This is a genomic window from Paraburkholderia sp. CHISQ3, assembly GCF_030464945.1.
GTDB classification, from domain to species: Bacteria; Pseudomonadota; Gammaproteobacteria; order Burkholderiales; family Burkholderiaceae; genus Paraburkholderia; species Paraburkholderia megapolitana.
This window is the reverse complement of the sequence record NZ_JALPRG010000005.1, coordinates 115,343-173,013: the sequence shown is the minus strand read 5'-3', so window position 1 is coordinate 173,013 and position 57,671 is coordinate 115,343. Positions and strand designations below refer to the sequence as shown.

Below are 57,671 nucleotides of genomic sequence, written 5' to 3'. Positions count from 1 at the left end.
ATGCAGGGTCGTTTGATCTATGTGATGGGACCTTCGGGTGCGGGCAAGGATGCGCTGCTCGGTTTTGCGCGCAGCCGTCTTGCAGGCGAATCGATATTGTTCGCGCATCGCTACATCACGCGGGCCGCCGGTAGCGGCGAGAATCACATCGCGTTGTCCGCCGACGAATTCGACGTGCGCTCCGCACTAGGCCTCTTCGCACTCGAGTGGTCGAGTCACGCATTGCGCTATGGCATCGGCGTCGAACTCGATGCGTGGCTGGCGCGCGGCTGCACGGTTGTCGTCAACGGATCGCGGCAGCATGTGCCGCATGCGCTGGCGCGTTATCCGCAGACGGAACTGGTTCACGTGATTGCCGAGCCGCATATTCTTGCTGCGCGACTCGGCGCGCGGGCGCGCGAAACGGCGGATGAAGTCGCGGCGCGCCTTGCGCGCCAGGCGCCGTTCGCGGTAGCGGACAACGTACGCGTGACGACCATCGATAACTCCGGCGCGCTCGAAGAAGCGGGCGACGCGTTCGTCGATGTGCTGCGCGGCGCGATGGAAAGCGAGCGCATGCAGCGTACCGGCTGAGCTTCCCGCCTCAGGTCAACTCGCCCGCGCCGCGATACATAAAAGGAAAAAGCGCAAAAAAAAGCGGCCGCTCCGGACCATGAAAACCGGAGCGACCGCGAGAGGGGAAGCTGCTGCGCGTTAGAACTTGTACCTTGCGCCGATTTGCAGGTAACGACCCGTGTACGTGTACAGCGACTGATCGTAACCGGTCAGGTCGGTCTGGTTGAGCCACAGCGGATCGTACGGAGGCGCTTTGTTGAAGATGTTGTTGATGCCGCCGTAGATCGTCCAGTGCTTGAAGCCCGTGTACGTAACGTTCAGGTTGAACTGGCTATACGAAGCAGTGGAGTAGTCGAGACCCAGCGCATCGGAGTACGGACCCGTGTACTGCCATGCCAGATCGGCGGTCCACTTGTGGTACGACCACGACAGGTCCGTGTTGCCCTTCCAGCGCGGGAACGAACCGCCAAACGGCTGTGCGAGCGTCAGATCATTACCCGCGCCGTCGACCGACGTCACGCCGCCGATCCCGTTCATCGTAAAGTGCCACACATAGGCCCAGTCAGCCGAGAACCTGAACGTACCAACCCTGGTCGGTATCGACTGCGAGAACGTCGTTTCGAAGCCATCCGTATCGAACGACCCCAGGTTTTCGTACTGGTTGACCATGTACGCGATGGAACCATCCGGGTTGTAGACCGTGGCCGAAGGATTGATCACAGTACCGATCGCGTTGTCGACGTGAATCTTGTACCAGTCGAAACCCACGTCGGTCGTACGGGTCGGCGACAGTTCGAAGCCGATGTTGTAGTTCTTTGTCCGTTCCGGCTGCAGACTCGGGTTACCTTCGGTGATGACGTTTTCGTCCTGACCATTCGGACCAACCGGCATGATGCCGATGTTGGACGAGTTCGTATTTTCGAGGAACTCCGGTGCGCGGAAACCACGGTTATACGAAGCGTACGTAGTCAACTGCTGGATCGGCTGGAACCGCAACGCGAAACGCGGCGAGAATGCGCCACCGAAGTCGCTGTAGTGATCATAGCGACCCGACTGGCTGAACGTTAGCATCTTGTTGATCAGCGGAATATCGATCTGATAGTACACGGCAGCAACGTTGCGCTCGCCCGAAACCTGCTGCAGGTTGGGGTTCAGCACGTCGCCGCTCATCGTGTTGCCGCCTTCTTCGATCAGTTCGCTTTCATGCAGGAACTGCGTACCCAGACCCAGGCCGACATCACCGGTCGGGATATGGAACAGGTTTGGTGTCGACAGGGTGCCGTCGATAGCATCAAGCTTGGAAATGCCGAGGTTGCTCGCTGTAGTCAACACACCGTTCAGACCGTTCGGTGTCAGCGACGGATTCGCAAAGTCATAGGTACCGTTCTGGAGCGCGCTGGTCAGAGCGGTCGGATTGACCACACCGTTGAGCGTATTGCTTACCGTGCTCTGCGAGTGGGTGTACCCCAAATTCCAGTCCCAGTCTTCCTGTCCCACCGAAAAAGTCCCCTTCACCCCCGTTCCCACACGATAGAAGTTCGAATTGGTCACTGAGTTATACGTCGTCGGCAGGTAGCCAAAAAGCTCTTGCGCGGCGCCAGTCGTGTTGTACGGATTGCTGGCCGGAACGATGGCCGAATACGGGCTGACGGTCTTGGTGACCGGGTTGTACACGAGGCCGTTACCGACGAGTGTGGGCCCATCGTTCGTGGTCGTCGTGTTGTTACTTTCCCATAAGTCGGCATACGCCGTCGTCTGGTCGTTAATCTTGAAGTCCCCGTGAACCTTGACGTTAAAGCGCTCGGTCATCGGCTGAATCGAATAGTCTTGAGCCGTATTCTTCAGGCAAACGTTACCGGAGTTTATCGCTCCGGTTTGCGATGCGATCAGGCTGCTGGACGACGGCACGACTGAGCCGCCGGCGCAATTGCCCGGTACCGATGCGACACCTGTGTTGGGGTTCAGGAGATACGTCGGTGTCTGCACACTGCCGCCGTATGGCGAGTTGCTGAAGTTCTGGTTCGCAGTCGTGTCGCGATCGGCAAGCGTAAAGCCGTTGTCTTTGTAATAACTGGCGGTCGCAGTGATGTTGTAGCGATCGGACGTCAGGTTGCCGAAGCCCCCGAGGACGCTGAACTTGGTGGTGCCGGCGCCGCCCTGGGTGGCGCCGCCATAGCTGCCGTCGACTTCCAGACCCTGATAATCATGCTTCGTGATGATGTTCACGACACCCGCAATCGCGTCCGAGCCGTATTGCGACACCGCCCCCGTTTTGACGACTTCGATGCGATCGATCGAGCTCAGTGGGAGTGTATTCAGGTCGAAGAACTGGTCCGAGCCGTTGACGGCGAATGCAAACGGCGCAACGCGCTGACCGTCGACAAGCACCAGCGTGTACTTTTCGCTCAGACCGCGCAGTGCGATACCGGAACCGCCGGCGGCAAAGCTGTTGGAGGTCGCTTCCCCCCAACTATCAGCGGAGTTAGCCGAGATCGAGCGCATGTAATTGGCCACGCTCTGCTCCCCCGAGTTCTGGATATCCTTGTTCGAAATCACCTGAACCTGGTTGAAGCCGGTCTTGTCCGCCTGACGGATCAGCGAGCCTGTCACTTCGAACGTTTTCATCTGCTGGACGTTCTTGTCGCTGCTCGTGCTTGTCGAAGTTGCCGCCGTACCCGAAGCCGCAGCGACAGGCGCAACAGGTTGACTTTGCGCGAATGCTGGAACAGCGATCACTGTCGATAGTGCCAGTTCGGCCCAGATTGTCTTTCTAATGGCGATTGCCAATGCCCGTTTCTTCATCTCGCTCCTCACACTTGTCAGTAAGGTCATACGTTGTTATGCGGAGAGATATTTTTTGGACCTCTCTCCGCGATTCACGGCGTCGCAACATCGCGACGCCGTGTCCCGGCAAGCGTTGTTCTGGCGAGTGTTCTGGTACAAGCCAGTACACGCTCAAAGAATCGACAGTGCTGTTTAATATTTATTTTTATTACCGACTACTAAGGTTCGTTTCTATCAATTACCAAATAATGTTTTTTGTAATGACTATTTAGCTCAACTACATGTGACGAGGCCGGCGCAAGCGTAGCCGGCACCTTGTGCATCATTCGAGAGAAGTTGGATTGCGCGTCAAGCAACACCAGGCCATGAGTTCCAGCGGGCAACGCCGGTTAGGTCCATGACCAGGATGCTTGCTACAAAGAGTGACTCGTCATCACGCGGCAACAATACATTGATCAAAATTTGTTTGATCAACATCAAAAACTTTTTGCCCGGTAAACCGTCTGCGCTACGCAACAGTGAAAGCGCCTGCCGTTCGACAACACCCAGGCTGCGGGGGGGCATCGCACGAGCGAAAGAGCGATACGGCGTGGTGATTGAAGCGTCGCACGTCGTTTGGCGCTCTATGTGAGGAGATGGAAGGATCGGGATCCTTACCGTGTCTTACCAGCGGTATAGGATCTATCAACTGCTCCTCTCTGAGCACGCATGCGGTTACGGCGTGGATTGACGTGCTGATGCATGAATCACGCGAAGCGGCTCTGGAATCACATCGAGCAGCATCGCGCTTCTAGCGAATCGCCAAACGACTTCGCAAGTCGTTTTTCTCTGTAGCGGTGAATTGATGTTCTTAGCGGGTCAACCCACCGATCCGCTCGCGCGCCGCATCCTGCAGACACGACACGAATTGCAATGCCGCCGGCGTAGGCAGCAGGTCACGGCGTGACAGCACACTGATGTCATAACCCGGCAACGCTTCTTCGATCTCCACAACACGCACGCCGAGCGGCGCGACCGCCGCCGCGAGCGGTCGCGTGAAGCAGGCAATCACGTCGGTCTGCGATATGAGCCCGAGCGTCACGGCAAACGACGACGGCGCACGCAACACACGCTTCGGTACGGGTAACCCGTGCGCATCGAACATCGCATGCACCACGCTATGCGGCACGTCGTCGGTACCGACGGTCACGATCCATTCGCTATCGAGCAGTTCATGTAGCCGCCGCGCGTTAGCAAGCGGATGGCCGGTCCGCATCGCCACGACGAACTGTGTCGAGAACAACGGTGTCTGCACGAGATCCGCGTCGAGTGCCTGCACGTGGTGAGTCGTCGCGATATCGAGTGTGCCGTTGCGCAGTTTCGCCAGCGCCTCGGGCAACGTCACTTCCTCCAGATGCAGACTCACGAGCGGCATCGCGCGACGAAACGTCGATACCGCTTGCGGCAACATCGTCAGCGCGATCGACGGCGTCGTGCCGAGGCTGACCTTTCCGGCCAGTTCGCCCTTCACCTGTTCGACTGCTTCGACGGTGCGCTGCATGTCGCCGAGCAGCTGTTCGGCACGCGGCAGCAGCGCAAGCCCGCATGCTGTCAATTCGATGCCGCGCACGCTGCGGATCATCAGTTCCGCATTCAACGTGGTTTCCAGTTCGCGGATCGTGTGCGTCACGGCCGGTTGCGTGATACCCAGCTCCCGCGCGGCGGCGCGCAGACTGCGATGATGGGCGGCCGCGACGAACGCCTGCAGGTGCTGGAATTTCATAGGGTATTCCCGGAGATAAACACCGTTAATCACGGTAAAAAAAACAGCATCTTATTCGAACAAAACGGCGCCGATATAGTGCTGGCGAGTTTGCCGTGCCTTCCCGCTGGCCGCGGTACGCGAGATATCCGAATCCACCCATGGAGTCCCTGATGAGCGAAGCACCCCACGCCGCCGCCGCCGTTACCGCAGGTTCTGCGGCCGGTTTGACCGAAATCGCCGATCTGGCGCCCGCCGCAGAAGGGCTGCGCGAGATCCGCCATCACATCCACCGTCATCCGGAACTCGCCTATGAGGAAGTGGAGACCGCGAAGTTTGTCGCGGAGAAGCTCGAACACTGGGGCTGGCAGGTCACGCGCGGCGTGGGCCGCACTGGTGTGGTCGGTACGCTGAAGGTGGGCGACGGCACGCGCCGCATCGGCATTCGCGCCGACATGGACGCGCTGCCGATCATCGAGGAAACCGGCCTGCCGTATGCAAGCGAGACGCACGGCAAGATGCACGCATGCGGCCACGACGGCCACACGACGATGCTGCTCGGCGCCGCGCAACGCCTCGCCGCGACGCGCCGTTTCTCAGGCACCGTGCATCTGTACTTCCAGCCGGCCGAAGAAAGCGGCGTGGATAGCGGCGCGAAGAAGATGATCGATGACGGTCTCTTCGAACGCTTTCCGTGCGATGCCGTGTTCGGCCTGCACAACCATCCGGGCGCCGAGCCGGGCATGTTGCTGTTCCGCAAGGGGCCGTTCATGTCCGCGGGCGACAAGGTGTTCATCACGGTGAAGGGCGTGGGCGGTCACGCGGCGCGGCCGCATCTGACGGTGGACCCGGTGGTGATCGCATCGAGCATCGTCATGGCGCTGCAGACCGTCGTGGCACGCAACGTGGACCCGTCGCAACCGTCGGTGGTGACCGTCGGCTCGCTGCATGCGGGCACGGCGAACAACGTGATCGCGAGTACCGCGAAGCTCGAACTGAGCGTGCGCTCGTTCAGCCCGGAAGTGCGCGCACTGCTGAAAAAACGCATCGTCGAGATCGCTCAGAGCCAGGCGCAGAGCTATGGCGGCGAGGCCGTGGTCGATTACATCGAAGGCTATCCTGTTGTCGTCAATTCGGATGAAGAGACGCAGTTTGCGATCGACGTTGCACGCGAACTGGTCGGCGACGACAAGGTCGTCGCGCAGACCGACATCCTGATGGGCAGCGAAGATTTCGCGTTCATGCTGCAGAAGCGCCCGGGCACGTTTCTGCGCATCGGCAACGGTGTAGGCGAAGACGGCTGCATGGTGCACAACCCGCACTACGATTTCAATGATCACAACCTGCCGATCGGCGCGGCATTCTGGACGCGGCTCGTCGAGCGCTATCTGAGCCGTTGAGTCAACCGCTAGGGGAGCGCGTCACCGCCGCTGTCCCGACAAAAACGCAACAACAATCACACGCTATCCAGCGACAAGGACGACCACCGATGAACACGGCCACCCACGCCCTGGACGTATCACGACCCACGAGCCGCAGCGCGATCGCCGCTGCGGTGATCGGCAACTGGCTCGAGTTTTTCGACTTCACTGTCTATGGTTTTTTTGCGGTGATCATCGGCAAGCTGTATTTTCCGTCGTCCAATCCGACGACGTCGTTGCTGTTGTCGGTGGCGACGTTCGCGGCCGGGTTCTTCACAAGGCCGCTTGGTAGTGTGCTGCTTGGCGTCTATGCGGACCGCAAGGGCCGCAAGGCTGCTCTGAACCTCACGATCATGCTGATGGCGTTCGGCACCGGTCTGATCGCGATTACGCCGACGTATGCGCAGATCGGCGCGGCGGCGCCGATATTGATCGTGTTCGCGCGGCTCGTGCAGGGTTTCTCGCAGGGTGGCGAGTTCGGTGCGGCGACTTCGACGCTGCTCGAGCAGGGCAATAGCGCGCGGCGCGGTTTTCGCGCGAGCTGGCAACTCGCGACGCAGGGCGGTGCCGCGCTGATGGGTTCGGGTATTGCGGCGACGCTGTCGGCGGTGTTGTCGAAGGAGTCGCTGGAAAGCTGGGGCTGGCGTGTGCCGTTCGTGATCGGTCTGCTGATCGCGCCGGTCGGTCTCTATCTGCGCCGCCGTCTCGCCGACGATCCCGCAGGAGACGCGCACGGCATCCAGCGCGGCGTGTTGCGCGAACTGTTCTCCGACCATCTGCGCACGCTGATTCTGCTTACGCTAACGGTGATGGGCGGCACGGTCTCGACCTACATCCTCACGTTCTACATGCCGACCTACGCGATCCACACGCTCGGGCTACCGATGTCGCTGTCGATGCTCGTCGGTGTCACGTCGGGTTGCGTCACGTTGATCGCGTGTCCGCTGTTCGGCCTGCTGTCGGATCGTATGGGCAGTCGCAAGCGGCCGATGTTGATCGGTCGCGGCGTGCTGGTGCTGTTGCTGTTTCCGGCGTTCATCCTGATCGATCGTTTTCCATCGCTGGCCACGATCATGCCGCTGACCGGGCTGATGCTGCTGTTCTTCGCGATGGGATCGGCGTCGGAATTCGCGCTGATGTGCGAGTCGTTTCCGCGCCATGTACGCGCGACCGGTATTTCGATTTCGTATGCGTTGAGCGTGTGCGTATTCGGCGGAACGGCGCAACTGGTCGCTACGTGGCTGATTCGCGTGACCGGCAATCCGCTGGCGCCGGCCGGGTATGTCGCGACGTGTGTGCTGATATCGCTGGTTGCCATATCGCTGCTGCGCGAAACTGCGCGGACAACGGCTGCTGCGGATTGACCGCATTCAACTGCGCAGCGCAATCATCTCCGATACGCTCTGCGCCGCCTGTTGCAGCGGTTCGAGAAATGCTTTCACCATCTGCTTGGCCGAATTGCGCTGCGCGTTGCCGCTGATATTCATCGCAGCGATCACACGACCCTGGCGGTTGCGGATCGGCGCGGACAGCGAGATCAGTCCGACTTCGAGTTCCTGATCGACGATGGCCCACCCCTGGCGGCGCACCTGCACGATCGTCTTTTTCAATTCTTCCTTGTCGATGACAGTGCGCGGCGTATGCGCATAGAGCGGCGCGGAACTGAGCGTCGCATCGAGCGTGTCGTCGTCTAGGGCAGCCAGCAGCACACGTCCCATCGACGTGCAGTACGCGGGCAACCGGCTACCGATCGACAGGTTGATCGTCATGATCTTGTGAGTCGGCACGCGCAGCACATAGACGATCTCGGTGCGATCGAGCACGGCCGCCGAACAGCTCTCGTGAACCTGAGCGGAGAGATTCTCCATGACCGGCTCGGCGAGATTCCAGAACGGCATCGAGGTCAGATACGCGAAGCCGAGGTCGAGAATCTTCGGCGTCAGGCGGAACAGCCGGCCTTCGGCTTCGACATAGCCGAGCGTTTGCAGCGTGAGCAGAATCCGGCGTGCACCCGCGCGTGTCAGCCCGGTCGCGGATGCGACGTCGGTGAGTGTCTGCGCGGGATGCTCTGCATTGAACGCACGGATCACGGCAAGGCCGCGAGCGAACGACTGCACGTAGGAGTCGCCCGGTTTCTCGGGGAGCGGTTCGGCGCTGACAGGAACGGCAGAGGACGGCGGCAGGGCTTTGCTCATGGGCCTGTAGGAATCGCGTTCGCGAGAGAGTGAGTGCAGGGCGGCTCGCCTGCATACAAGGCGTAGCCGAAAGCCGTGACGATAGCTTATGAGTGGTCTTTCGCCAACCTTGCCGCGTTTTCCTGCTGGCTTGCCGGCATCGGAAACCCACTTGCGCACAGCGGACAAGCGCTTGATTATAAATAACTTGTTGTCTTGAAGGGCGTTGCCGTCTCGTAGGCGGAGGTGGCCCGAGTGGTCCGCACGTTGCGCTGATTCGACCGCTGACCATGTGCTACGCTTTGCAAAGGCACGCACGAGAACTGAATCATCGGCGGATCGTATACGTGAAGCGGCGAGGATCGATTCAGCAGGAATAATCGAGTTGTTCGACTGACATTCGGGGAGCTGCAATGAAAAGAGGGTACCAGGTGGTGCTGATCGGCGTCACGCTTCTAACGGGGTGTGCAACCGGGACGACCGTGCGATACGACAGCATGGGGCCGGCGATGTCGCTGATGTCGCAGCAGCAGAAATGCTATCTCGTGGCCCAGACCGCGTCGGCCGCGGCGCATTGGCGCGATGACGGGGTTCCCGTCAGCGAAGCGCATGCGCGACTCGACGCCGTCCTCACACCGATGCGCGCACCCGACGACTACAAGGAGCGCGTGCAGGAAGGCATCGATACGACCTATCAAAGCCACATCACGGCGCTGGAGCTCTATGCAAGCATGAAGGGTGCGTGTCGTGCTGAAAGCGCGCGAGTGCCGCCGGCAAACTGAACTGCAACCTCATGGAAGCGCCGCCGGCGCCTGTCGTTGCGACACCGGCACCGGCGCAAACGCGCACGCAATGCCCACTGCAGCAAGCCCAACGATCGACGATCCGATATAGAGCCACGTATAGCGCCCGGACAGATCGAAGATCCATCCACCGATAACCGGCCCTAGCGCCATCCCCAGGCTAGATAGCATCGTCGCGGCACCGAGTACGGTGCCGATGATCCGCGTACCGAAGTACTCGCGTGCGAGCACCACATAGAGCGGCATCACGCCGCCGTAGGCCGCGCCGAAAATCAATGCGAGCGAATAAAACTGCTCGAGACGATGTGCAAACAGATAGCCGCTGATCACCAGCGCCTGTATCAGCAGTCCTGCAACGAGCACGCGTTTCGCGCCGAAGCGGTCCGCGAGCACGCCGAGCAGCAGACGACCACCCAGCCCCGATAGTCCCTCGACGCTGTAGATGCTGACCGCCGCCATCGGCGGAATGCCGCACAGGATCGCGTAGCTCACCATGTGAAAGATCGGCCCCGAGTGGGCGGCGCAGCAGGCGAAGTAGGCGAGTCCGAGCGCAAGAAACTGGCGGCTGCGCAGCGCATCGAAGACGCGCATTCCTGCGGCGTCGGCGTGGCGGTCGGGTACGTTGCTGTCGACTGCAACCGCCGCCTCGGCGGCCGGCGGTCGGCGTACCAGCAGTGCCGCCGGAATCAGGATCGCGCATGCGAGCACGCCGATCGACAGCATCGCGGTCCGCCAGTCGTACGCAGACACCAGCCAGCGCGCAAACGGCGAGACGGTCATCGGTGCGACACCCATGCCCGCCGAGACCAGCGAGACCGCGAGACTGCGCTGACGGTCGAACCACTTCGAGGTGATCGCCATCATCGGTGCGAAGAAAGCGCTGGCCGCGAGCCCGACGAGGATGCCGTACGTGAGCTGAAACTGGAGCAGCGACGTGGCGCGACTCGCGAGCGCAAGTGCGACGCCGAGCAGCACCGCGCCGGTCAGCACGACGGGCCGCGCGCCGATGCGGTCGCTTGCCGCGCCCCAGCCGAATCCGCTCACGCCCATTACGACGAAGTTCAGCGTCATGCCGCTCGAGATGCCTGCGCGGGACCAGCCGGTATCCGCGGAGATCGGTTGCAGGAAGATCGCCAGCGAGAACATCGCGCCGATCGCGATGCACGTCATGACCGCGCCGGCGCCGACGATGGTCCAGCGATACCAGTCGGCTGACGAGCCTGCCGGATCGGTTGAAAGCGTTTTGTCGTGTTGAGGGGGCATGGGTCGCTCCGTTCGTGGGGTTTCGGTGCGGTTTGCTGTGCTCCTGCAGCTACGACGAATGGGAACAGGCTAAATCGACAAGAAGGCGGCGAGCCTGCATTCGACATGGCGTACGCGGACCGCCAGTCAACGAAGCCCCGCCGGCGATCATCCCGGGCGCTTCATCCTGCTTCGAGCAGGATGTTCGCGATTTCTTCGGAGAATTGCGCCTTACGGCCGGCAATCAGCACGAGCTCAGGATTGTCCGGATCGCGCTGCGCTGCCGGCATGCCATGTGCGAGCAGCGCGCGAGTGCAGGCAACCAGATCGCCGTCCGCGACCGGTTCGTTGACGGACGCCCACGACAGCGTGCCGATTACGTCCGAGCCATAGCCGTGTTTTTCCTGCCAGCTTGCGCCGTGGGCTAACAGGAACGCGGCCAGATCGGCGTTACCGTTAAACACGGCCTGGTTCAACGCCGATGCACCCCAGTCGCCGCCGGGCGTGGCAATCGGCCAGCCAAGCTCGACCATCACGCGAACGGCCGCGTCAGACGATCCCCAGGCGATGGTGTCGGGAAGCACGCGCAATTGCGCCTCCTGCAGCGAACCGGGCAGATCGGGACGTAGCGCCTTGATGCGGCGCGCTTCGGCAGCGTCGGCGCGTGCGCAGGCAGCGACGAACTGCTCATCGAGCGAAAGCGGCTCGGCTGCGCCTGCGCGACTCAATACGTCAGCCACGTCCGGCATGCCGACCTGCAGCGCGAGCCGGTATGCGCCGATGCCACCGGGCGTGCGTGCCGATGCGTCGGCGCCGGCGCCCAGCAACGCTTCGATATGACGAGGCGAGCGTCGTAGTGCGATCGCGCGTAGCAAGGGGGCGCCCCAGTCGCTGGTCGGTGGGCCGCTGGCGGGCTCGTTGGCATCGCCGCCGTGGGCGAGCAAGAGTTCGAGTGCTTCGGCCCGCGGCATGTCGAGCGAGCGGCGCAGCGCGTTGGTTCCAGCAATGCGGGCGCCGCGTAGTAACAACAGACGGGTGCACTCCGGGTTCTCCAGCGAGTGATATAGGGACTCGCCGTCGTTGGGATCTGCGCCGGCATCGAGCAGCAGTGTTGTCAACGCGGGATCGCGGTTGACCCCGGCGGCGCCGTACAACGCGGACAGAGGTCCGTTTTCGTCAGGGGTTGCCAGCGACGCCGGCGGATAGCGGTTGCCGATTTTCTGGTTCGGATCTGCGCCGGCCTGCAACAGGTACTGTGCGCTTCGGTACAGCCGGTCGTGGAACTCCGGCAATTCGGCTAGTCGCGAATGCGTGATCGCGACGAGTGGCAGCAGTTTTAACGGGCCACCCGGGCGATCGATCCACGTCGGGTCGGCTGCTGTGGTCTGCCGCAATTGCGCTTCGTCTCCGATCGCGCAGGCGATATAAGGATCGCCGCTTGCGAGATCGGGATTCTCGCGCAGAATGCGGGCGGCCAAAGATGGCCGTGGGAGATTGGTATTGCCCGTTACGTCGCCGCCGTATACGAGTGTCAACCAGCGACTCAAACGGAGCGCAGGCGCGTCCTGCCGCAGTCGTAGCGCCTCGACATGATCCGCAAGATCGGCCCACGAGAGAAAACCATATTCGCGCGCGATGCAGGACTGGGCGTCGTGCAAACGCAGCGGCTGCGCCGAAGTATTTTCAGCGCGCGGGTTTCTGGCAGATGGAAGACTGCGTGTGAACCGCGCGATCGCGTCGCTATCGCCGGCTCTATAGAGACGAAGCAGATCTTTTGCCTGCTTCTTCAGATGCTCGAGATTAGGGTGCTGGGGTAACAGTTGCATGAAAACCTCCGTGCATGAGATCGCCGAAGGCCCGCAATGCCGGCGGCACAAAGGTTCTGGCTGCTGTCCTCGATCAACACAAGTGGGTTCAACCCTTTCCGCGGGCCCGGAAGCGGCTTGCAACGCTGTAAGTGTGGAAGCCTAGCGAGGGGAGTCTCGGGCGTCAAGTCGGGCACGGCTTCGAAGCTGTCAGATAAACAAGCGCAAATCGCATCTGGCACGGGTGATATCAATGCTTGCAGTTCTTCGCGAGTACGTTATCGTTGATAGCACTTGTTGTGGGAGCGTGGAATGGCAAATCTTCTGGTTCGCGGGGTTGATGATGCGTTGGTGCAACGCCTGCGTGAACAGGCCGCTGCACATGGGCGCAGCGTTGAGGCTGAACACCGGGAAATCCTTGCGCGTGCATTACGCCGCCCGAGAAAGCGCAGCCTCGCCAGGGTGTTGATGAGTATGCCGGACGTGGGTGAGGATGCGGACTTTGGGCGCGTGGATGATTCGCGTGAAGCCGCAAAACGGCTCGCCAATCTTGGCGGTAGCCAGAAAGGTATCAAGAGACCACCGCGTCGCCGGCGTGATGTCGAATGATTCTTGTTGAGATGAGGAAAACATGTACCTTTCAAGCGTCTCCACACGGCGCACAGAATCATCGACTAACCAGCGATCGACACGAGCCCGCAAACTGATCGTCGCGCTACTCGCTCCACTTATCTTCACTGCAAGCGCCTGGGCCGGAACGATACCGGTCACCGCACTCTCGCCGATCCAGCCCGCCAGCACCGGCACGGGCATCACATCCGAGTCGAGCAGCGACGCATACGACTACGTGTACGTACCGACGACAGCAAGCCAGCGACAGAATGTGCTCGTCGTATTCCTCGGTGGTTCGACGTCGACGCCGTCCAGCTACACCAGCATTACCGCGGAAGCCGCAAGCGACGGTTACGGCGCGATCGATCTACGTTATCCCGACAGCACGATAATCGGCACGTCCTGCGCGTTATCGCTGACGCCCGCTCTCAAGAACGCCTGCTTTGCGAATGAACGCGGCGCGACGATTTTCGGCAGCGGCGTGGCGTACGCGTCTGGCTCGACAAAATGGAGTTCGCTTGGTGTGTCGGTCACGCTAGCCAACTCCGTCGTTAATCGTCTGGTCGGATTGCTCGACTATCTGGTCCATACGGACACGGCTCGTAGCAGCTACTGGAGCCAGTTCCTGATTTCGGATCGCACTTCACCCTATGTCACTGCCAACGAGGGACCGGTGTATCCCGACTGGTCGAAAATCGTCGTCGCTGGGCACTCGCAGGGCGGTGGACATGCCACGTTCATTGCTTCTCATCTTTCTGTGCTCGGCGCGATCATGTTTTCGTCCGTCAACGATAACGTCGCCGGTGCGAGTGCGAGCTGGATCACCGCGTCCCCGGTGACGCCGCCTGTCCGTTACTGGGGGCTCGTCAACGAGAGCGATCTGGCGTCGAACGGCTACAGCTCCGCGGTGGCCACGAACTGGGCCGGTCTGGGCGGAGTGGGAATCGGTTTCCCCGCCAACACGGCGACAGTTCAAATTGCCGACGGAGCCGGTGCGCCCCTTGGTGCGCATCGCCTCGTCACGACCGGGCCAACCTGCGCCAACAACGCTATCGCCGATCTCGCGTGTCACGACAGTACGGCGGTCAACGGCGCGTATCTCACGGATATCACTGCAGCGTGGGACTACTTGTTCGGGGCTGCAGGTTCACAGTAAGACGCTGTCTTGCGTCGTCACCTCAAGGAGACATCGATGAAGCGGTGGCATCGACTGCTACAAACAGCGGTCTTACTCGTCGGCGCGATCCTGTCGCACGCTTCTGTTGCCGCGCTGTTCGCCGGCGAGCAAATCGAAACAGACGCCGGCTTTCCAACCTTGACGAAATTTATCCCGGGCGACCCAGGCCGGCCGCTCGTGGTCTTCGTTCCGGGCGCGCATCACAATGCGCGGATTGCCTATGGTGGCCACACCGGCAGTCACGACGACGACTTCGTTGCTTATTGGCTGGTGCGCGAAGGCTACAACTTTCTTGGCGTCTCGTATCCGTTGACCACCCGCGACCCGGTGATCACCGACACCTACCCGAACTACGATGCGCGCGACTGGGGAAAGTAGGTGGCAGCCGCCGCACGTCGCGCAATCGATGAGCACCATCTGACACGCAAGATCATCGTGATCGGCTGGAGCATGGGCGGTCGCAGCGCCGAGCCGATCGCAGAGGCGGCGAGAGAACAAGGGCTGGACCTCGCGTTCTTCACCTCGTTTTCGGCGACGCCGGGCATCATGGGGTTGGTCGACATGAATGCGAACTTCCCGATGACGGCGAGCGGATACGCGGACCGCAGCAACATCTACCCGATGTTCATGAAGCAGATCGCACTAGAAAACGCGATGAACGGCCACACGATTATCGACACCACGAGCTATCTGAACGATTACGTGGGTGACATGCCGGTGAATCTCGAAGGCTACGGCTTGCACTATCGCGACGGTCGGTTCGTGCGCGACAACTGGGCCGACGAAGAAGAATTCAGGGTCTACGCATACGACAAACTGCCGTACATCGCAGCGCTCATGCCAAACGAGCCGCTTGACGCAAGACACGCGTTGACGGATCAGGCGAACTGGGGGTTCGTGATGACGAACAAGATTCAGGCCACCATCGATGCCAGCAAAGTCGATCTGAACGCGATGCCGCGTGCCCGCTGGCTCGCATTGATCGACCTGGTCCGCAGCGCGCCGCAGCGTTTGTCCATCGAGATGAACGGCGACCATTTCTTCTTCATCGGTGCTGCTGGAGCGCATGAAACCGCACGGGCAATCCAGACGCTCGACGACCGGGTTGCCGGATTCAAATCGCAGCTACAGGATCTCGTGCCGTTAAAAGCGACGCCGAACTGATCAGCCGCTGAAGCTGTACACGCCGAATGCCATTGCCTCAAAGGAGTTGTCCCCATGCTTCGCTTTGCTGCGAACCTCACCATGATGTACACCGAGCACGCCTTTCTCGACCGCTTCGCCGCTGCGGCTAAAGACGGTTTCAAGGCTGTCGAGTATTTGTTTCCCTACGATTTCCCCGCCACCGAACTGAAGACCCGTCTCGACGAAAACGGTCTCACGCAAGTGCTCTTCAACGCACCGCCCGGCGACTGGGCCGGCGGCGAGCGCGGCATCGCGTCGCTGCCGGGACGCGAAGACGAATTTCGCCGCGGCATCGATACCGCGCTCGGCTATGCGCGTGTGCTTGGCAACCGCAAGCTGCATGTGATGGCCGGCCTGATTGCCGCGGGTGAATCGCGCGAACGTCATCGCGAGGTCTATTTGCAGAATCTCGCGTATGCCGCGAATGTCGCACAGGCCGAAGGCATCACGATTGTCATCGAGCCGATCAATACGCGCGATTTTCCGGGCTTCTTCCTGAACCGCCAGGACGATGCGCAATCGGTGTGCGCGGCGGTCGGCGCGCCGAACCTGAAGGTGCAGTTCGATTGCTATCACTGTCAGATTGTTGAAGGCGATCTCGCGGTGAAGTTGAAACGCGATATGGCCGGCATCGGCCATATTCAGATTGCCGGCGTGCCCGAGCGCCACGAACCGGATACCGGCGAACTGAACTATCCGTACCTGCTCGATCTGATTGATTCGCTCGGCTACGACGGCTACATCGGCTGCGAGTACCGGCCGCGCGCGGGTACTTCGGCGGGACTGGGTTGGCTCAAGCCATATCTGCGGGACGCACTTTGATTGAAGGACGAACTCCGTCATGAAAGTACTGATTACCGGTGGCGCCGGCTTTCTCGGCCAGCGCCTTGCACGCGAACTGCTGGCGCGCGGCACGCTGAAGGACGCGGAGGGCAAGCCGCAATCGATTACCGAACTGGTTCTGCTCGACGTCGTACGTGCCGCGGATGCCGGCGACAGCCGCGTGCGCACGGAAGTCGGCGATATCGCGGATCGCAGCGTGCTGGAGCGCGCAATCGACGGCCGTACTGCAGCGATCTTCCATCTGGCGGCGATCGTCAGTGGTCAGGCGGAAGCGGATCTCGATCTCGGCATGCGGATCAATCTGGATGCGTCACGTCTGCTGCTCGAAACATGCCGGCAACGTGGACATCGACCGCGCGTGGTGTTCACGAGTTCGGTGGCGGTGTATGGCGGTGACATGCCCGAGATCGTGCAGAACGATACTGCGTTGAATCCGCAGTCGTCGTACGGTGCGCAAAAGGCCATCGCGGAGCTGCTGCTGAACGATTACACACGACGCGGTTTTATCGACGGTCGCGTGTTGCGGCTACCGACTATCAGCGTGCGGCCGGGCAAGCCGAATGCGGCGGCATCGTCGTTTGCGAGCGGGATCATTCGCGAGCCGTTGAATGGCGTTACCGCGGTGTGTCCGGTTGCGGGCAGCACGCGCGTGTGGCTGCTGTCGCCGCGCAAGGCGATCGAGAGCCTGATTGCCGGGCTCGAAATCGATGCGGCGTTGCTAGGTATGCAACGCGCGCTGAATCTGCCTGGCATCTCGGTGAGCGTCGACGAGATGGTCGCGGCGCTGCGAGAAGTGGCCGGCGATACCGTCGCGCAGCGGATCGTCTGGGAGCCCGATGCGCGTACGGAGAAAATCGTCAGTAGCTGGCCGGGGCGTTGGGACACAACGCGCGCGGAACGGCTCGGCCTGACCGGCGACCGCACGTTCGCCGAGGTGATTCGTGCCTATATCGACGACGAGCACATTCAGATTCGCTGAAGTTGACAGTCTTTCCCGCGTGCGCCTATTATCGACCTAAATGTTCGTTAGACGATCTCGTTGTTCTTATATAGAACAATTTGCGTCGACATCGAACCTGTTCGTCAACGCCTTGCGCCAGGCTCGTTCGATACGTGCTGTGGCCCAAGGCCACTCGTGCATGGCATGGCCACTGCGCATGTGCGCTCGTCGCGGCAACGCATGGCGCTGCGCGTTGCCCATCAACTGGAGACATCTCATGACCGAAGCTTTTCTGTGCGACGCGATTCGCACGCCGATCGGCCGCTATGCGGGTTCGCTGTCGCAGGTGCGCGCCGACGATCTCGGCGCCGTGCCGTTGAAGGCGCTGATGGAGCGCAACAAGGAAGTGGACTGGAGCGCAATCGACGACGTGATCTACGGTTGCGCGAACCAGGCCGGTGAAGACAATCGTAACGTCGCACGTATGTCGTTGCTGCTGGCAGGCTTGCCGCAGGGCGTGCCGGGCTCGACGGTGAACCGCCTGTGCGGCTCGGGCATGGACGCGGTGGGCATCGCGGCACGCGCGATCAAGTCCGGCGAAACATCGCTGATGCTAGCGGGCGGTGTCGAAAGCATGAGCCGTGCGCCGTTCGTGATGGGCAAGGCGACCAGCGCGTTCTCGCGCGAGGCCAATATCTTCGATACGACGATCGGCTGGCGCTTCATCAACCCGCTGATGAAGCAGCAATACGGCGTCGACTCGATGCCCGAAACCGGCGAGAACGTCGCGCAGGAATACGGCGTGAGCCGGGCCGATCAGGACGCGTTTGCATTGCGCAGTCAGCAGAAGGCGGCACGTGCGCAGCGCGACGGTACGCTCGCGCAGGAAATCACAGCGGTAACGATCGCTCAAAAGAAGGGCGATCCGCTCGTCGTGTCGCAAGACGAGCATCCGCGCGAAACCAGTCTTGAGGCACTGGCGAAGCTGAAGGGGGTTGTGCGTCCGGACGGCACGGTGACGGCCGGCAATGCATCGGGTGTCAACGACGGCGCGGCGGCCTTGCTGCTGGCCAACGAGGAAAGCGCGAAACGGTTCGGTCTTACGCCGCGCGCACGCGTGCTGGGCCTTGCGACTGCTGGCGTTGCGCCGCGCGTGATGGGTATCGGTCCCGCACCCGCGACGCAGAAACTGCTCGCGCGCCTGAACATGACCATCGATCAGTTCGACGTGATCGAACTAAACGAAGCCTTCGCCTCGCAAGGACTCGCGGTGTTGCGCCTGCTCGGTATCGCGGACGACGATCCACGCGTGAATCCGAACGGCGGCGCGATTGCGCTCGGTCATCCGCTCGGGATGAGCGGCGCGCGTCTCGTCACGACCGCGTTGTACCAGTTGGAGCGCACGCGTGGACGTTTCGCGCTGTGCACGATGTGTATCGGCGTGGGGCAGGGCATTGCGCTTGCGATCGAGCGGATCTGACGCGCCAGCGACCTAACGGCGGCGTGCGCAGTACATCGCGCACCGCCATAACCAACGCCATCATCGCGAGTTCAAACTCGCCGATCGAAAAGCGCGCGAGAACCGGCGAATCCCACGCCTGTTACTTGTTACGCGCAAGCGCCCCTGCATTGTTATTGCCGCCAAACAACTGCGTCAGATAGTTCTTGTTGTTATTCATCGTCGTCATCAGCTTGTTTAGCGCGGTGAATTGCGCGTTGTACTGCGAGGTCAGCGTAGTCGAATAGGTCTGCAACTGCTTCGCCTGATTCTGCAACGTGGAGAGATCGGAGTTGAGCGCTTGCGTGCGCGTGTCGATAAGACCGCTCGTCTGCACGTAGTTCGTCGCGAACTTGTTCAGCGACTTGCCGATGCCGTTCGACGTGTTGAACAGCGCAGCCACCGAACCATCGTGCGACGTCAACGCGGTTTGCAGCTTCGCGTTGTCGAGTTTGAGCGTGCCGTCGTGCTGCAGATCCATGCCGATCGCCGACAGGCTGTGCGTCTTGCCGCCCGCCGCGACGCCGCGACTCAGCGTATCCGCGAGACCGTTGGTGATGTCGCGCAGCATCGCGTCGCCAAGCAGCGGGCCCGCCTGCGAGCCGGCCGCCGCGTTGGGCGTGTAGGTCGACAGCGAATGCGCGGTCGTGACATATGCGTTGTACGCCGTGACGAAGTTGTTCAGTGCGGTGGTGCTCGCGGTGTCATCGGCGGCGACGGTCAGGGTTTGCTTCGTGTTGGCCGCACCAGGCGCAAGGTTGATCGTGACGCCGGGCAGCGCATCCGAAATGGTGTTGGTCGCGCTTTTGACCGGGTTGCCGTCGATCGTCAACTGCGCGTCCTGTGCCGCGCTCACTTCCCTGAAACCCGACGAATTGAGCCGTGCATCCACACCGCTGCCTGCCGCGAGCGAGACGGTGTTCGCCGCGCCAGTCGCTTTCGACGTAACGACGAGGTGTTGTCCGTCGGCGGCACTGACGACCGTCGCCGTTACCCCCGGATTATTCGACGCACCGTTGATCGCCGCGGCAACGCCCGCGAGCGTATGGTTCGACGCATCGAGGTTGACGTCCATCGACTTGCCGCCCACGGCCACGGTCAACGTGCCGCTGCCGAACGTCGTGTCTTTGGCGAATGCGTTCGACGACAGCTTGTGTGCGGTCGCAACCGTCGAGATATCGAGCGCGTAGTTGCCGCCCGTCGCGCCGGTCGAGGTCGTCGCGGTGAGTCCGTTGCCGCTCGCCGTTGCCGAGAATTTCGCCAGCGCCGAGCCGTCGGCAAGACCGCTGACCGCGGTTTGCAGCGCGGACAGCGCCGCCTTCAGCTTGCCGATCGCCGACAGCTGGGTGTTGTCGAGCGTCTGCTTGTTGGTGATCTGCGCGTTGCGACCGGCGGTCTTTGCCGTGACGAGCGCCTTGACGAGATTGTCGACGTCGAGCGACGAGTTGGTCGACCCGCTGATGATGGACTGCGCCGCCTGGGCGAGCAGGTTGCTGGTATCGGTGGAAGTCGGGGTTGTGCTGGCCATGCAAAGCTCCGTGCGTGTGCGGCGTGATCTCCGGGCGGTCTCCGCAGATTGAAGCCGGATGCCGACCCTCTTTTATGGTTTACGGTGCCCTTTCATGAAACTTTACGTAATTATCGAAAAAGTTTCGTAAGGTTCGAGGGACTTGCTTGTTTGCGTATCGGGTGTCGCTGTATTCAGCCCGCCAGGCTGCGCTGAATCTGCCGCGCGACATCTTCACGTAGTGACTGGCGCTTGCGCCGCAGCGCGTTGCCGGCCGTCACACTGTCGGCTCGCGACGCATAGCGGGACGGCGGCGCGAGCACGAACCAGCCGTTCCAGCTCGCCACTGCGCCGCATTCGCGCGACAGCCCGTCGTAGTCGGCGGCCACGCGCCGCTTGCGCAGGAAGTAGCGCCAGCTGCCATAGATATGCGCCTGCTGCGACACGATGAAGGTCCCGCCGGTCCCCAGTCCCGCGGCGACGCATTGCGCCAGGTAGACGATGAAGATCTTCGGGCGCAGCCCGTACCAGCGCTTCGTCAACGCGCGAAACAGCTCGCGGCCGTTCACCGAGGCGTCCGGTCCCTGGACCGAGCCGACGCACAGGCGCGGGCGCCGCCGCTTGCCGCCGAGGTACGCAATGCTGAACGTGCACGACACGGCACGTCTTCCAGTGGCATCGCGAATACACAGCGTCCAGTCGCCTTCTCTCTGGAACTGCTCGAGCGATTCCAGCGTGATCAGCCAGCGTTCCGCGCCGACCGAAAAACTGGCGATGGCCGCGTGGCCTTCGCGGGCAATCTGCTGCGCGAGATGCGGCACGCGCTGGAGTGTCAGCGCCTGGTGATCGAGGCTCGCAGCGAGCCGTTCGCGGGAATTGAAGCCGCCATGCAGGAACGGCCGGTGCGGCCGTTCGAGCGCACCGGGATGGCGGACGATGAGCTCGCGCAACGGCGAAATCGAACAGCGCCTGAGCCAGACCGTCGTTGCTTTCCACCAGAGTATCGAGCGCAGCCACAGTCGCACCCGGCGCCAGCGATGAAACAGCGTGGCGTCCGGATAGACCTTGCGTCCGGCGTGCCGGATCATCGAGAACGAGCGCAGGAGGTCGCCGATCCAGAGCGAGCACGCGGCAAGTCTTGCGACCAGAAAAGGCGTCACGCGTGGTCCTCCCAAGGTAGCGATGGGGTGGATGCTAGCGACGCATGTCACCTGCGGCTGTCGAATTGAGCGCAGAATTGTCGAGTTTTGTGGGGGCGCCCGAAGCGGGCCAGGCGCTTCCGCTAAGCTGTCGCGCCCGGCCATTGCGCGCTGCATAAAAAACGTCGAAGCGCGTGGCGGCCAACGCGGCCGACTCGCGATAACCGATAACCGGTCCGGCCCGGTATCATGTACGCCGACTGCGCGTTTTCGCGCCGCGCAGCGGCCGTGGCGCACAAGCACCGCGGTACCTGGCAGCGCGAACCATGCCGGCCTCCGAACCCAGTCAGCCTTGAACGATTCGCCCATGTCTTTCCGGATTCTGCTCGTCGAAGACGACAATCGACTGTCCGCACTCGTCGCCGGCTACCTCAGCAAGCACGGTTACGAGGTCGACGTCGTGCTGCACGGCAACGACGCCGTGCCCGCCATCCTGAAGCGCCAACCCGATCTCGTGATCCTCGACGTGAATCTGCCGGGTAAGGACGGCTTCCAGATCTGCCGCGAGGCCCGCGAACATTACGACGGCATCATCATCATGGTGACTGCGCGCGACGAGCAGTTCGACGAACTGCTGGGCCTCGAATTCGGCGCCGACGATTACGTCCACAAGCCGGTCGAGCCGCGCATCCTGCTCGCGCGAATCAAGGCGCAACTGCGCCGCGTGTCGGGCCGTACCGCCGAGGTCCCGAACCAGCCGGACAGCTATACGTTCGGCAAATTCGTGATCAACCGCGCGAGCCGCTCGGTGATGCTGCCGGACGGCAGTACGCCCGATCTGACCTCTGCGGAATTCGATCTGCTGTGGGTGCTGGCGCGCCATGCCGGCGAGGTGGTGAGCCGCGACGACCTGATGCGCGCGCTGCGTGGCGTCGAATTCGACGGACTCGACCGGACCATCGACGGCGGTATTTCCAAATTGCGTCGCAAGCTGCACGACGACGCAGGCAATCCACAGCGCATCAAGACGATCCGCAGCAAGGGCTATCAGTTCAGCAAGATCGCGTGGGAATAGCCGCTGCGCTATGAGACGGGCCGCAACGGTCCGCAAGACGGCGTAACGCGCGCCCGACAAAACTCGACACAGCGCACCTCAAATCGACAGTCACGCGCGCGTGGACTCTCTACTATCCGGGCTTCGCTGCTCTACAAGCCCGTGTCATGTCCGCTTCCTCCACTCCGGCTTCCCGTCACGCCGTTCTGATGATTCATGGCCTCGGCGGTACGCGTCACGACTTCGGTTCGCTCGACAGGAAGCTCGAGGAGGCCGGTAGCGACGTCTACCTGCCGTCATTGCCGGGTCACGGTTCGTCGCCGGACAAGCTGAACGACGTGAGCCTCGGCGACTACATGCGGCTCCTGAGCCAGACCTACCGCGAACTGTCGACGCGCTATGAACGCGTCGACGTCGCGGGTATTTCGATGGGGGCGCTGCTCGCCCTGATGCTGTGCGCCCGCGAAGGCATCACGCGTGGCCGTCTGATCCTGCTGTCGCCGCCGCTTTTTCTCGACGGCTGGAGCGCTTCACCGATGCAATGGGCGCGGTATGTGCTGTACTGCGTGCCGGGTCTGCGCAATCTGATCCGTGTGCCGGAGAACGAACCGTTCGGCATCAAGAACACGCGCATTCGCAACCTGATCCGCCGGCACATGAAGAAGGGCAGCGGCGTGCACTATCCGTACGTACCGCTTTCGGCGATCGCCCAGGTGGACTGGCTGCGCTTCGCGGTCAAGCGCGCGCTGCATCGCGTCTCATGCGAAACGCTGGTCGTGCATTCGGAAGAAGACGAAGTGACGAGCATCCGCTCCGCCGAATTCCTGTGCGACAACCTGGGCACGCGCGACGTCACGTTCGTGCGCCTCACCGACAGCTACCACATGATCACGCTCGACAACGAGCGCGACACCGTTGCCGCCCGCACCGTCGACTTCGTGCGGCGTGAGGGTATGCTAGCGTGAGCCGCGCGGGCGGTGACCGGCCGGAGTCGCCGGAGGTTGCGGGTCCGCTCGTCGTGACCCAGCCACCCCCGCCGCCCGTGACCATGACTGCCGCCGAGCGAAAACTCACTCCCTGCCGATACCTCAAATGGCGCTGGCTGCGCTTTCGCCGCTCGTGGACCGACACGCGCGCCGACCGTGTGCCGAGCTGGTCGCGTCTGTATGTCCGCGTTTATACGCGGCTGCTCGTGCTTGGGCTGCTGGTCCTCGCCGTGCCGCTGCTGGCGTTGCTGCGCGAGCTGGGCGTAGACGTCGTGTGGCATGCGTTGCGTGCGTTGCCCGGCGGCGAGACACTGGTTGCGCTGGTGGTGTTCGGTACGCCTGCGTTAGCTGCCTATGGCTGGATGCGGCCGGTCTGGCTCGATCTCGTGATGGTTCGCGAGCGCGCCATCGATTTCACCGGCGGCCGTTTCAACACGCGTGCACGCGAATCGCATAGCGTGATCATCGGGCCGCTGGCCCGTACGCTGAACGCGCTGGCCATGCGCATGGAGCGGCTGATCGCCGCGCAGCGCGAACTCACCAACGGCATCTCGCACGAACTTCGCACGCCGCTTGCCCGCGTGCGTTTTGCGCTGGAAGTGCTGCGCGAACCGGCATCGGCCGCCGAATACGAAAGCGCGCTGGCAAGCATCGGCCAGGACGTCACCGAACTCGACGAGCTGATCGACATGAGCCTCACGTACGCACGGCTCGAATACAGTTCGCTGCAATCGAATCTCGAACCGACGGTGCTCGCGGTGTGGTTCGACGGCCAGATCAACGATGCGACGCTGCTCTATACCGGGCGCGAAATCGTTGCGCAGGTCGAGATCGATCGTTTGCTGCGCGTTGCGATGGACAAGCGTTTGATGTCGTACGCGATGCGCAACCTGCTGCGCAACGCGAGCAAGTATGCGCGCTCGCGCATCATCGTCGGTCTTGCGCTGCGGCACGGCAACGTCGAGATCTTCGTCGAGGACGACGGCGTTGGTATCCCGCTTGAAGAGCGCGAACGCATCTTCGACGCATTCGTGCGGCTCGATCGACAGACCGGCGGCTACGGTCTCGGGCTCGCGATTACGCATCAGGTGCTGCGCGCGCATCGCGGGCGGATTGTTGTGACCGATCCGCTCACGTTGTCCGGTGCGCGCTTCGAAATGAGCTGGCCGGCCGGGAGTGCGTGAAGGGAGCATGTGAAGCAACGCGCGGCAGCGAGCCGCGCTTTGCCTAGTAGATGTGACCCAACTGGAAGTAAAAGTTGTAGCGTCCGCCCGGTGCGAATGCGACACCGAGGTAGACCGGGCCGAACGAACTGGTGACACTGGTGAACAACGTGGCGCCGAGCTTGAGCGGTCCTTTACCGGTGCCGACCAGATTGTTGTTGCTGGAGGTGGCGTTGTTCCAGACGTTACCCGCTTCGAGACTGACACCCGCGAAGAGTCCGCGGATCACTGACGTGTTAAAGGTTGCGAGCTGGTTCATATAGGTCACCTGGCCGTAGTACATCGTGCTGCCGGCGAGCTGGTCAGCCGCGTAGGCAGAGAGGTGCTGGAAGCCGCCCAGGGTGAAGCCGAATGGATTAACCTGGTTTGTGCCACCGTAATCGTTGCCACCTTCTATGCTCGCGCTGAAACTGTGCCGCCCGATGCTGGCAGCAACCAGTCCCTTGCCGTAGATCTCGGTGTAGTTGGCGTTGCTGTACGTCGGGTTGCCGTTGTCGTCCTGAACCTCGTTGTTGCTGCCCCCGCGCAGCGATCGTTCTACCCGCAGATCGACGAAGTATCCCTTGCGGGGAAAAAGCGGATCGTCGAGCTGGTCGACGACAAGCCGCGCGTGTGCGTTGATCTGTCGCCCGTAGTAACTGGGGAACGCGCTGCCTGGGACGATGTTGCCCTGATCGTCGGTGTTGGGGAAGTTATAGACGGCTGATCCATAACCATGTGCGTACTCGACACCGACCCGGAAATCGCCGAATGTGGACAACGGCACACCGAGATCGAGACCCGCACGCTCCGTCTGCTGGTGATACTGCGTGAGCCTGAAACTGGTATCCGGAAAGTACAAGTTGATGTACCGGCGCTCGAAGCTGAGATAAGGCGCGACGTAATAGCCGAACTTGTCGGAGAGCGGCTGGCGCAACTCTGCATGTGTGTTGATCAGATCGCTGCCCACCGTCGCGTCGACGCGACCTTCGAGTCCGGACGACGTGATCCACGGCCGACGGTAACCGATATGCATCCGGAAGCCGCCTTCATCGGTGGAACTGCTCGACAGCCCGAGACCAAACAGCAGGAAATTCGGTCCCCACGATTTTTCTCGAGCATCGACGATAAGCGTGTGCTGATCCCCATCGCTAATCAGCTGCTGCGACACGCTTTCGAAGTCGCCAGCGGTCGTGAGTTTGATCAAATTCTTGTTCAGTGCCACTGGATCGTAGACATCGCCGGGCTGCACATGCAGCGCGTCACGGATGCGTTTTTCCGGAACCCGACCCGGCGACGCAATCTCGATCTGTGTAATACGGATCGGCCCCGTTGGCTGTACGTTGTGTGCCGCGCGGTACTCCGCGTATTGCTGCGGCGACAGCGCGAGGTGCTGGAGCGCCGGCAGCGCGGCACGCGCAGCAGCTTCGCCCGCGGCGATCGCCTGGCTCGCGTTGGCGAAGTCGGTAAAGCTCAGCGCACCGAGCTGCGGTTCGACGAGGACATCCTGTGGCCCCAACTGCTTGCGCTGCATCGCGACGTTCTGATGGATCAGGATGCCGATCATCTGCTGCGCGACATCGGCGGGTGATGCAAGCGCATCGAGCGGGCGCAGCGGCGAACCGATGTCCACAGCGATCACGACTTTCGCGCCCATGTCGTGCGCGGTCTGGATCGGCAGATTGCTGACGAGACCACCGTCGACCAGTGTGCGGCCGTTCACATCGGCGGGCGCGAACAGACCCGGCAGCGCCATGCTCGCGCGAATCGCGAGCGGTAGCGAACCCTGATCGAGCGTGACCATCTGGCCGGTGCGCAGGTCGGTGGCGATCGCGCGGTAGGGGATTGGCAGTTTGTCGAACGGCTGGTTGGCCGGCACCGCGGCGGTCCAGTCCTGCAACAGCGCCTGCAGACGATTCCCCTGCACGAGGCCGGCGGGCAGCCTGAAACCGTTGGCGCCGAAACCAAACGACAGGCTGTTCACATACAGGCGCTCGTCTTCGCGCCGTGCCTGCGGCAGGTCGGCCCGGGCGGTGACGTCGAAGGCGATATCCGCGAGATTGACCGACGCGAGGCGGTCCTGCATTTCCTTCGCGGTCATGCCGCTCGCATACAGACCACCGACCACCGCACCCATGCTGGTTGCCGCGATGCAGTCGACGGGAATGCGATTTTCTTCCAGTACTTTCAGCACGCCGAGATGCGCATAGCCGCGCGCGCCGCCGCCTGACAGCACGAGGCCTACCGACGGCCGGTTCGGCTCGCCTGCGGTGGCGTGGCAGGCGTTGTCGTCGGCCAGCGCGCACTGGGTAAAAGCGATACAGCCGAACGCAATCGAGGCAGCTAACGCCCTGCGAGCCACCGCGCGCGTCGCGTGTCGGCGCGAGTGAGCGAGCCGGGCAGATGTTTCACGCGTCGCTTCGTCAAGCGACACCTCTGCTGTTATGTGCGCCGACTGTCGAATCATCTGCAGTGTCAAGCCCGGAGAAAATACGGAAGATTACATGGTTTTCGGGCCTTTAATAAGCGTCACTGGGGGCGCGCGCGAATGCGTGTGCCAATCCGTGGGGATCAAGCGGCGCCGGCTTCGGTGGCGCGGCCGCGCAAACGCAGATAGAGCAGCGCGCAACCGGTGACCGCAAGCGGCCACAACAGATACCAGCCGGTTGCGACACACAGGCCGGCTACTGCAACCAGCGCGATCCACGCGCACCGCCAGGCCCAGCTGCCGCGCGGCAGCAGCCTGACGGCCGCCGCGGTGCCGAGCGCGTAGACCGTGACAAACGAGCCGGTGGTCAGCAGCACCAGTGGCTTTGCTCCGACGCCCGCCAGCAGGACCACTACGAGTGACGCGATCGCGAGCGTGGCAACGACGGCGAGGCTGCGCCGCGGCACATCGCCTGCCAGGCTGCCGTGCGCGAGCCACGCGGGCAACGCACCGTCGCGACCGAGCGCAGCGCCAAGCTTGGCGGCGCCGGCGAAGTAGGCGTTCATCGTGCCGAGCGTCAACAGCAGCGCGGCGGCTGCGGCCAGTATTTGCACATTGCCGCCGAGCCCGCGCGCGAGCAGTTCCGCGAGCGGCGCGCTCGCCGTGCCTGCGGCCGGTCCGAGCACCAGCACGCTGGCAACGGCGACCGCCATATACAGCACACCGACGATCGCAACCGCGATGCCCGCCGCGAGCGGCAGGTCGCGCGCGGGACGACGAAACTCCGCGGCCAGATGGGTGATCGCTTCCCAGCCCGCAAAACTCCAGACCAGCAAGGCGGCGGCCGGCCCGATCGCGAGCCAGCCGTGCGGCGCGAACGGATGCAGGTTCGCGAGCCGCGCATGCGGCGCCGATGCGACGACAGCGGCAAGCAGCAACGCAACGAGTAGTGCGGCCAGCACGAGTTGCAGTCGCCCTGAAACCGTGACGCCGAATGCGTTGGCGGTCGTCACGGTCAGCATCAACGCTGCGGCAGTGATGACGACGGTCGTCTGGCCGCCTCCGAGTGCCGCAGCGACATAAGCGCCACCGAACATCGCTGCAGCCGGCGCGCCCGCCGGCACCGCGAAATAGAAACACCAGCCGACCACGGCGGCGACGCGCGGACCGAATGCATTGCGCACATAGGTCGAGACTCCGCCCGCATCGGGATAGCGTGCGCCGAGCGCGGCGAAGGTCGCGGCGAGCGGCACCGACAGCATGACCAGTCCGAGCCACGCGAGCAGCGACGCCGGGCCGGCGACTTCCGCAGCGAGCGACGGCAGTGCGATCACACCGGTGCCGAGCACGGCGCCGACATACAGCGCGGCGCCCTGCAGCACGGTCAACTGACCGGCTTGAGTGGACGGGTTCGATTCGGACGAGGTGCGGGTCATGCGTACGACTCCGGAGTAGAGCGCGGGCGGCAGGTTCGCCGGTTGCAGGGAGAGTCATCGTTATACTGGGCAATAGCTGACAACCTGTGTCAGGAATTCGACGAGAGGCTGAGATTGCGTACGAGCCGGCTGGTTTCGATGATGCTTCTGCTGCAGATGAAGGGGCGCGTAACCGCCGAGACACTCGCCGAGCAGTTCGAGGTGTCGGTGCGTACCGTCTATCGGGACATCGAGCAACTCGGTGCGGCGGGCGTGCCGGTCTATGCCGATCGCGGGCCGGGCGGGGGCTTCGCGTTGCTCGACGGCTATCGTGCGCGGCTGACCGGTATGACGCGGGCCGAAGCCGAGACGCTGCCGATTGCCGGACTGGGCGGCGCCGCCGAAGATCTGGGGCTTGCCGATCAATTGCGGGCCGCGCAACTGAAGCTGGTTTCCGCGCTGCCGGACGCCGCGCCGAACGCGTCGAGGATCGGTTCGAGACTGCATGTCGACCCGGTTGCGTGGTACCGACGGCCCTCCGCCGCGCCGCTGTTGCCGCTGCTGGCAAGCGCGGTATGGGAGCAAAAGCGTGTCTCGATGCACTACGAAAGCTGGGACAGCGGCGGTCGGCGTATTCGCGAGCCGCTCGGTCTCGTACTGAAAGCCGGCGACTGGTATCTGCTCGCGCGTGCGCGCACGCAGATGCGCATCTACAAGGTCGCGAGCATGACGCAACTGGTCGTGCTCGACGAATCGTTCGAGTACCCGCCGCAATTCGATCTGCGCGCCGAGTGGTCGGCGGCTGTGGTCGCTTTTGAGCGGAGTCTGCTGAAGGGTATGGCGCGCTTGCGTGTCGCGCCGCGGGGGATGGCGCGCCTCGAGCGGCTCGGCGCGGCGGCACTCGACCAGGCCTGCATCGGTGCGCCAGATGCGCGTGGCTGGCGCGAGGTCACGCTGCCGGTTGAATCACCCGATTTCGCCGCCGAGCAATTGCTGGGGCTAGCCGGATATGTCGAAGTGATTGAGCCGCGCGCGCTGCGTACGCGGCTACGAGGTCTTGCATTGCGCGTGGCGAAACTGAATGCGAAGTGAATGCGACGTGAGTGGGACCTGAGTGCAGGCGCCGATAGCACAGCGCCCGCGTACGTATTACTTCGCTGATTCGACCTGACCGCGAATTTCACCGCCGGGGTTCTTCGCCGTATGGACGTTGAAATACCAGTTGCCCGCGAGCAGATCTTTTTCCTGCGCGTCGGTGAGCGTGGCATGACCGTCGATCGGGCTCGGCAGATCCTTCGCGGCGATCGGGATCACGACGCCTGCGTTCTTGCCGACCGGTGCAGGGCCGTGAAAGTGAGCCATCGTCGCGGGGCCGGTCAGATCCGAATAGACGACATGCCACTGCAAATCTTTCGTCGATGTGTCGTAGGTGCCGGTCAGTTGCCCGTGACCGTCGCTGGTTTTGGCCGGCACTTCGGATGCGGCCTTCAGGTCGGCGTGCAGGTTGACCGTGTCGGCAAGCGCGAGGAGCGGCGAGCCGAGACCGAGCGTCAGTGCGATCAGGGGAATGCTGTGCGTCAGTTTCATGATTTCTTCCGTGGTCGATTTCGATGAGGGGGGTTCTCGTTCGGCCGGTGTTCTGCCGTCCGATTCGATAACGGGCATGTAGCAAACGTTATTCCATCAAGCGTCGCTTTTCTTTGTGACATGACGTCGGGGCTGCACATCCTGCTGGATGTGCGCTTCATGTTTAGCCCACATGCGGCGCGCGCCCCGGCAGGGCAGCGTCGCCAAACAGCGAGTCGACCTGATTGCCGGAGATGCGCTTTGCAAGCGCCGCGAGATCGACCTGATCGGGCTTGCCGATCAACGCGTAGCCAAGTTCCGCTTGCCGCCAGGTGACGACGTTCATGCTGTCGATACGTCGTTCGGCGACGGCCTGGTCCGGCTTCGTCTCCTTCATTACGCACAGGGCAACGGGCGCACCTTGCTGCGGCAAATAGACGATCTGCACGAGCGCCTTGTCGCCGAAACGTAGCCGCTGGACGCGCTTGAACGTGAGACCCGCGGCACGCAGGTCGGGAATGTTGACGGCCAGGCCGTCTTCGCTGCGAATCTCGTCGAGGGTCTTCTTCGACAGATCGGCGTTGCCGTCCACGTACTCGAGCGTGTCGCGCGAATAAAGCTGCTGATAGCCGGCTGCTGCGACGACCCAGGAGCGCGCGCTACCTTCATTCCCCACCGATCCCGACTGCAAGCTAGCCGCCGCACCTGGTCCAAGCCGCAGCACCGCACCGCAAACAAATGCGCCGGCGACAAACGCGACGGCGAGCCACGCGGGCGCAAAGCGCAGCCGCGAACGCACCGGTGCCGCGGGCGCGGCGCCGGGAACCTGCGGCATGACGGGGTCGTTGGCGCCGGACTGGGGCGTACTGTCTTTCTGGGCCGCTGCGCGGGCCAGATCGTCGATTTTCTGCGCAAGCCCGGCCGGCACCGGCGGCAGTTTTTGCCGGGCAAACGCCTCGCGATACGGTAATTGCGAGGCGTGCAGCAGCGCAACCTGCTCCGCGACATCCGGCGACGACCGCAGCGCCTGTTCGATTTCCGCGCGCTCGTGCGCCGGCAATTCGCCGTTCACATAAGCCAGCAGCTGGATTTCGTCCGGTTTCATAAGACGGCGCTATTTCTCTGTGCGGATGGATTCAATGCTTCGCTCTTCTTCGTTCTTGCCATCGATGGTCTGATCGATGCTTCCTTACGAATTGAAAACACTTCGGCGCGCGGATTTGTTCCAGCGCGCCGAGGTTATTTTCGAAGGGCGATTTTCAGGCGTCCGGCGATGTCCAGGACGCGGCTGTCGGCCCGGCTGTTGCGCCGAACAACGGGTTGGTGCCGTGCCCCGCAATCTGCCTGCCGATCGATTCGAGGTCGATGTCGCTTACGTTGCCGAGCAGCGCGTAGCCCACTTTCGCCTGGCGCCACGTTATCACATGCATCGAATCGACCGTCCTTGCTGCCACCGCGGCATCGGGCTTTGGATCGCCGATCACGCACAGCGAGACAGGTGGCCCTTTGCGCGGCAGGTAGACGATCTGCACGAGCGGCTTGTTGTTGAAGTTGAGCCGCTGGATCGCCTTGAACTGCAAACCGGCGCTGCTGAGGTCGGGTACGTTCAGTGCGAGATGGTCCTTTGCGCGGATCTCGTCGATGATGCTTGCCGTACGCTGCGGATCGACCGGCGTATAGGCCACGGTGTCGCGCGTATAGAGGCGCTGGTAACCGGCCGCGGCGGCAACCCATGGTGACATGCCGTCGCCGGCGGTACCGATCAGCGGGCCCGTGCGCAACACCAGGCCGGCACAGAATGCACCGGCCACGCACGCCGCGGCGAGCCATACCGGGACGCCGCGCAAACGCGAGCGGACGGGGGCGGCTGCGGGCGTGGTTGTGGCGGTGGGCAGCACACCGGTGGCTCGATCGGCGTTTGCGGCCGTATGAGTCACCCGGTGTTGCTGGACCAGTGCGTCGACGTTCTGCGCGAGCGACGCGGGCACCGGCGGCAGTTTCTGCGCGGCGAACGCGCGCCGATAGTCGAACTGCGATGCGCGCAACATCCTGACGAATTCGGCCGCTTCGTCCGAACCGGCGACGAGCGTTTCCACTTCGGCGCGCTGCGTCGGCGGCAGTTCGCCGTCGACATAAGCCAGCAGTAAGGTTTCGTCGATTGTCATGCGATCGAGTCCTTACGTTGGGTCGCGCCGCGCGGTGCTTCATCGCGCGTGGCGAATTGCGCGCCGATTGCCTGGCGAGCGCGCGACAGCCGGCTCATCACGGTGCCGATCGGGACTTCGAGCGCATCGGCGGCTTCCTGGTAGCTTAAGCCCTCCACGGCCACGAGCAGCATCACGACGCGCTGCGCTTCGGGCAGACGCGCCACGGCGTCGATGATCTGCGCGTTCATGACCTGCGTTTCCGGCGTCTGTCCGCTCGGATCGGCGATGTTTTCGAGGAAGTCGTCGTCCCATTCCATGCTGGAACGCTTGCGCACGCTGCGGGCACGCAACTCGTTGATCCAGGTCGTGTGAACGATCGAGAACATCCAGCTGAGTGGTGCGGTACCGGGCTGCAATTGATGCGCCCGTTCGAGTGCGCGCACGCAGGCGCGCTGCACCAGATCTTCCGCATCATGCTGATCGCCGGCAATGCGCAGCGCGAACGCCCACAGCCGCGGCAGCATCTCGGGAAGCATGCTGGGTAAATCTACACCGGTCATCGACGTGTCTCTCCAGGTGTCCGAATGCGTCGTCTACCGGTTTTGTGCGCGTGAATGCGCGCGCCGGCATGACGTCGATGCCGGAGTTTAACGTGAGACCCGTGTTTTTGCCTGGCGCCGCAGCGACGCGCTGGTGGTAATTGCCTGGAGGACAGGTGCGGTGATGCGTTCCATGCTGGACACGACGCAGGTTGGCGCAGCGAATGGCTGCATGACCTGCGTCGCGTTGCTTTCATGAAGCCGACAACAGACTGTCGAACTAGCTGTTTATCGGGCTACGTTTTGAGCTTTACGGTGTCACGTCGAGGCGACCGTACACACCGGTCGTCGGCGTCGGGCCGGCCGCGAAGAAAAGCGTGTTGAGCGGCTGGTTGTCGACGTTGTTGCCGAATGCCATGCCCCAGATACCCGGTTGCTTGAACGTCGAACCACTCGTGCTGGTTAGCGCGCCGAGGAACTTGCCGCTATTTGGATCGAACGCATCGATCGTGCCGTCGCCGAAGTTGCCGACGAGCAGATCGTTGCTCGCCGCGCCGAAATTGGCGGGCGCGACTACGAGTCCCCATGGCGAATTGAGTGTGCCCGCGGTGGCAATGCGTTTGATGAGGTTACCGGCGGTATCGAAGGCATCGACGACGCCGTTGCCCGCACCGTTCACCTGCGTGTGTCCATCGGGACCGAGCAACGCGTAGCTGACGTACACGGTACCGCCGATCGCGGCGATGCCGAATGGCGACAGGCCCGCAGGCAATTGCGGATCGACGAACTTGCCGGCCAGTTGAATCTTGTTGAAGGACTTGTCGAACACATCGACTTTCTTGTTGTGGAAGTCGGTTGCGTATAACAGGTTCGCACCTGCGTTCACGCCGATCGCGAGGCCCTTGTAGACCGCTGCGCCTGCGCCGTCGTCGTAGGCGTTGACCGCTTGTGTCGGCAGGACCTTCGGCGACCATGCCGCGATCGTGCCGGCGTCGGTTGCCCACAGGAACACTGCATTGGCCGAGGCTCCACCGTTCGCGCTGATCTGGAAGTCGGTGCTCTTGTTGAACACGATGCCCGTGGGCCCCGCTGCCTGGCCCGCGGCATTCGGTGCAATCGTGACGACGAGCGACTGTACGACGCCGTTGCCGTCATACAGAGTCGACTTCTTCGTGTTGTTGTCGGACACCCACACCACACCGGTCGGATTGAAGGCGATGCCCCAGCCGTTTTTCAGATTCGGGTCGATGTTCGCCGCGGCGACGCTGCCGTCCGACACGAGTGTCGTAGCCTTGAATTGTGCCGGCATGGTTGGCGTCGAACTGTTGTCGCTGCTGCCGCACGCGGCGAGCGTGGCTGCCGTGATCGTGCACAGTGTGACGAGTACTGCGTTTCGATGCAGTTTCATGGTGAATTCCCAGTGGATGGATGTGTGTGCGGTTGCTCTACAGCGATGTCTCTGTGTCGCTGTCGCAGAGATGAGCTAACGCTATGGGTCGCAACGATCTGAGTGCTCGATGGTTTTTGCCGCGATTACTCGGTCGTCCTGTGCAAAACGTGCGGTGAGGCGGTTTATTCCGCGTTTATCGCAAAGACGTTTTCGATGCATCGCTGTTTGGAAACGTGCGGTTTATGCGCGTGAAAATAATCGACCGGTGATGGAATAGTTGCGGCATACCGGCTGTTATGCAGGTGCGTCTATGAAAGTCCAGCTGCTCATCCGCGGCTACAATCTCGCGTGCCATGTGGTTCATTCAAGGTGATAGTCATGTCCAGGAACAGTGTGCTGTTGGGTATTGCAACCGTCGTCGGTATATCGGTGTTGGGTGCGTGTACAACGATGCCAGCTACTTCCGCATCGACATCGGTATCGGCCTCGCCTTCGATCGATCCGCCGGCGCAGGCCCAGCGCGCGATGACGCTGGTGGCGTCGGGCGTGCAGATCTATTCGTGCGAGTACGATGCGCAGCATCGTCTGGGCTGGGTATTCAAAAGCCCGCAGGCCACGCTATTCGATGCGAGCGGCGAGGCTGTGGTCCGGCATGGCACGGGGCCGTCGTGGGAGGCGCAAGACGGTAGCCGCATCGTCGGGCACGTGCTTGCGCAGCGCGCCAGCGATACGCCGGCGAGCGTGCCGCAACTGCTGCTCGAAACGCACAGCACGTCGGGCAACGGCACGCTTTCAAACGTGCGGTATGTGCAACGCGTGAAGACCGTCGGCGGATTGATGCCGACGGCTTCTTGCTCCGCGGAGCATCAGGCAGGCAGCTCGCCCTATCTTGCCGATTATGTTTTTTATCGATAGGTACCGAAGGCGGCTGCCGTGAACATCGAACGCGCGTCGGCTACTTCACCGTGAACGCGTAGTGGCCCTGGGTGCGATGTCCATCCGCGGCGACAGCGATCCAGGCGACCGTATAGACGCCGGGCGTCAACGCGTTCAGACCCACCGACATGTGTTTCTGGTTCGCCGGATCGACGGTGGCTTTGCCGTTCGTGACCGCCTTACCTTGCGCATCGGTGACGGTGATCGAACTGAATGCCGGTTCGAGGCCATCGTCGAAATCGATCGCGACATCTTTCTGCGCAGCCGATACGGTCGCGCCCGCGCCGGGCACCTGGTGAGTCGGATACGCGTGCGCGTGTGCCAGTTGCGCTGCGCCCAGCAGCAATGCGGCAGCGAGGGCGTGCGCGGTGGTCAGGTTTGAATAGAGCGTTTTCATGATCAGAAGAGTGGTTTGCCGAGTGAGTTAGGGAAGATGTCGTCGAAGTACAGGTGGGCGTCGAGCAGCACGCCTACATGGTTGCCGCTCGCGCGATTGGCGGGAATCTGCGCTTCGATGCCGAACTGGCCGTAACGGTTGAGCCACAACACACCGGGGTTGATCGTGCCGGTGGTGTGGCCCGCGCATGCACCGGCCGTGCAGGTGCTCATCGGGAATTCGACGACGGGAATCAGGTTGCTCAACGGTTGCGGCAGCCCGAGATCTTTCACTTGCGATTGCAGGTAAGGGATGCTGTATTGCAGCGTCACGCCCCAGCCGAGCGAATTCGGCCCGTTATCCGACGACGCTGTCGTCAGGTTCGGACCGATCTGCCCGGTAATCGCAAACGGCCGCAGATAACCGAGACTCGCAGGCAGGTCGCCAAAGCCTTTGCCGAAATAAGCCGTGGGCGTGAAGGTCGAATACGAATTCGCAATCGATCTTGCACCGCTTCCACCAATCTCCGATTCGAGCCCGATCGACGCCATGAATTCGTGCGCCGCGTTCGCATACACCATGTACTTAACGCCTAACGTCACGTTGTCCCAGCCTTTTACCGAGCCGCCGTCCGGTGCGTTCTGGGTCACGTAGTTGCTGGCGACGCTGAACGCGAGGTTCTTCGTGATCAGCTTGTCCCACTCGTACGAGACGGTATTGACGTTGATCGTGTTGCCGTTGTCGTCGGTTGATTTGATGTGACCGAACTGCGTGTCGAATTCATCGCCGACGCCGGGGTCGTCCACGGTGAGCGTCGCGGGAAAGACGCGGTCGCCGACTACCGCGTGCGCCGATGCTGCCGGCGCGGTGACGAGGCAAGCCGCCGTGCCGGCCATCATCAATGCAGTGCGCGCAAGTGTGATGTGCCGCTTGAAAAGCGTGCGCATGAAGGGTTTCTCCTGTTGTCCTGAGGCGTCGTCCCGCATGCGCAGGACGACGGGCCGCTATTGCGTATGCAATGCGGCGAGTAAGTACGACAAGACGGGATCAGGAGAAAGCCGGAGGGGCCCTGGGCTGGGCAGCGGTGTAGACGAGAAGCGGGCGTATTTCGTGTTGAACGGCAAGCACGAGTGCCGGTGCCACCGAGCGGCTGGCCGCAAACGAAGTGGTTGTTCCGGGCAGCACCGGCAGATGCGCGAGCAAACCGCAATACGCGCAGGCTTGCCAGTGCAGCGCGGCACCGTGCGCCGGCGGGTTGTCCGGTTGCGACGCATTGGCGCTCGTGTCCGCCGAGCAATAAGTAGCGAGCGCCTGGCCCAGTCTGTCGTGCGACGCGAGCGCTTGCGAAATGGTCGGCGCAAGCGTGCTCATCAGGATTGCAAGCAATCCGAGCAGGCTGCCGAGTTTCAGAAGGCGGATGCGTGACATGCGGCTCGCGGCGCGAAGGGACAACGAAGTGTGCCGATTATGCCACGCGATTATTCGGCTCAGGTGCGGACAATCGCCACCGATGCTTCGGTTGTCAGCAGCAGGAACGTGAACGTTTCCTGCAGATACAACCGCACGGTTTCTTCGTTGTGGCTGAGATAGCCGATCGACAGGTCCTGGCCAATATGCAGCTCGAAGTCGCCGCCGCGCGTGGACAGCACGCAGCCACCCGCGATAGCCGGCGCCCAGATCACTTCGCCGTCGACCAGCCGGCGGATATGCCCAAGCACCGGGTAGCCCTGATCGCTGGCTTCGCCAAGCGCGGTGTACGCGTCCGCACCGAGCAACACCGAGTAAGGACCATCGACACCGGCAAGACGCAACTGCTCGAGCGCCTTCGCAATGGCCGCCGGGTAGTCGCTGACTTCGGCGGGCAGCGTCAACAGCGGATTCGACGTGCCTTCGCGAATCCCCACGATGCCCGCAGCCTTGTAGCCGTCGAAAATCGCCTGGTCTTCCGAATAGGCGAGCTGCGTTGCCGCGTCCTTTGCCGGTTGCCAGTCGGAATCGTTCGCGCCGCGCTCGACGTCATCGACTGCTTCGCGCCGCAACTCGAACGGCACGCGCAGTTCGACGACGACCTTGACCTCGCGTTGCCGCGCGGTCATGCCTTGCAGCGGCGCCGCGATATTGATCTGATGGCCGGTGCCGACCGCCGCGAGCGTCGAGCCGCCAGGACCCTTGAAATCGACCACACGTCTGCCCGCAACCGAGCGCCTGAAGGTTCTGGCCACTTCCTCTTCGATCTGTTCCCACGCCTCGGCGGAGATAGGAGCTAGCTCGCGGTGCAGATTATTCATGGCCGGATATTCCTTTGAGAGAACCGATGTTGAGCGATCCGTCGTCGTTCTGCACGGATGGCGAGGCGGGATTGGCGTTGTCGGGCGCAGAGGTTGCCGGGGGTTGTCCGCGCTCCGCGAGCGCTTCGAACAGCGCTTGCGACGGCACGAAGAACAGACCGCCAGTCACCGCGCGGCTAAAGTCGAGCAGACGGTCGTAGTTGCCGGGCGGACGACCGACGAACATGTTTTCCATCATCTGTTCGATCGGTTGCGGCGAGCGCGCATAGCCGATGAAATACGTACCGAACTCGCGCGAACCGGGCCTGCCGAACGGCATGTTGTCGCGCAGGATTTTCACTTCCGTACCGTTCTCATCGAGCGTGGTGAGCGAACTATGCGACGAGGTCGGTTTGATCGAGTCGTCGAGTTCGATGTCGGAGAGTTTCGTGCGACCGATGATGCGTTCCTGCGCTTCGACCGGCAGCGCGTTCCAGCCATCCATATCGTGCAGATATTTCTGCACGATGACATAGCTGCCGCCGGCAAACTCCGCGTCTTCGTCGCCGATCACGGTAAACGCAACGGCTTCGTCACCCTCGGGATTTTCAGTTCCATCGACGAAACCGACCATGCTGCGCATGTCGAAGTTGCGGAACCCGTGTACTTCGTCGACCGTCGTCACCGCCATGCCGAGACGTCCGAGCAGTTGCGTGGCCAGTTCGAAGCACAGGTCCATCCGGTCCGCGCGGATATGCAGCAGGAGATCGCCGGGTGTCGCGACGGCCACGCGGTCGCCCGAGCCGAATTCGCGGAACGGATGCAGGCCCGCCGGGCGCGGCGCGCCGAACAGCGCGTCCCATGCGGTGGAGCCGAAGCCGCACACGCACGACAAGCCGCCGCCCGGCACGCGTTTGCCTACGGCTCTGACCAGTGCGGCGACGTCGGCGCACCAGTCGCGGACGGTTTGATGACTGTCGGTATCCGGCGCAAGAGTCGCGACGATGAAGATCGCGCTTCGCGTAATGGGCACGGAGACAGCTTGTGGTGGAGAGGAGGTTCCGGATGCCGGGTTATTGTTCATCGCGTGGGAACGGGGTGACGTGGGAGTAGAGGGGCACGGGGTTCGACCGAATATAGCTTAATCAGCCGAAAAACGCCGCCCGATGTGCATCGAGGCGAACATCCTGGCATGTTCGCGTGACGTTCGTAAAGTGTGCGTGGCTCGTGGCCGGGTTTCACCGGGTGATCGAACGCTGCCGGGCTCGACGGCGCAGGTAGACATTGTTGAAGATCAGCGCGGCCCCCGTCATGCACGCTCCCGCGATTTGTGCGCGCGCCGGAATCACACCGGTCAGTGATGAAACGATGAATGTCGTGACCGGCAAGACGTCCATGAACAGCACGCCGTTAAGCGGAGTAAGAATCCGGTTGCCCATGTTCCAGAACAGGATCGCGATGAAACCCGCGACCGGCCCCATGTAAAGCAGGTGAGGGACGATGGCGCGCAATGCCGATGCGGAGGGTACGGCGACGACATGAAGCGCGAACAGCAGCACGTTGAGACCGACAATCGTGGTCAGTCCGAGCCATGTCGTCATCGTCGTGTATTTCAGCGCGGACCAGTTCCTGAAATGCGCCGCGCTGAACGTGTAGATCACCCAGCACAAGGCTCCGACAACAATGAGCGCATTCGCCGAGTAATGCTGCGGTTTGCTCAACGCCGCGGCGATATCCCCCTTCGTGACGACCAGCGAGACACCCGCGAACGACATCAGGATAAACAGAAACGAGAACAGCGGCGGCGCGCTCCTGCGCACGATCGAATTTACGAGCAGGCCCATCATCGGTTGAGTTGCCATCATGATCGAGGCGGTCAATGCGCCTTCGGGGCCGGCCAGCTGTTGGCCAAGAAATACGAACGAACCGAAGCCGCAAAACCCCACCGAGCCGAGCAACCAGGCGAGAGCAATCGATTCTCCATTTGCGCGGAGTGCACCGGCGCCTTCCTTGATTAGCAGCAGAACCAGAAACGCCGTGCCGGCGATCAGGTATCGCAGCGATGTGAACGTGAACGGGTCGATATGCGTCAGCGCATTCGTCATCACCGGGAACATGATGCCCATCAGTACCGTCGCGATCACGCACAGCAACACGCCCTTGCCGTAGAGGCGATGGCTCGACGCAGCAGCCATTGCCGATACCACCGGTAACTCGATTGGCTTATTCATGAATGATCGTTCCACAAATGGGCAAAAAATTTTAGACCAGCACACGCATCGTCATATCGACGATCGAAACCAGTTCCTGCTCCTGCGTGTCGATCTTTCCCAGCACGCGCATACCCTGGATAACGCATAACAGAAACATGCTGACAGCCTGTTCGTCGAGCGTGGTATTGAAGTCGCCGGTCTGCTGTCCGCGAACCACCGCGCCCGCCAGGTGCAAGGCGACGCGGCGCAGCGTGCTTTCGATATGCGGGCGGAGTGCTTCATCGGCGGGCAGTAGCTCGATGGCCGCATTCGTGATGAAGCAGCCGTACCGCCCCGATAGTTTTGCGGCGACCTGTGTGTAATACAGCAATGCATTGCGCAATGCTTCGCGCGGCGGCAAGTCCGCTTCCAGCCGTTCCTTCAGACGGGCTACGGCGCCTTGCGCATAGTGATCGAAGGCGGCGACGAGCAACCCGTGCTTGTCGCCGAACGCACTGTAGAGGCTCGCCCGAAAAAGGCCCGTCGACTGACACAAGGTTTCGATGGAGGTGGCGTTATAACCCTGCTCCCAGAAGACCTGACTGGCGGCTTGCGTGACTTCGTCGATATCGAACTCGCGAGGTCGTCCGCGTTCGGGCGGAGGCGGGGAGTGTCTGGCGGATGAAGAGGGTCGTGTCATGGTGACGCTGATATTAAGACCGTTCATTCTTTAAATCAAGCGATGCTGCCGTTTTCAGTGCTACCGTTGAGCCTTCGTTCAGCAGTGAGGCCCCGATATGGACCGCATGACAGCCATGGAAACGTTTGTCGCCGTCGTCGAGGCGGGGTCGTTCTCGGCCGCGGCGCGTCGGCTCGATGTGGGGCAGCCGGCCGTATCGAAGTCGATTGCGCAGCTCGAGGAACGGGTCGGTGCGCGCTTGCTGTTGCGTTCGACGCGTGGGCTCAACACGACAGATGCAGGCCAGCGCTTCTACGAACACGCCAAGGTTGCGATCGACGAAGCGGAAGAAGCGGAGCATGCGGCGAGGCAATCGTCGGAAAGTCTGTCGGGGCGGTTGCGCGTGTCGGCGGCGGTGACGTTCGCGCGTCTGCATATTTTGCCAGCGCTGAAGCGCTTTCTCGACGAACATCCGCAACTCGAGATCGACATCGTGCTCGACGACCGCAATATCGATCTGTTCGAAGAAGGCATGGACGTGGCGCTACGCATGGGTGCTCTCGACGACTCCGCGATGACCGCGCGGCGCATTGCCCGCAGCCCCCGTTTCGTTGTCGGTACCCCGGCCTATTTCGCCGAAGCCGGCGTGCCGGCGACACCGGCTGACCTGAGCGGGCATCAAGCCATCGTGTATTCGCAGCGCGGCGGAGGCGAGTCGTGGTCGTTTAGCCAGAACGGCAAGGAAGTCGCCGTGGTGGTGTCGGGCAGGGTGCGCGTGAGTGCTGCGGAAGGCATTCGCACAGCCGTGCTGTCCGATATGGGTATCGCCATCGCTTCGCAGTGGATGTTCGAACCGGAACTGGCCGACGGCACCGTGCGTGCGGTGCTGACGGACTGGCAGTTACCGCCGATAGACCTGTGGGCCGTGTTTCCGTCGGGGCGGCGCGTCACTTCGAAGGCGCGTGCGTTTGTCGCTTTTGTCGAAAGCGTGTTGTCCGGTGTGCCTCAGGCGGAAACCGATATTGCGTAGTTATCGGCTTGCGGCACACGGGGATTGCAGCAGTACGACTCGCGGAGAACGAGATCACGCCATCTGCGTCAGCTTTTTCAGAATCGGCAACATCTCCGACGGATCGGGACGACGTGTGTAGTCCGGGTTCACCTCGGAGTAGGCAACGATGCCATCCGTTCCGATCACGTAGCGCGCGGGCATCGGCAGCGTCCAGCCCGGATCGCCATTGATCGCAGGCAGATCGTTCTTGAGTTTCTTATACAGCTCGACCAGATAGTCGGGCATGGCAAAGCGTAGTCCAAATGCGTCCGCCGTCTCGTTGTGCGTGTCGCTGAGCACCGGGAAGCGCAGTTCGTTGACGCGCACCGCCTTGCGGCTGTTGACTTGCAACTGCGGCGAGATCGCCACCACGTTAGCCCCATAACGTTGCAGTTCAGGCAGCGCTTCGTTAAGCGCCTTCAGTTCGAGATTGCAATACGGACACCAGACGCCGCGATAGAACGTCACGACAAGCGGACCCTTCTTGAGCAACCCGGCCAATGAAACCTCGTTGTCCTCCTGGTCTTTCAGGTTGAAGTCCGGCGCGCGATCGCCGGCTTTCACGGCGCGGCTTGCCTGGCCGGTGGCGATGAGTTCGGCGGTGGCGCGCTCCATGATCGGGTGGATGTCCGCCGGTGCGTTATAGGGCGGTTTGCCGGCCTTGAAATCTGCCTTGAAAGCGTCGAGTTTGTCCTGAAGCGACATGATGTTCTCCGATGATTGAGTTGATGTCCGCTGCTGTCAGCCGTTATCCGGAGATAGAGTTCGCCGGCAAACCGGTTTTCGGTCGCGGCGCCTCGGTGGCTGTGCAGTTCGGCATGACTGCATGATCGGAGATGGACGAAACGACCGGTAGGCAGGCCGAAGGCATAACAGCCATTCCTGCGCGACATACCGGGACGTAGTCCCGGGCGGATTCAACCGCCGGCTACATCGTGCGATGCATCGTCCAGCACGCAATAGCCGGTGAAAAGATGACACACGGCCCGTGCATCGACACAGGCGTGCAGCTGCTCGCGGAAATGATGATCGCAGAAGTGCCGCGCGACATCGGCCAGCAGACGCAGATGCGCGCTGTTCGCCCATTGCGGCACGAGCAGCACGACCATATCGGTCACCGGGTGACCGTCCGGCGCGTCGAAGGAAATCGGCGTAGCGGGGCGCACGTATAACGCCAGCGCGTGGCGTAGCCCCTTGATTTGCCCGTGCGGCACCGCCACACCCTGGCCCAGTCCCGTCGAGCCGAGTGCTTCGCGTGTCTCGAGACCCGCCGTCACTGCTGCTGCCGATAACCCGTGGTGCTGTTCGAAGAAACGGCCGAGTTCGACGAAGAGTGTTTGCTTGTCGGCTACTTGGAGTCCGAGTAGTACATGGTCCTGGGTGATCAATTGCGCGAGCGTGTCGCCGCTGCTATCGGTGGGCGGAACGGATATGTCGTCGCGTGGCTCCTCGGCATGCATGAGGCCGCGCCAGACGCTTGTCGGTGTGTCGGGGACTTCCAGCAGTTGACCCAGTTCGGCGGCTGGAGCCAGATGCGCAACGCGTTGCAGTGCGCCGCTCACCGCTGTTTTCGGCAGATAGAGCGAGAGCCGCACGCGGCCTGTTCCAGGCAACGGTGCGATGCGGATGGTCCACGGCTGATCGGCGCAATCGCGGATCAACGCCTGACGTAACGGCGTGGCATGCTGCTCGTCGAGCGTCACATGAATGATCACGTTACGGCTTGCCGAGGGACGCGCTTGCGGTTGAAGCGGGCCTTTGCGGCTTCCGAGGAAACTCCGCATGCTTGTCATCGGGCGTGTCATATCACCACCGGTTTCGATTACATACCGTCAGGCTACACAAACCGGCATTAAGGTGGAGTAAAAATCACGCTCGACCTTGCGCCCGGAATCGGTGCAAGCCGGTTTATCTATGGAACGCCCTGCCGCTATACATACCAACCGCTTTTCCAGTCGCGCTCACCGAAGGCAAACGCGACTGGAAAAGCGGTCGAATACGGCTATGTAGCGGCACGTCTTGCTGAACTGCGCTACCGAATCGCTTAAGCGCGTTACCCGATTTGCGAATCAGTGCGCCGCACCGTTGATGGCCAGTCCTGCCGGTCGCGCTTCAAAGCGGTACTGAAGATGAGTGGGGTAGTGCGGGTCCACTTCGCGCACCAGACGATCGATTTCCCGTCGCAGCTCATCGGAGCCTTCGACACCGAGCACGCGCGTTGCCCGCGCAATCCCTTCGCCGAACTTCTCGACCATCAGCGCTGCGAGCGCCGGCGTATCGGCACCGCGTGCCACATCGCTCAGGCGATGATGCGCGTAGAGCTGGAGTACCTCGATCAATGCATCGATATCGCGGTTTTTCATTGCGTTGGCGGCCCCGTCTGTTTGTTCCTTCACTACACACTCATTTCAGCACACGCCATGTCAAGAAGCCGTAAAACTGCCGCAGTCGCGTGCAAAGAATCTGCTAATGCGGTGCAGCACACTCACACCGCATTTGAGTATTGCCGCAGCATAAGATCTTCTTGACGTTCCAGATGGCCGGCCTAATATTGCGCATGTAATTCTTCAGAAAAACCAGAGGCGTATCAAAGCGCGGAATGAAGCAATGTGTCCGCGCTCTTCATCTGCAAAGAAGAAAGGGATAACCGTTCCCGGTAACGAAGCGTATGTCGCACGATGTACGTTCCGTCACGCCGTCGCATCCCCATGTTTCCTCGCAAGACATCGTCGCGTCACAGATAGCGTTCGCACATGCCTGTGCTGCCGGCGTATCGGGCAGGATTCCAGATTACATGGGGAAGTGTCATGCATTCCAGTAGGCGTCGCAGAAGTCTGTTCTGAAACCGTGGCACGTACCACTACACCAGCCCATCCGGTCGTGATTTAGCCGGCTGTGGCACCCAGCAACTGGTCAGGCTGGGTGTGGCGACAGGTTCGCAATATGGCGCGGCCTATGTCGGCACGAGTGCGGTGGAATGCTATTAACAGGAAAGGACAACAAGATGAAAGCAGATCGTCAATTGAATGTCAGGATTGCTCCGCAAAAACTTCGAAGATTCATACGCACGGTAGCGCCGGCGCTGACGCTGGCTGCCGGTGTGTGCGGGATCGTGCTCGCGCCGCCCGCGGCCTATGCTTTTCCGCCCGATCAACCGTACGTGGATAACACCGCTTACGCATTCGGCGCCACCGATGGTCTTGCGGCATCGGCCGTGAACGAAAAGGCCGGCGTGGCTTATCACCAGTTGACCTATAAGGACAGCGGCAGGCGGGTCGACTACACCACCACGACCGGGCATCTAACCGCAATGGATGCGAACGGCAATCCTGAAGCGTCGATGTTCTACGTCGCGTACATCGCGAAGAACAGAGGACCGTTCCCGCGTCCGGTTACCTTCTTCTATAACGGCGGCCCCGGGTCTTCGTCGATCTAGCTACGGCTCGGTTCATTTGCGCCAAGCAGAGTCGCGACGCCCGATCCGTACACGACCGGCTGGCCTAACTTCCCGCTCGTGGATAACGAAGAGAGTCTGATCGATACCACCGACATGGTCTTCATCGACCCTCCCGGCACCGGCTTCTCCGAAGCAGTGTTGCCCAACACCAATCAGACGTTCTGGGGTGTCGATCAGGATGCCGGCGTGATGCGCGATTTCATCCTGCGCTATCTGGCGGTTAATCCGCGGCCTAATTCGCCTATCTATCTGTACGGCGAATCGTACGGCACGCCGCGTACCGATGTGCTCGCGCCGTTGCTTCAACAGGCTGGCGTGAAGCTGACCGGGATCGTGCTGCAGTCGTGCATTCTCGACTACAACGATCAATACCCCAGCACGTCGGACTTGCAGCGTGCGACCGACTACACAGTGTCGCTGTTGCCGGGCTATGCCGAAGTGGCTGCATTCTTCGGGCTGGTCACGCCGCCGCCGCCGTTTGGTGTACAGGTAACACCGCCGCTACCGTGGCTGCGTAACTTCGCGCAGATGATGCGCGACTTTTCGACCCGCGATTACGCGCAATTCCTGCCGTACGGTCCGACCTTCCTCGGTCTGGCGAATCCACCGGTATTCCCGACGCCGGCGGTGTACACGCAACTCTCGGCGGAAAGCACCGTCAACGCCAGTGCGCTGACCGCTTACCTCGGGCCGAATCCGCTGAATACGGCACTGATACCTGGCTACACCATCGGCGGTTACGACGGCCGGGTTTCCGCGGCGAACAACAGCCCGATCATCGCCAGCGATTCCGATCCGTCGGATGCATTGATGTCCACGCCGTTCCCGATCATCCTGAACCAGCAACTGCCCAACTACCTGAAATACACTGCGCCGAATACGACCTACGTGACCTTGAGCGATACCGCCAACGAGAACTGGGACTTCAGCCACGGTGGCCTGGCGGAACCGGACACGATTCCCGACTTGCTGGCCGCACTGACGCTGAATCCGCATCTCAAGGTACTGGTTGAAAACGGCTACCACGATCTGGTCACACCGTTTTTCATGACCGAGAAGGATCTTGGACGGTTGAAGAGTGTGAAGGGTATCCACCCGGATATTCAGGTCACGCACTATGCCGGCGGTCACATGATCTACCTGGAAGACACTTCGCGGCCGCATATGAAACGCGATCTGGTCAGCTACTACTATGGCTTCCCGATCGAAGGCGCAATGCGTTTCCACCAGTTGCCGAAACCCTGGTCTGACCAGCCACCGGCCGGCACGCCTTAAGCGCCGGCTGCTGTTCGTGGAACCGGCGTCAATGACGCACGGAACGACTATGATCAAGGAAGGCATAAAGGAACTGCTATGAAAAAGGCACTTTATCTGACGGTATTTGCGCTTGCTGCAATCGCCGGCGCGGCCCAGGCCAGCGATGTGACTCAACCTTCTACCCGCGTTGTCAGACACGGTGTGGACGGCCCGTTCTTCCCTGCTAACAGGCCAGTCACACCGGCACCGGCGGCATCGACTGGCGATACGCTGCAGGCTCAAGCAATGGCGCGTCTGAAAACGAATTTCGATGCCGCCGCTGCTACCGGCAACGGTTCGCTGACGCAGCAACAGGCGCAGAAGAGTCGCTTGGGTTATATCGCCAATAACTTCAGCCAGATCGACGTCAACAAGACCGGCAAGGTTACTTTCGACGATGTGAAGCGTTATCTGCAGTCGCAGCCGTAATCGACCGGCTCTCCGCTGGGGAGTCGATCAGCAACAAGCGCAGCCTGATACATCGGGCTGCGCTTTTTTTATGACTTCTCTGTACGCCTACCTGATTTCGTCCACTCGCCGCATTGCCAATCTTCGCAGTACTAGATAGGCTCATGCAGTTTTGTCACCAAAGGAGGAGACGGACTGCCATCTCGATTTAACATGTTTCTCAATACCGCGATAACGTCTGCCGGCCGTGCTTGCATGTGCAGCGCAAGCCTGCTGAAACGGCGACGAAACCCGCAAGCAATCGTAGGTAAGGAATGGTTATCAAAAGTCTCAAAATTTTCACTGGCATCGGTGTATTTATCGTTCTTGCGTGGATCATCGCGACAATCCGTGTGCCGCGGGCGCCGACGGCTCAACCATGCACGCAGGAATGGTTTTCATACCTGGACAAGAACTACTTCGATATTTCAGATGGAGAAGGGCACGGTCCGGATGTGGGCAGCGGAGAATGGCTCGGTGCAGTAGAGGTAAAAAGCGGACTTCCACGGCAGAGTCTCCTTCCAATGCAGCAGCGGTGCGAGTTGATCCAGAGCCGGCTCGAGAGTCGTACTTACATCGTCAATCGAGATCGTCGCTGGGCAACCTCGTTTTGAGGGCGCCTTGACTTCACACTTCGTGCCCATTTAAGGGAAAAAGCCTGGCCAGCGGGTAGCGGCCAGGCGGCTGGAACAGCGCAATTCGGGATAGGTGGGGCGGTTGTGGCAAGCTATGGCTAACGCCGGATGCGTTTTTCGCCACTCCTCGCTTACGCCATGCATCGCAATCCAACCTGAATATGTCGCTAAAGTTCTTTTCACACATCGCTGTGGTCGCCGCGCTCACGCTGAGTGCGGCGGCATTGCCGGCTGCGGATGCCGCCGGCACAGGCAACACCGATGCTGCCGCTGTTGTCGCCGCCAGCGCGCCGGTTCTTGAGGCACCCACTGCCGTCGCAATCACGCCCGAGGCCGCACAAGCTGAACTAAAACGGCTGCAGGGCGCACAGGACCGCATCAAGCAGCAGGCCGGCGGTGCGACGAGCTTCAAGCAACTGTCCGGATTCGACGATGCAGCCCAGCAACTGGTAGCCGATACCGACAAGCTGATCGCAGAATTGCAGCCCGTGCGTGCGCAACTGCAGACGCAGATCGATGTGCTCGGGCCGCCGCCCGCCGCAGGCGCCACGACCGAAGCGCCCGCCGTCGCGCAGCAGCGCTCCGGGCTCGACAAGCGCAAGGTGCAACTGGATGCCCAACTCAAGCAGGCCGCCGACACAAAGACCGCGCTCATCAATCTGATTGCGCAGATCGCGCGGCTACAGCACGGGTTGCTGAAGAATCAGCTGGCGTTTCGTTCCGGCAGTATCCTGGGCGGGCAGTTCTGGTCACCGCTGTTCAAACCGAATCCCGACGACGTGCAGAGCCTCAGCGCCTTCGGCGCGGAGGTCGCACCGGTGCTCGAAGCTGCATGGCAGCCCGGGCAAAAAGCCGGCACGCTCCTTCTGCTGCTGCTCGCCGTAGTGGTGTGGACGGTGGGCCGTCGTTTGATCGATCGCGGCATGGCGTATGTATGCTTTCACCATTTGCCCGAAGGTCGCCTGCGGCGCAGCGCGCTGGCGCTGTCAGTGACGCTTGGCACCTTGCTGGCGACGGGCGTTGCCGTGCAGTTTGTGTACCTCGCGTTGACGCGCCACGCGGAACTCACTCCGTCGCTGCAGGACTTTGCCGATGCGCTCGCGAAGCTCGCGTGGACCTGCGCACTGATCGCCGGTCTCGGTCGCGCGTTGCTGTGCACGCATCATCCATCGTGGCGTCTGCCGGCGATCGCCGATCCGGTGGCGCTGGCGATGAAGCCGTTCCCCACGGCTCTGGCAGGGCTGCTGCTGCTATCGGGTGCGCTCGAACAGCTGAACCGGACCGTCGATACGAGCCTGCAGGTGACGCTCTTCGGTCGCGGGCTCGTATCGCTCGTCGTGGTACTGACCATCGGCGCGTCGCTGATACGGGCCAACCGCGTGCGCTCGGCGCTCGCTGCCGCGGGCGAATCGCCCGAAGCACGTTCGACGTTTGCCGGTCTGATCCACGGGGCCGTCACGTTGACGGTGGTGGTATCGCTATTCGCGCTGCTGATCGGCTACATTTCGATCGCGCGGTTTCTGACCTACGAGCTCGTATGGTTCGACCTCGTGCTATGCAGCATGTACCTGCTGACGCAACTGACGAAAGATCTCTGCGAAAGCTTCTTCTCGCCGCATCATGCGAGCGGCAAGGCGATCAAGCATCTCTTCGGTCTGCAGGACATGCATCTCGATCAGGTGTCGACGATCCTCGCGGGTGGCGGGTCGAGCCTGTTGATGCTGCTCGCCGTGTTCGCATTGTTTACCGGTGGCTTCGGCACGACGCCGGGAGATCTGCTCGACAGCCTGCTCAATGCATTCGGTGCGGATCGGTTGCAGCGATTGAACATCGTCCCTGCGCATATTCTGAACGCGCTGATTGCGTTGATCGTCGGTGTTTATCTGCTGCGCACCGTGCGCCGCTGGCTCGATGCCGAGTTGCTGCCCAAGAGCGGCGTCGAACCGGGCATGCGCATCTCGCTCGTTACGCTGTTCAGCAACCTCGGCTACGTGGTCCTCGTGCTGCTGATCCTCGCGTTACTGGGCGTGCAGTGGAGCAACCTCGCGTGGATTGTCAGTGCGTTGTCGGTGGGGATCGGTTTCGGTTTGCAGGAAATCGTCAAGAATTTCGTGTCCGGTTTGATCCTGCTGACCGAGCGACCCGTGAAGGTCGGCGACATGATCAGCATCAGCGGTGTGGAGGGCGATATCCGGCGCATCAATGTGCGTGCCACGGAAATTCAGCTGAGTGACCGGTCTACCGTGATCGTGCCGAATTCGCAACTGATCTCGCAGAACCTGCGCAATGTGACGATGGGCAATAGTACGCAAGGGGTGGCGACGTTGATGCTGACGTTTCCGCTTAACACCGACCCAGAGCAGATTCGCGACATTCTGCTGGGTGCGTACGAGGAGCATCCGGCGATTCTCGACAAACCTGCGCCATCGGTGACGTTTAGCCAGCTTACGCCGGATGGCATCACGCTCAGCGTGACCGGCTACGTGATCAGCCCGCGCATTTCAGGTTCGACGAAGAGTGAGTTGTTGTTCGAGATACTGAAGGCTCTGCGCGCTGCGGAAATTCCGTTGTCGAATCCGCAGACCTTGATGATTCACAACATGACTGCGCCGGGGGTGTGATCGGCGGGTTGAGCGGTGCGTTAAGGACGTGCCTTGTGAAAGGGCGACCGCGCATTGCACGGTCGACTTCAATCAGGGCTTCGCATCCTCTTGCTTCACGTCGTCGCTGGCTGGAGCGAAACGGCCTTGTGCCGCGACGAGTTGATCGTCGGTGGTCGCCACGAGCCACAGACGCGCATGCTCCGCGATCCAGCGGTTGTGGTCCTTCAACGGACCCATCGCCGCGGCGGCTTTCCAGACCACGGGCGCGGTCTTGCTCTTCCTGCCCGACGGCGCACCTACGAGCAGGCAGTAAGGCCCGAGCGGAAGCGAGACAAACGGCAGGGCAGGACGGGCCTGCACGCGCCAGTCGATGAACGGCATTTCGCTGATCAGCAGCGGCGCGGGCAGGCCGTACAGCACACTGAAATCGTAGAGCGCCAGTTGCTCGCGCATGCCGACATAAACACGCCGGATATCCTCGACGACAGCCGCGCGGATCTCGTCGTCGAACATGGCCTCTTCAGCATAGCGGGCCAATGCCTGCTGAGCTTCCAGTTGATACGCGCTGAAGAGGCCGAGTTCGATGCAGTCCTGCACGGCGCGCTGAACCTCGGCGACTGAACCGGCTTCCTCTGGTTTGCCGAGTTGCGCCGCCCGCAAAAAGCGGGCGAGGCCGGCTTCCTGGATGGCAGGTCCATCCGTGGAGCGATCCTCTTCGAGGACCTTGCCAATCGGCACGTAGACATATTGCTCGGCTGCGAAATGCGACTTCTTGCCTTCGTCGAACTTGATCTGGCCATCGAGGCAGTCCAGATAACGCGTCCCAACCCGGCCGTGCTCCCAGACCCAGTTTTTCAGGAACGGGCGCAGGGGGTGCAGTCTTTCGTGATCGGTCATTGAAACCTCCAGGTCGCCCAGTATAAGGCTGGGTTGCTAGTGGCTCTTTGGAATGTGGGCGTTTTGCTCTTCGTTGTGAGGGATTGTACGGGTTGGGATGTGGACGCCGCGGGTGGGGGATTGCAAAACGCGAATCTGCTTTTGGAGATCCAGATAGCGGACGGCTCGAATGGGAATCACCCAAAAGCGCCACACGAGCCGTCGCCAGCTTTTACTGATAGGTGAGCTTGTATATCACTTCTGCTCGCACGTTTCCGGGAGTCACAGGGCCCGTGGAGATGTACCGGACAGACAATGGGACAGATTTCAGATCGGCGGACGGACCGAGCGCCCATACTTTCTGATCCCCGAATTCGACAAGCGAACCACTCTCTCTGACCAATTGCAGAGCAACGCCAGAAGCAGTGCCATTCCCGCTGGCAATCGATAATTCGGTTCCCGAGTTGCTCGGCGTGCGCGCATTACTCATCGACATCGAAACGGTTGTCCCGCGAATGCAATTCAGGTTAATCGTAAACCTGGTGCCTCCGGCCGTGGAACCGACTCTACGCAGTTGTGCAGTCATGACTTCCAAAAGCCGAACCTCCTGCTCTGGCGTGGTCACGTTGCAACTGGTCGGCCGCATGACGGTACCGGCAGCGATCGTCTGCGTGTGCGACACCGATGGAAAACATGAGCCAGAGAAGGTAACAGTCATGCTGGGCAGGTCGGTCAGTTTACCGCTACCTACCTGCCCCGTTGTGATGAGCTCAGCGCTTATCCACCAGTCCTGCGACAGCGTCTGCCTTGGAACCCCGTTAAACGACTTCTGACCTGGAGCAGCCTGTTCATAATTGCCGTTCCAACCATTCGTCACGTAGAAGCGAACACCGATGCCGTCGACATTTGTGGCATAGATGTTATTCGATACCAATCTACCGTTGATCGCAATGCTTCTGTTGACCCCACATGTAAGCGTTCTGTTCCAGCCGATTCCAATATTCTGGGCAACACTACTGGTGTGCGGTTGAAGTACGTTATTGCCAGAGGTCATACTCGTAAAAGGTACGCTAATCTCCGAATTGAATTTAAGCGGAGACACATTGAAAAGCGGCACCTTTAGTGCGGCGGGGACGGGTGGTGCCGGTGCAACCGGAGGTGTAGTCGGACGTGTTGGTGCCGGTGCAACCGGAGGTGCAGTTGTAAGTGGAGGTGCAGTTGTAAGTGGAGGTGCCGGTGCAGCCAGAGGTGCAGGTGTGGATTGTCCACGAGCGTTATTGAAATCCTGCGGAGTCATGCATAAGCCGTCCCATCTCCCCGTTAGAGCGTCTGGATTACGTAACGGTAGAAGAAAGAAGGCCTTCGGGTTTCGCACGGTCACGGGGCCGGTCCACTTGTTACCTCCGTTAAGACAGTCGGCAACAGTCGCTAGATTGTTTAAAAAGAGACCGGGAATGATGCGACGCTGAGCAAGAGCCACGCCCTGAGTTGCCATGAGTATTCCGCCAATCGCGGCCACTATCACTGACCTGCCCGTGCGATCGGAAATAAAACGTACAACGAAATTAAACGGGTTGGAAATCTTGGTCATACGATACTCAAACTTGCAGAATTAATCGATCCAATCGGAGCAGCAGGGAGTGCGTCGGTCTTCGTCCGAAAAATGCCCCGAACTGCAAGTAAATATCACCATATTCTTCCGGTGGTTTACTTCTCCGTACTCTTGCATACCCCGGCGCTACACGCATACTTGACCACCACCTGACCACCATAGTCATCGATATGGGATACGTATAACGTGGTCGGCATTGCGATGCTGAATGCCGTTTCGATCTGGCTCATCGGGCTCGCCATCAGCGGATTGAACGGTATCGCTGTCTTTTGCGCGTCTGCTGCCAGTTCTACGATCGTGATGTGATAGGGCGTTGGATTGTCGAACACCAGCTTGTGACTGGCCGTATCGATACGCAATGTCATCGGTAGCGTGGGGTCGACGTCCTGTGCAGGCCGCACGCCATTGGGACGGTAAAACAGCTTCAATTGCGAATGTAGTGCGAGCTGCAACGTGTTGGGCGTATCCACTTTGGGCGGCACTTCGCGGATGTTCAGATAGAACACCGTCTCGCGATCGGCTGGCAGCGTTGCGCCAGGTAAGCGTGCGATGCGTAGCACGTTACTTTCATTCGGCTCTATTCGTTGCAACGGAGGCACGACGATGAGTGGTGACGTAATTTTCTCGCCCTGCTCATTTTCAATCCATGACTGAACGAGATAAGGGTTCGTGCTGCTTCTGTTCGTGACAGTGATTTTCGTTGCTGTATCGCTTTCGTTGAGGACTACGCGGGTACGATCCGGTTCGACTGAGGCATGCGCAAAAAAAGGAGCGCACACGAACATGACGATTGCGGCTCGCGCCGCCAGAAAATGGTTTTGGAACATCATTTTTCTACCACGAGGAGGGGATGATTTCGGTTGAGCCTGAAGTCGGCGAGCGACTTGCCTCCAGGCTTTCTGTCCGGCAGACAACGGGGATCGGTTTGCCGTCCAGCTGTATCTGGTCCGGTAGCGAGTCGAGCGAGCAGATTGAGTTGTGCCCGGCTCGCACGACCATGTGCATCTTTGGCTGAACCTGCGTCAGATAGGCGACGCCTCGTTCGCCGACAATGCCGAATTCCTTGCCCGTTGCCGCATCCTGAACGGATGCGCCGAAGGGCAGATCCTTGCCGTCGCGATCCGTAAGCGCCAGCAACATGCTGCGCCCGCGCCCGACATTGAACTGCATGAAGCCGATTGCGCCGTCTGTCAGTACTGTGCGCTGGATCGAATTCGTCACCTGTGTGTCGAGCGGCAGTTTTCCGACATCGACGCTTGCACTGTACGAGGTGTACGGGGGCACGGCGTCGATCACCGTGTATCCGCGCGAATCCGATTGTGAATACGAATCCGACAACGGTACGTCCGACACGCCGTTAGTCGACACGACCAGTCGCGTGTCGCCTGCATTCCCGTTTGCGTGCGCGGACACGCCGTGTCGCGTCGCGATCAGCGAACCGCTGACTTCAAGCGCCGCCGCTACATACGAGTTCACCGCACTCGACACCTGCGCATTCAACCGATGGGTGGATGCATGCCGGGCATAACGGGCGCTCGCCGTCGGACGGGCGTCAACCGTCATGCCGCCAGCCATCTGGTACGTGTTACCAAGCCGATCGTCGTAGAAATAGCCCGTGTCGTAGCTAGTGCCGGCGCGGCCAGTCGTGATACGTGTACTTACCTGCCGGGTTCCCCCAAGCGGCAGCGACGCCAGCACAGCGAGTTCGTTGCCGCTGCCCATGACACCTCGGGTGCGAGAGGTTGTCAGGCTGACGTTGACGTTCTTCAGTCCGCCAAACGAGACCACCCGTGATAGCGTGATTGCGAGGTTTTCGTCGGACTTGCGCGCCCAGTAACCGCGGTGGGTGTACTGGAGGGACGCCGAAACGTCACTGAAGCTTTTCGACAAACTGATCGTATAGAGTTGCTTGCTGCTCGCGAGATTGCTCGCGCCCGGATCGCCGACGAATTGCGCGAAGCTGGTGAAGTCTCTTTCCGAAAAGCGATAACCGGCGAAAAACAGATCTGCGTCGAGCGACTCGAAGTATTTCGCATAGTTGACCCTGTACGAGTTGCCCCTGCGTTTCTGGTGGTTCCACCACATCCGTGCGCTTGAATGCGTAATGTCCACCGACAATGCGCCGAGCACGCCCAGATCGCGACCGATACCGAACGCCGTCGACAGGTAGCCGGATGTCGCGGTGCTGCCTCCATAGACCGTGAAGTCGTAGGGCAGGCCGTATGCAGCTTCGAACTGACCGAAGAATGGTGTGATCCCGTCGCGTCCTAGCGTACGGGGCTTGCCGACTGTCGACTTGTAGCGAACCTGCCCCTGGCGCGCGAGATACAGCACGTTGGCGGTCGTGACCTGGAAACGTCTGACACTGCCGTCCTCTTCCGTTACGGTGACGTCGAGCGTACCCCGTAGACTTGGATCGAGGTCCCGCAATGAGAACGGGCCTGGCGGCACCGTCGTGACGAATAACACGCGGTCTTGTTGCGATATCGTGACGGTTGCCGCGGAGCGCGCGATACCGGTAATGGTCGGCGCATAGCCTCGTAGAGAGGTTGGCAGCATGCGGTCGTCGCTGCGGATCGACACACCTGAAAACGGGACGAACGTATCGTCGAAAATATCCGATGCGAGGTAGTCGTTGCCGAACGTGACAGCGGAGCGAATCTTCGGCAGTGGGAGAAACGTATATAGCCGGTTGAAACGCAGATTGCGGTCCTGATTGGTCGAACGGCCGATACCCGATTGTCCCTGGAAGTCGCCGCGAAAGCGCAACTCGCCCCAGTTCGCACCGACCGTTCCGAACGCCTGCAAAGAGCTTTCCTGGCGAGGACCGATTTCGAACGAGCGTCGCGTATTGCCGATCAGATGGTAGTCGAGCATGGCGCCGCTAATACCACTGCTCCATTGCTCGGGTGGTATGTAGTTGAGGTCGGTATATTCGAGCGCTGTCTGCGGGATGGTGATTTTCAGACGACCGTCGCCTTTCAGATAGCGGATCGTCGCGCCTTCGACGCTAGCCAGGTCTGCGCATTGCCCGTCCTGAAAACTCGGCATCTCCTTGACAAGCGACGGCTTCAGACCGAATCGTGCGACCAGATCTGGCCCAAGGCACGGCCGGCTACCCTCCGATGCGCTGTCGGCGACGAACTCCAGCGTCTGCAGGCCGTAGAACACGTCGTTGACCTGTACGTCGAGCACATACGATCCCGGAGGCGTGAAATCCGGTTGCGAGAACTGCGACAGATCCACATCGTTCGATTCGCCGATGCTGAGGAACGCCGAGTTGAACTCTGCCGCACGGGCTTCACCGCCGATTACCAGAACGGGGACACAAAGAAGGGAATAACCGATTCGCACGTCGACATTACCAAAACGGAGGGGTTTCATCGTTATGGGCCGAACAGCGGAAAGGGCGATATACCCTTTCCGCCTGGCACATAGTTACTGGTAGCGAACGGTGAAATTCGCGACGCCGTCAGCGGTGCCCGCCGTAACGTTTGCCGCCGTTGCTTCGTACATCGCGGCGAAACGCACGACATTCGTGCCGTCGTTCAACACCACCTGGCCTCTCTGTTCGGTACCGTTGTCGAGAAATTCTCCCGATGCGGATTGCAGACGAATACCGACGTTCCGCGCACTGCCGACAGTGGCAAACAGTCCTGCCTGCGCCGCATTCGACGTGCCGGTGAACCTGAAGAACGCATTCTTCAACGTGGTCGTGTCACATTGAGTCAGCTTGATGTCGAAGCTCTGCGGCGCCGACTTGTCGCCAACTGCCTTGAACGCATTGGTGGGTACGCCGCCGAGGTTCACGGTCTGGTCCTGTGACACTCCTTCGATGCCACACGCGCCGGCCACGATCGTTCCGGTGAAACGGACGACCCCCTGGCCGCCGGTAACAGACTGTGCGTTGGCAATAGTCGATGCAGACAACGTTGCAAGTGAAACTGCAGACAGAAGGAGGAATTTATTCGAGATTGATTTCATAAAATGAATTATTAAAAATGGTTAAAAATCGACCGTGTGGTTTCGATGCGATGGTTTCCCATATCGATCGAGAAATGATCGAACATTATAAATTTTTGACTCTACAAAACCGGGGAGATGCCAGGTCATCATGTGTCGTCGTATCGTGTGATAAGTAGATCGTAAGCGGGTTACATTTTTACCTCCGAAATTTCATTAAGTTATAAACTTATAAGGTGGGAGCGTCGACGTGAGTGGAGGAATCTTTCACGTGAAAATAGATAATGACGATGTGATCGCCCAGATTGAGGTCTGGCGATCTGCCGTGACGGAAATTGATTGGCATCCATTGATGCGCGAGCGGCCGGTGGATACAGGCTAGCCGGGACGTTGCACAAAACGATGGTCCGAGATGACATCACAGGTGCGAAATCAGTTTCTACTTCGTTAAACAAAAGGTGCGGGTGTGTTGTACGTCCGCGTATTCGTAAATAAGAACCCCAACTTTATAATCCCCGTCATGAACTCACCGCATCTCCAAATAAACACGTCGGGCGAGTCTCAGGATCATACCGACCTAGATATCTAGTAATTCGGGCAATTGTGAATATTCGTCACAACATGCTCCAATACCGTCATGCCGCTGTGCTTTGGCCGCACATGCGTTGGCAAGTCGGTTATTCGCCGGGTTTGTGCGGCATTAATAGGATTGCGGTTGAGCGCGGCTTGCCGGTCGACTCTCGAAGTCGTAGTGCTGGTCTCACGCAGTACGAGTGATTTTTTCCCGCGAACGATACGGCGGGTCCGCGCTACACAAAATCAGGAAGAAATCAGCGACGACAGCGGCAGGCAAACCCCCATCTCATTTCCTGACACACAGATCGCGTAGCATAGACAAGCTCGCACACCGCGAGCGATTGAATGCTTCTGCGAATCACCAACCCATGGGAGATGAAAAATGAGCATCTTTGGCGAAATCGTGAGCAAGCTGTTCGGCAAGGCGAAGCCGGATCAACCCGCGCCGGCGGCCGAACCCACTCCGGACCCGGCCGCAGCGCAGGCCGCTGCCCCGGATGCCGCTCCGGCTCCCGCACCGCTGGCCGACGTCGACGTCGCAGCCGTGATGGA

51 protein-coding genes and 1 pseudogene (1 of these 52 cut by a window edge) are annotated in these 57,671 nt (G+C 61.2%); 22 read left to right on the top strand and 30 right to left on the bottom strand.

Annotation, left to right across the window (positions count from 1 at the left end):
• Complete coding sequence (gene phnN, locus M0D65_RS13450) at positions 1-573, top strand: phosphonate metabolism protein/1,5-bisphosphokinase (PRPP-forming) PhnN (protein WP_266253109.1); 573 nt, start codon at positions 1-3, stop codon at positions 571-573.
• A gap of 120 nt (positions 574-693) precedes the next feature.
• Here phnN and M0D65_RS13445 read toward each other — a convergent pair whose 3' ends face one another.
• The 3 genes from M0D65_RS13445 to M0D65_RS13435 form a co-directional block, all read right to left on the bottom strand.
• On the bottom strand, positions 694-3,357 hold the full coding sequence (locus tag M0D65_RS13445) for a TonB-dependent receptor (protein ID WP_266253108.1): 2,664 nt from the start codon (positions 3,355-3,357) through the stop codon (positions 694-696).
• A gap of 330 nt (positions 3,358-3,687) precedes the next feature.
• Positions 3,688-3,903 (bottom strand): hypothetical protein, encoded by a 216-nt coding sequence (locus M0D65_RS13440; protein ID WP_266253107.1) that lies wholly within the window; start codon positions 3,901-3,903, stop codon positions 3,688-3,690.
• A gap of 286 nt (positions 3,904-4,189) precedes the next feature.
• Positions 4,190-5,101 carry a LysR family transcriptional regulator gene (locus M0D65_RS13435; protein WP_266253105.1) on the bottom strand — a complete coding sequence of 304 codons (912 nt, stop codon included), beginning with the start codon at positions 5,099-5,101 and terminating at the stop codon, positions 4,190-4,192.
• A gap of 152 nt (positions 5,102-5,253) precedes the next feature.
• On the opposite strand from M0D65_RS13435, the gene M0D65_RS13430 reads away from it, so the two are divergent.
• Both M0D65_RS13430 and M0D65_RS13425 read left to right on the top strand, forming a co-directional pair.
• On the top strand, positions 5,254-6,480 hold the full coding sequence (locus M0D65_RS13430; protein WP_266253104.1) for a M20 aminoacylase family protein: 1,227 nt from the start codon (positions 5,254-5,256) through the stop codon (positions 6,478-6,480).
• Between the two features lie 89 nt (positions 6,481-6,569).
• Positions 6,570-7,865, top strand: coding sequence for an MFS transporter (locus tag M0D65_RS13425; RefSeq protein ID WP_091007801.1), 1,296 nt, complete (start codon positions 6,570-6,572; stop codon positions 7,863-7,865).
• Positions 7,866-7,871: 6 nt separating this feature from the next.
• Here M0D65_RS13425 and M0D65_RS13420 read toward each other — a convergent pair whose 3' ends face one another.
• Positions 7,872-8,696 carry an IclR family transcriptional regulator gene (locus tag M0D65_RS13420; RefSeq protein ID WP_266253103.1) on the bottom strand — a complete coding sequence of 275 codons (825 nt, stop codon included), beginning with the start codon at positions 8,694-8,696 and terminating at the stop codon, positions 7,872-7,874.
• 392 nt (positions 8,697-9,088) lie between these two features.
• Here M0D65_RS13420 and M0D65_RS13415 point away from each other — a divergent pair, with 392 nt between their 5' ends.
• Positions 9,089-9,457 carry a hypothetical protein gene (locus M0D65_RS13415; protein WP_091007796.1) on the top strand — a complete coding sequence of 123 codons (369 nt, stop codon included), beginning with the start codon at positions 9,089-9,091 and terminating at the stop codon, positions 9,455-9,457.
• 9 nt (positions 9,458-9,466) lie between these two features.
• On the opposite strand, the gene M0D65_RS13410 is transcribed toward M0D65_RS13415, so the two are convergent.
• Positions 9,467-10,741: an MFS transporter gene (locus tag M0D65_RS13410; protein ID WP_266253102.1), complete on the bottom strand. Its 1,275-nt coding sequence runs from the start codon at positions 10,739-10,741 to the stop codon at positions 9,467-9,469.
• 161 nt (positions 10,742-10,902) lie between these two features.
• Positions 10,903-12,546 (bottom strand): hypothetical protein, encoded by a 1,644-nt coding sequence (locus M0D65_RS13405; RefSeq protein WP_266253101.1) that lies wholly within the window; start codon positions 12,544-12,546, stop codon positions 10,903-10,905.
• Between the two features lie 291 nt (positions 12,547-12,837).
• Between M0D65_RS13405 and M0D65_RS13400 the strand changes: the two genes are divergently transcribed.
• The 7 genes from M0D65_RS13400 (at position 12,838) to pcaF (ending at position 18,762) form a co-directional block, all read left to right on the top strand.
• On the top strand, positions 12,838-13,134 hold the full coding sequence (locus tag M0D65_RS13400) for a DNA-binding protein (protein ID WP_266253100.1): 297 nt from the start codon (positions 12,838-12,840) through the stop codon (positions 13,132-13,134).
• Between the two features lie 22 nt (positions 13,135-13,156).
• The gene (locus M0D65_RS13395; RefSeq protein WP_266253098.1) at positions 13,157-14,293 is read left to right on the top strand and encodes a hypothetical protein; all 1,137 of its coding nucleotides are present in this window, start codon (positions 13,157-13,159) and stop codon (positions 14,291-14,293) included.
• Positions 14,294-14,329: 36 nt separating this feature from the next.
• Positions 14,330-14,692: a hypothetical protein gene (locus tag M0D65_RS13390; protein WP_266253096.1), complete on the top strand. Its 363-nt coding sequence runs from the start codon at positions 14,330-14,332 to the stop codon at positions 14,690-14,692.
• The gene (locus M0D65_RS13385) at positions 14,693-15,478 is read left to right on the top strand and encodes a hypothetical protein (RefSeq protein WP_266253095.1); all 786 of its coding nucleotides are present in this window, start codon (positions 14,693-14,695) and stop codon (positions 15,476-15,478) included.
• Positions 15,479-15,532: 54 nt separating this feature from the next.
• Positions 15,533-16,321 (top strand): 2-oxo-tetronate isomerase, encoded by a 789-nt coding sequence (gene otnI, locus M0D65_RS13380; RefSeq protein ID WP_266253093.1) that lies wholly within the window; start codon positions 15,533-15,535, stop codon positions 16,319-16,321.
• Positions 16,322-16,340: 19 nt separating this feature from the next.
• Entirely contained in the window at positions 16,341-17,321 is a 981-nt protein-coding gene (gene denD, locus M0D65_RS13375) for a D-erythronate dehydrogenase (RefSeq protein WP_266253092.1), read from the top strand.
• Between the two features lie 238 nt (positions 17,322-17,559).
• Positions 17,560-18,762, top strand: coding sequence for a 3-oxoadipyl-CoA thiolase (gene pcaF / locus M0D65_RS13370; RefSeq protein ID WP_266253091.1), 1,203 nt, complete (start codon positions 17,560-17,562; stop codon positions 18,760-18,762).
• 121 nt (positions 18,763-18,883) lie between these two features.
• On the opposite strand, the gene fliD is transcribed toward pcaF, so the two are convergent.
• Both fliD and M0D65_RS13360 read right to left on the bottom strand, forming a co-directional pair.
• Positions 18,884-20,308 (bottom strand): flagellar filament capping protein FliD, encoded by a 1,425-nt coding sequence (gene fliD / locus M0D65_RS13365; RefSeq protein WP_266253090.1) that lies wholly within the window; start codon positions 20,306-20,308, stop codon positions 18,884-18,886.
• Between the two features lie 173 nt (positions 20,309-20,481).
• The gene (locus M0D65_RS13360) at positions 20,482-21,447 is read right to left on the bottom strand and encodes a DUF535 family protein (protein ID WP_266253089.1); all 966 of its coding nucleotides are present in this window, start codon (positions 21,445-21,447) and stop codon (positions 20,482-20,484) included.
• A 346-nt stretch (positions 21,448-21,793) separates the two neighbouring features.
• On the opposite strand from M0D65_RS13360, the gene M0D65_RS13355 reads away from it, so the two are divergent.
• From M0D65_RS13355 to M0D65_RS13345, 3 genes are all read left to right on the top strand, one after another.
• Positions 21,794-22,501 carry a response regulator gene (locus M0D65_RS13355; protein WP_091007755.1) on the top strand — a complete coding sequence of 236 codons (708 nt, stop codon included), beginning with the start codon at positions 21,794-21,796 and terminating at the stop codon, positions 22,499-22,501.
• Between the two features lie 146 nt (positions 22,502-22,647).
• A complete protein-coding gene (locus M0D65_RS13350) occupies positions 22,648-23,445 on the top strand; it encodes a carboxylesterase (RefSeq protein WP_091007752.1) in 798 nt (265 codons plus the stop codon).
• Between the two features lie 83 nt (positions 23,446-23,528).
• Positions 23,529-24,650, top strand: coding sequence for an ATP-binding protein (locus M0D65_RS13345; RefSeq protein ID WP_266253405.1), 1,122 nt, complete (start codon positions 23,529-23,531; stop codon positions 24,648-24,650).
• A gap of 43 nt (positions 24,651-24,693) precedes the next feature.
• Here M0D65_RS13345 and M0D65_RS13340 read toward each other — a convergent pair whose 3' ends face one another.
• Together M0D65_RS13340 and M0D65_RS13335 are read right to left on the bottom strand one after the other, a co-directional pair.
• Positions 24,694-27,135 (bottom strand): patatin-like phospholipase family protein, encoded by a 2,442-nt coding sequence (locus tag M0D65_RS13340; RefSeq protein ID WP_266253086.1) that lies wholly within the window; start codon positions 27,133-27,135, stop codon positions 24,694-24,696.
• 104 nt (positions 27,136-27,239) lie between these two features.
• A complete protein-coding gene (locus M0D65_RS13335) occupies positions 27,240-28,532 on the bottom strand; it encodes an APC family permease (RefSeq protein WP_266253084.1) in 1,293 nt (430 codons plus the stop codon).
• A gap of 138 nt (positions 28,533-28,670) precedes the next feature.
• On the opposite strand from M0D65_RS13335, the gene M0D65_RS13330 reads away from it, so the two are divergent.
• On the top strand, positions 28,671-29,603 hold the full coding sequence (locus tag M0D65_RS13330; RefSeq protein ID WP_266253083.1) for a YafY family protein: 933 nt from the start codon (positions 28,671-28,673) through the stop codon (positions 29,601-29,603).
• Between the two features lie 57 nt (positions 29,604-29,660).
• On the opposite strand, the gene M0D65_RS13325 is transcribed toward M0D65_RS13330, so the two are convergent.
• From M0D65_RS13325 to M0D65_RS13305, 5 genes are all read right to left on the bottom strand, one after another.
• The gene (locus M0D65_RS13325; protein ID WP_266253081.1) at positions 29,661-30,098 is read right to left on the bottom strand and encodes a CHRD domain-containing protein; all 438 of its coding nucleotides are present in this window, start codon (positions 30,096-30,098) and stop codon (positions 29,661-29,663) included.
• Positions 30,099-30,261: 163 nt separating this feature from the next.
• Positions 30,262-31,182 carry an anti-sigma factor gene (locus M0D65_RS13320; protein WP_266253079.1) on the bottom strand — a complete coding sequence of 307 codons (921 nt, stop codon included), beginning with the start codon at positions 31,180-31,182 and terminating at the stop codon, positions 30,262-30,264.
• Between the two features lie 154 nt (positions 31,183-31,336).
• Positions 31,337-32,242, bottom strand: coding sequence for an anti-sigma factor (locus tag M0D65_RS13315; protein ID WP_266253077.1), 906 nt, complete (start codon positions 32,240-32,242; stop codon positions 31,337-31,339).
• Positions 32,239-32,784: an RNA polymerase sigma factor gene (locus M0D65_RS13310; RefSeq protein ID WP_091007736.1), complete on the bottom strand. Its 546-nt coding sequence runs from the start codon at positions 32,782-32,784 to the stop codon at positions 32,239-32,241. Before M0D65_RS13310 ends, M0D65_RS13315 begins: the two co-directional genes overlap by 4 nt.
• Before the next feature lie 289 nt (positions 32,785-33,073).
• Entirely contained in the window at positions 33,074-34,171 is a 1,098-nt protein-coding gene (locus tag M0D65_RS13305; RefSeq protein ID WP_266253075.1) for a TIGR03118 family protein, read from the bottom strand.
• A gap of 360 nt (positions 34,172-34,531) precedes the next feature.
• Here M0D65_RS13305 and M0D65_RS13300 point away from each other — a divergent pair, with 360 nt between their 5' ends.
• Positions 34,532-35,068, top strand: coding sequence for a DUF3455 domain-containing protein (locus M0D65_RS13300; protein WP_266253074.1), 537 nt, complete (start codon positions 34,532-34,534; stop codon positions 35,066-35,068).
• Positions 35,069-35,108: 40 nt separating this feature from the next.
• On the opposite strand, the gene M0D65_RS13295 is transcribed toward M0D65_RS13300, so the two are convergent.
• The 7 genes from M0D65_RS13295 to M0D65_RS13265 all read right to left on the bottom strand — a co-directional run bounded on the left by M0D65_RS13295 (position 35,109) and on the right by M0D65_RS13265 (position 40,624).
• Entirely contained in the window at positions 35,109-35,486 is a 378-nt protein-coding gene (locus tag M0D65_RS13295) for a copper resistance protein CopC (protein ID WP_266253072.1), read from the bottom strand.
• Between the two features lie 2 nt (positions 35,487-35,488).
• Positions 35,489-36,412, bottom strand: coding sequence for a hypothetical protein (locus M0D65_RS13290; RefSeq protein ID WP_308076662.1), 924 nt, complete (start codon positions 36,410-36,412; stop codon positions 35,489-35,491).
• A 100-nt stretch (positions 36,413-36,512) separates the two neighbouring features.
• On the bottom strand, positions 36,513-36,893 hold the full coding sequence (locus tag M0D65_RS13285; RefSeq protein ID WP_266253070.1) for a DUF2946 domain-containing protein: 381 nt from the start codon (positions 36,891-36,893) through the stop codon (positions 36,513-36,515).
• A gap of 59 nt (positions 36,894-36,952) precedes the next feature.
• Positions 36,953-37,753 (bottom strand): family 1 encapsulin nanocompartment shell protein, encoded by an 801-nt coding sequence (locus tag M0D65_RS13280; protein ID WP_266253069.1) that lies wholly within the window; start codon positions 37,751-37,753, stop codon positions 36,953-36,955.
• Positions 37,746-38,816 (bottom strand): Dyp-type peroxidase, encoded by a 1,071-nt coding sequence (locus M0D65_RS13275; protein ID WP_266253068.1) that lies wholly within the window; start codon positions 38,814-38,816, stop codon positions 37,746-37,748. Before M0D65_RS13275 ends, M0D65_RS13280 begins: the two co-directional genes overlap by 8 nt.
• Before the next feature lie 154 nt (positions 38,817-38,970).
• On the bottom strand, positions 38,971-39,963 hold the full coding sequence (locus M0D65_RS13270; protein ID WP_266253066.1) for a DMT family transporter: 993 nt from the start codon (positions 39,961-39,963) through the stop codon (positions 38,971-38,973).
• A gap of 31 nt (positions 39,964-39,994) precedes the next feature.
• Complete coding sequence (locus M0D65_RS13265; protein WP_266253403.1) at positions 39,995-40,624, bottom strand: TetR/AcrR family transcriptional regulator; 630 nt, start codon at positions 40,622-40,624, stop codon at positions 39,995-39,997.
• Between the two features lie 97 nt (positions 40,625-40,721).
• Between M0D65_RS13265 and M0D65_RS13260 the strand changes: the two genes are divergently transcribed.
• A complete protein-coding gene (locus M0D65_RS13260; RefSeq protein WP_266253065.1) occupies positions 40,722-41,633 on the top strand; it encodes a LysR family transcriptional regulator in 912 nt (303 codons plus the stop codon).
• Between the two features lie 54 nt (positions 41,634-41,687).
• Here the strand turns inward: M0D65_RS13260 and M0D65_RS13255 are convergent, their stop codons facing one another.
• The 3 genes from M0D65_RS13255 to M0D65_RS13245 form a co-directional block, all read right to left on the bottom strand.
• Positions 41,688-42,359, bottom strand: a complete 672-nt coding sequence (locus M0D65_RS13255) for a peroxiredoxin-like family protein (RefSeq protein WP_266253064.1) — start codon at positions 42,357-42,359, stop codon at positions 41,688-41,690.
• Between the two features lie 212 nt (positions 42,360-42,571).
• The gene (locus M0D65_RS13250) at positions 42,572-43,438 is read right to left on the bottom strand and encodes a PTS sugar transporter subunit IIA (RefSeq protein ID WP_266253063.1); all 867 of its coding nucleotides are present in this window, start codon (positions 43,436-43,438) and stop codon (positions 42,572-42,574) included.
• A 285-nt stretch (positions 43,439-43,723) separates the two neighbouring features.
• Positions 43,724-44,050 carry a hypothetical protein gene (locus M0D65_RS13245; RefSeq protein WP_143098017.1) on the bottom strand — a complete coding sequence of 109 codons (327 nt, stop codon included), beginning with the start codon at positions 44,048-44,050 and terminating at the stop codon, positions 43,724-43,726.
• 752 nt (positions 44,051-44,802) lie between these two features.
• Here M0D65_RS13245 and M0D65_RS13240 point away from each other — a divergent pair.
• The 4 genes and pseudogenes from M0D65_RS13240 to M0D65_RS13225 form a co-directional block, all read left to right on the top strand.
• Positions 44,803-46,386 (top strand): annotated as a pseudogene (locus M0D65_RS13240) (peptidase S10); the annotation flags it as partial.
• A 78-nt stretch (positions 46,387-46,464) separates the two neighbouring features.
• Positions 46,465-46,836 carry a 2-oxoglutarate dehydrogenase gene (locus M0D65_RS13235; protein ID WP_266253061.1) on the top strand — a complete coding sequence of 124 codons (372 nt, stop codon included), beginning with the start codon at positions 46,465-46,467 and terminating at the stop codon, positions 46,834-46,836.
• Between the two features lie 293 nt (positions 46,837-47,129).
• A complete protein-coding gene (locus M0D65_RS13230) occupies positions 47,130-47,468 on the top strand; it encodes a hypothetical protein (RefSeq protein WP_266253059.1) in 339 nt (112 codons plus the stop codon).
• A 182-nt stretch (positions 47,469-47,650) separates the two neighbouring features.
• The gene (locus tag M0D65_RS13225; protein ID WP_266253058.1) at positions 47,651-50,110 is read left to right on the top strand and encodes a DUF3772 domain-containing protein; all 2,460 of its coding nucleotides are present in this window, start codon (positions 47,651-47,653) and stop codon (positions 50,108-50,110) included.
• 72 nt (positions 50,111-50,182) lie between these two features.
• Here the strand turns inward: M0D65_RS13225 and M0D65_RS13220 are convergent, their stop codons facing one another.
• The 5 genes from M0D65_RS13220 to M0D65_RS13200 form a co-directional block, all read right to left on the bottom strand.
• Complete coding sequence (locus M0D65_RS13220; RefSeq protein ID WP_266253057.1) at positions 50,183-50,989, bottom strand: hypothetical protein; 807 nt, start codon at positions 50,987-50,989, stop codon at positions 50,183-50,185.
• A 211-nt stretch (positions 50,990-51,200) separates the two neighbouring features.
• Entirely contained in the window at positions 51,201-52,559 is a 1,359-nt protein-coding gene (locus M0D65_RS13215; protein WP_266253056.1) for a fimbrial protein, read from the bottom strand.
• A 116-nt stretch (positions 52,560-52,675) separates the two neighbouring features.
• On the bottom strand, positions 52,676-53,365 hold the full coding sequence (locus M0D65_RS13210; protein WP_266253402.1) for a molecular chaperone: 690 nt from the start codon (positions 53,363-53,365) through the stop codon (positions 52,676-52,678).
• 49 nt (positions 53,366-53,414) lie between these two features.
• A complete protein-coding gene (locus M0D65_RS13205) occupies positions 53,415-55,964 on the bottom strand; it encodes a fimbria/pilus outer membrane usher protein (RefSeq protein WP_266253055.1) in 2,550 nt (849 codons plus the stop codon).
• A 54-nt stretch (positions 55,965-56,018) separates the two neighbouring features.
• Positions 56,019-56,564, bottom strand: coding sequence for a fimbrial protein (locus M0D65_RS13200; protein WP_266253053.1), 546 nt, complete (start codon positions 56,562-56,564; stop codon positions 56,019-56,021).
• Positions 56,565-57,501: 937 nt separating this feature from the next.
• Between M0D65_RS13200 and M0D65_RS13195 the strand changes: the two genes are divergently transcribed.
• A protein-coding gene (locus tag M0D65_RS13195) for a DUF3597 domain-containing protein (protein WP_266253052.1) crosses the window boundary here: on the top strand, positions 57,502-57,671 show its 5' end (the start). The gene runs 232 nt beyond the window's last position; the window shows 170 of its 402 coding nt (coding positions 1-170); it begins with the start codon at positions 57,502-57,504; the stop codon falls past the right edge of the window.

Coding starts and splice junctions, on each gene's coding strand:
- M0D65_RS13425 (WP_091007801.1), top strand. CDS start 6,570: ATGAACACGGCCACCCACGCCCTGGACGTATCACGACCCACGAGCCGC.
- otnI (WP_266253093.1), top strand. CDS start 15,533: ATGCTTCGCTTTGCTGCGAACCTCACCATGATGTACACCGAGCACGCC.
- M0D65_RS13215 (WP_266253056.1), bottom strand. CDS start 52,559: ATGACCAAGATTTCCAACCCGTTTAATTTCGTTGTACGTTTTATTTCC.
- M0D65_RS13210 (WP_266253402.1), bottom strand. CDS start 53,365: ATGTTCGTGTGCGCTCCTTTTTTTGCGCATGCCTCAGTCGAACCGGAT.
- M0D65_RS13440 (WP_266253107.1), bottom strand. CDS start 3,903: ATGCCCCCCCGCAGCCTGGGTGTTGTCGAACGGCAGGCGCTTTCACTG.
- M0D65_RS13275 (WP_266253068.1), bottom strand. CDS start 38,816: ATGAACAATAACCCGGCATCCGGAACCTCCTCTCCACCACAAGCTGTC.
- fliD (WP_266253090.1), bottom strand. CDS start 20,308: ATGGCCAGCACAACCCCGACTTCCACCGATACCAGCAACCTGCTCGCC.
- M0D65_RS13280 (WP_266253069.1), bottom strand. CDS start 37,753: ATGAATAATCTGCACCGCGAGCTAGCTCCTATCTCCGCCGAGGCGTGG.
- M0D65_RS13415 (WP_091007796.1), top strand. CDS start 9,089: ATGAAAAGAGGGTACCAGGTGGTGCTGATCGGCGTCACGCTTCTAACG.
- M0D65_RS13400 (WP_266253100.1), top strand. CDS start 12,838: ATGGCAAATCTTCTGGTTCGCGGGGTTGATGATGCGTTGGTGCAACGC.
- pcaF (WP_266253091.1), top strand. CDS start 17,560: ATGACCGAAGCTTTTCTGTGCGACGCGATTCGCACGCCGATCGGCCGC.
- M0D65_RS13350 (WP_091007752.1), top strand. CDS start 22,648: ATGTCCGCTTCCTCCACTCCGGCTTCCCGTCACGCCGTTCTGATGATT.
- denD (WP_266253092.1), top strand. CDS start 16,341: ATGAAAGTACTGATTACCGGTGGCGCCGGCTTTCTCGGCCAGCGCCTT.
- M0D65_RS13205 (WP_266253055.1), bottom strand. CDS start 55,964: ATGAAACCCCTCCGTTTTGGTAATGTCGACGTGCGAATCGGTTATTCC.
- M0D65_RS13305 (WP_266253075.1), bottom strand. CDS start 34,171: ATGAAACTGCATCGAAACGCAGTACTCGTCACACTGTGCACGATCACG.
- M0D65_RS13290 (WP_308076662.1), bottom strand. CDS start 36,412: ATGCGCACGCTTTTCAAGCGGCACATCACACTTGCGCGCACTGCATTG.
- M0D65_RS13235 (WP_266253061.1), top strand. CDS start 46,465: ATGAAAAAGGCACTTTATCTGACGGTATTTGCGCTTGCTGCAATCGCC.
- M0D65_RS13255 (WP_266253064.1), bottom strand. CDS start 42,359: ATGTCGCTTCAGGACAAACTCGACGCTTTCAAGGCAGATTTCAAGGCC.
- M0D65_RS13410 (WP_266253102.1), bottom strand. CDS start 10,741: ATGCCCCCTCAACACGACAAAACGCTTTCAACCGATCCGGCAGGCTCG.
- M0D65_RS13355 (WP_091007755.1), top strand. CDS start 21,794: ATGTCTTTCCGGATTCTGCTCGTCGAAGACGACAATCGACTGTCCGCA.
- M0D65_RS13250 (WP_266253063.1), bottom strand. CDS start 43,438: ATGCGGAGTTTCCTCGGAAGCCGCAAAGGCCCGCTTCAACCGCAAGCG.
- M0D65_RS13420 (WP_266253103.1), bottom strand. CDS start 8,696: ATGAGCAAAGCCCTGCCGCCGTCCTCTGCCGTTCCTGTCAGCGCCGAA.
- M0D65_RS13325 (WP_266253081.1), bottom strand. CDS start 30,098: ATGAAACTGACGCACAGCATTCCCCTGATCGCACTGACGCTCGGTCTC.
- M0D65_RS13390 (WP_266253096.1), top strand. CDS start 14,330: ATGAAGCGGTGGCATCGACTGCTACAAACAGCGGTCTTACTCGTCGGC.
- M0D65_RS13345 (WP_266253405.1), top strand. CDS start 23,529: ATGACTGCCGCCGAGCGAAAACTCACTCCCTGCCGATACCTCAAATGG.
- M0D65_RS13295 (WP_266253072.1), bottom strand. CDS start 35,486: ATGAAAACGCTCTATTCAAACCTGACCACCGCGCACGCCCTCGCTGCC.
- M0D65_RS13265 (WP_266253403.1), bottom strand. CDS start 40,624: ATGACACGACCCTCTTCATCCGCCAGACACTCCCCGCCTCCGCCCGAA.
- M0D65_RS13285 (WP_266253070.1), bottom strand. CDS start 36,893: ATGTCACGCATCCGCCTTCTGAAACTCGGCAGCCTGCTCGGATTGCTT.
- M0D65_RS13340 (WP_266253086.1), bottom strand. CDS start 27,135: ATGATTCGACAGTCGGCGCACATAACAGCAGAGGTGTCGCTTGACGAA.
- M0D65_RS13300 (WP_266253074.1), top strand. CDS start 34,532: ATGTCCAGGAACAGTGTGCTGTTGGGTATTGCAACCGTCGTCGGTATA.
- M0D65_RS13310 (WP_091007736.1), bottom strand. CDS start 32,784: ATGACCGGTGTAGATTTACCCAGCATGCTTCCCGAGATGCTGCCGCGG.
- M0D65_RS13200 (WP_266253053.1), bottom strand. CDS start 56,564: ATGAAATCAATCTCGAATAAATTCCTCCTTCTGTCTGCAGTTTCACTT.
- M0D65_RS13220 (WP_266253057.1), bottom strand. CDS start 50,989: ATGACCGATCACGAAAGACTGCACCCCCTGCGCCCGTTCCTGAAAAAC.
- M0D65_RS13260 (WP_266253065.1), top strand. CDS start 40,722: ATGGACCGCATGACAGCCATGGAAACGTTTGTCGCCGTCGTCGAGGCG.
- M0D65_RS13335 (WP_266253084.1), bottom strand. CDS start 28,532: ATGACCCGCACCTCGTCCGAATCGAACCCGTCCACTCAAGCCGGTCAG.
- M0D65_RS13330 (WP_266253083.1), top strand. CDS start 28,671: ATGATGCTTCTGCTGCAGATGAAGGGGCGCGTAACCGCCGAGACACTC.
- M0D65_RS13225 (WP_266253058.1), top strand. CDS start 47,651: ATGTCGCTAAAGTTCTTTTCACACATCGCTGTGGTCGCCGCGCTCACG.
- M0D65_RS13395 (WP_266253098.1), top strand. CDS start 13,157: ATGTACCTTTCAAGCGTCTCCACACGGCGCACAGAATCATCGACTAAC.
- M0D65_RS13430 (WP_266253104.1), top strand. CDS start 5,254: ATGAGCGAAGCACCCCACGCCGCCGCCGCCGTTACCGCAGGTTCTGCG.
- M0D65_RS13315 (WP_266253077.1), bottom strand. CDS start 32,242: ATGACAATCGACGAAACCTTACTGCTGGCTTATGTCGACGGCGAACTG.
- M0D65_RS13230 (WP_266253059.1), top strand. CDS start 47,130: ATGGTTATCAAAAGTCTCAAAATTTTCACTGGCATCGGTGTATTTATC.
- M0D65_RS13320 (WP_266253079.1), bottom strand. CDS start 31,182: ATGAAACCGGACGAAATCCAGCTGCTGGCTTATGTGAACGGCGAATTG.
- M0D65_RS13405 (WP_266253101.1), bottom strand. CDS start 12,546: ATGCAACTGTTACCCCAGCACCCTAATCTCGAGCATCTGAAGAAGCAG.
- M0D65_RS13270 (WP_266253066.1), bottom strand. CDS start 39,963: ATGAATAAGCCAATCGAGTTACCGGTGGTATCGGCAATGGCTGCTGCG.
- phnN (WP_266253109.1), top strand. CDS start 1: ATGCAGGGTCGTTTGATCTATGTGATGGGACCTTCGGGTGCGGGCAAG.
- M0D65_RS13445 (WP_266253108.1), bottom strand. CDS start 3,357: ATGAAGAAACGGGCATTGGCAATCGCCATTAGAAAGACAATCTGGGCC.
- M0D65_RS13435 (WP_266253105.1), bottom strand. CDS start 5,101: ATGAAATTCCAGCACCTGCAGGCGTTCGTCGCGGCCGCCCATCATCGC.